Origin of the sequence: Actinoplanes sp. NPDC024001, from assembly GCF_040638955.1 — a bacterium.
Taxonomy (GTDB): Bacteria; Actinomycetota; Actinomycetes; order Mycobacteriales; family Micromonosporaceae; genus Actinoplanes.
Window position 1 is genome coordinate 1 of the sequence record NZ_JBEZZB010000031.1, and the last position, 56,831, is coordinate 56,831.

A 56,831-nucleotide genomic window follows, 5' to 3' on the forward strand; every position below is an offset into this window, starting at 1 on the left:
TGCCGCCCGGCCCGACCTGCGCGGAGTCGTAGTGCGCGACTAGAAAGATCCGCCCGGTGGAGGCGGTCCCGGGGATATCGGCCGCCAACGCCGCCGCCGCGCGGATCGAGCTGTGCCGGATCGGCGACGTGTCGGCCACCATCGCCGTGCAGCCGGCCGCGGGCACCGAGCAGACCGCGCTGGTCACCCTCACCAACACCGGCACCGCCTCGTGCTCGATCAGCGGCTGGCCGACCATCGCCCTGGTCAACGCCGCGAACCGCCCGGTCGAGGTGCCCACCGTCAAGGTCGACGAGCCCGGCCCGGCCACCGAGTTCACCCTGGCCGGCGGCGATGCCGCCTACGCCGGCATCAAATGGGCCGGCTGCGCCAAGGGCGACGAGGGCTGCGCCGCCGGCAACACCCTGCGGTACGACCTCGGGCTCTCCACCGCGGGGCCGGTCGCCACGCTGGAGGGTTTCCCCAAGGGCAAGCGCAACAACATCACCATGCGCTCGCTGGAGATCGGTTCACTGCAGCCCACCCGGCAGGGCGTCACCGACTGGTGAGCCGCCGGCGGGCGGCGCCCACCGGCGACCGGCCGGTCAGATGTAGCCGTGGTGGCCGAGCTCCTTGAGCTCGTCGACCAGGTGCTTGACCTCCTGCGCCCGCTCACGCGGGCAGACCAGCACCGCGTCCGGGGTGTCCACGATGATCAGGTCGCTGACACCCATGGCGGCCACCAGACGACCCGATTGCGGCAGCACGACCAGGCTCTCGGCGTCGCGCAGCAGCACGGTCGGCCGCTCCAGGTCGCCGCTCTGGCCGACGATCACGTTGCCTGCCGGGTCGGCGGTGAGCACCTCGCCGAGGGTGTGGAAGTCGCCGACGTCGTTCCACCCGAAGTCACCCGGGATGGTGCCGACCCGGCCGACCGCGGCCGCGCCCTCCATCACCGCGTAGTCCACCGAGATCCGCGGCAGCGTCGGCCACACCTCGCCGAGCACCTCCTCGCGGCCCGCGGTGTCCCACGCCTGCGCGATCCGGCTCACCCCGGCCGCCAGCTGCGGCTGCTGCCGGGCCAGCTCGGCCAGGAAGGCGTCGACCCGCCAGACGAACATGCCGGCGTTCCACAGGTAGTTGCCGGACTTCACGTAGCTCTCGGCCACGTCGTACGACGGCTTCTCCTTGAACTCCTCGACCTTCAGCACCGGGCTGTCGTCGACCGAGCCGCCGCACTGCAGATAGCCGTAACCGGTCTCCGGGCGGGTCGGCGTGATGCCGAGCGTCATCAGCAGACCCTGCTCGGCGCCGGCCATCGCCTTGCGGATCACCGCGGCGAACTCGGTCCGGTCGGCGATCAGGTGATCGGAGGCGAACGAGCCCATGATCGCGTCCGGGTCGCGGCGCGCGATCACGGCGGCTGCCAGGGCGATCGCGGCACACGAGTCGCGCGGCGACGGCTCGACCAGAACGTTCTCCTCGGGCACCTCGCTGAGTTGCCGGGAGACCGCCGCGGCGTGTGCCACGCCGGTCACCACAAAGGTCCGTTCGGGGGAGGTCAAGGTGTCCAGCCGGTCCACCGTGCCCTGCAACAAAGAGGCGTCCGTGCCGGTCAGAGGGTGCAGAAACTTGGGATGACCGGCCCGGGACAGTGGCCAGAGACGGGTTCCGGTGCCCCCCGCCAGAACCACTCCATACAGCTCAGCCTGTTCGTTGCTCATGCGCGCAAAGTCTAGTCGCTGATCAAGCCGCGACCCGGTTCCACGTCGTCACGTGCACCTCCGCGCTGGACGCCCAACTGAACTCCTTGGCCCGGTCGAAACCGGCCTTCGCGAGGGTGGCCCGGCGCGGCTCGTCGTGCAGCAGATCGGCCAGGTCCTCGGCGATCCGCTCGGGCGCCTCCGTCGTGTAGGCCACCGCGTCGCCACCCACCTCGGGCAGCGAGAGCCGCGGCGTGGTGAGCACCGGCGTGCCGCAGGCCATCGCCTCCAGGATGGGCAGACCGAAACCCTCCCCGAAGGACGGGTAGCAGGCGACCAGCGAGCCGCCGAGGAAGCCGGGCAGGTCCGCGTACCGCAGGTAGCCGGGGCGCAGCAGCCGCAGGTGCGAGGGCACCTCGGCGACCGCCCGGTCGATGTCGTCGTCGTGGCCCTGACCGCCGGCCAGCACCAGAGCCGGCGGGTGCGGCCAGTCGGCGACCGCGCGGGCCCAGCCGCGGATCAGGTTCGGCACGTTCTTGCGGGGCTCCTTGGCGCCCAGGAACGCGACGTAGCCGGAGTCGCCGAGGCCGAGGCGGGCCCGCACCCGGGCCTTCTCCTCCTCGGTGGGCATGTGGAAGGCCGACTGGTCCACCCCGTGGTAGGCCACGTCGATCCGGGTCGGGTCGGCGTCGAGCAGGCGGATCAGCTCGTCCCGGGTGGCCTTGCTGGGCACGATCACCCGGCCGGCGCGGCGCAGCGACGTCTTGATGGCGCTGCGGAAGAACGTCCGCTTGGTGTTGTCGTAATGCTCCGGCTCGGTGAAGAAGGTCGCGTCGTGCACCGTGACGGTAACCGGGCATCCGGCTCGCAGGGGGCACGTGTAGAACGGCGAGTGCAGCACCTCGGCGCCCACCTGCTGGGCGAGCAGCGGCAGGCCGGTCTGCTCCCAGGCGAGGCGGGCCGGCCGGTGCACGATCGCGGCCGGGCCGGGGATCACCTCAGCCGTGGGAAGCATGCGGCGGTAACGCTCCGCATCCGAGCGCTGGGCGACAACGGCGAGGTCGACGCGGTCCGGACTGAGTTGTCCGAGGGCTCCGAGCAGTCCGTCGACATATCTGCCGACGCCGCCTCTGTCGGCGGGGACACTAGTGGCGTCGACCAGCACTCGCGGGGGGCGACCGGGGGTCACGAGGCATCTCCTTGGCGTCTCTAGACGTACCGATGCTGCGGTGTAGCTCTGACGTCGAGGGTACGCCTGCAACGCTTCGAGAAAGTGTCCGCGACACCGGCACATCGACGGCGTTCCGTCACCATCACGGACAGTGATCCATCTATCGTGAGGGTGGTGACGAACACGATCCCGCAGGCATTCGCGGCCGCCGTCCGGCGTGACTCGGCCGCACCGCTGCTGACCTGGTACGACGACGCCACCGGAGACCGCACCGAGCTGTCCGGGGCGACGCTGGACAACTGGGTCTCGAAAACCGCGAACCTGCTGATCGACGGAGTCGGCCTGGGCCACGGCGACACGGTGGCGCTGCTGCTTCCCCCGCACTGGCAGACCGCGGCGCTGCTGCTCGGCGTCTCCGCCGCCGGCCTCGCCGCCGATCTCGGCGCCGACACCCCACATTGGGTCGAGGCCCTCTTCACCACGCCGGACCGGGTCGAGACCGCGGCCGCCTGGTCCACCACCGACCGGTACGCGACCGGCCTGCTCCCGCTGGCCATGCCGCTGCGCACGCTCCCCGAGGGGTACGCGGACTACGTCACCGAGGTGCGCAACCACGGCGACCACTACCGCGGCGCACCGGTGAACTCCGCCGACCTGGCCCTCGCCGGGCCGTACGAGATGAGCCACGCCGAGGCCGTGGAGACGGCCACCGCCCGGGCCGCGGAACTCGGCATCGGCGCCGGCGACCGGGTGCTGATCGACACCGCCGTCCACCCCGACGCGGCCGACTGGCTGCTGGCGCCGCTGGTCGCCGGCGCGTCCGTGGTGCTCTGCGCCAACCTGGACCGGGCCAAGCTGGAGGCCCGGTCCACCACCGAGAAGGTGTCGGTGACGCTGGCCTAACCCCGCTCGCGGGCCAGGTCGGCGAAGGCGTGCAGCGAATCCGGGTTGGCCAGGGCCCCGGTCGCCGCCGCCCTGTCCACCGGGGTGCCGGTGAGGATCCGCTTCACCGGCACCTCCAGCTTCTTGCCGGAGAGGGTGCGTGGCAGCGCACGTACCTGATAGGCGACGTCGGGCACGTGCCGCGGGGAGAGCGCGGCACGCAGCTCTCGCGCGATCCGGCCGCGCAGGGCGTCGTCCAGCTCGGCCCCCTCGGTGAGCACCACGAAGAGCAGCAGCTCACCGTTCGGGTCGTCGGGCTTGTCCAGGTGCACCACCAGCGAGTCGGCGACCTCGGGCAGGCTCTCCACCACCGAGTAGAACTCGGCGGTGCCGAGCCGCACGCCGCCCCGGTTGAGGGTGGCGTCGGACCGGCCGGTGATCACACACGAGCCGTCCTCGCCGATGGTGATCCAGTCACCGTGCCGCCAGACACCCGGGAAGACGTCGAAGTAGGCCTCCCGGAACCGGGTGCCGTCCGGGTCGTTCCAGAAACCGACCGGCATGCTCGGCATCGGCGCGGTGATCACCAGCTCGCCGAGCTCCCCGAGGACCGGCTTGCCCGCTCCGTCGAAGGCCTCCACCCGGGCGCCGAGCATCCGGCACGCGATCACCCCGGCCCGGACCGGCAGCAGCGGGGCACCACCGACGAAGCCGGTGCACACGTCGGTCCCGCCGGACAGCGAGAGCAGTTGCAGGTCCGTGCCGACCGCCTCGTAGACCCAGGCGTAACCCTCCGGTGGCAGCGGGGCGCCGGTCGAGCCGACGCCCTTGAGCCGCTTTCCCGGTTTCAGGCCGGCCTTGCGGCAGGCCATCAGGAACGGCGCCGACGTACCGAAATAGGTGATCCCCGCGGTGTCGGCCAGATCCCACAGGGCGCCCAGGTCGGGCCAGCCCGGGTTGCCGTCGAAGAGCACGATCGCCGCGCCCACCGCCGGGCCGCTGGCCAGGTAGTTCCACATCATCCAGCCGGTGGTGGTGAACCAGAAGAAGCGGTCGTCCGGGCCGAGGTCGTGGTGCAGCGCCAGCGCCTTGAGGTGCTCCAGCAGGATGCCGCCGTGGCCGTGCACGATCGGTTTCGGCAGGCCCGTGGTGCCGGAGCTGTAGAGCACGTAGAGCGGGTGATCGAACGGAACCGGTTCGAAGGTGAGCGGTTCGTCGCCGTCGAGCTCGTGCCAGTCGCCACCGCCGGCATCGAGGTATCCGATGGTGACGACGTGCTCGATCGACGGAATCGCCGCCCTGATCGCGGAGATTTCCGGGCCGCGGTCGATGTCCTTGTTGCCGTACCGGTAGCCGTCGGTCGCGACCAGCACCTTCGGCTCGATCTGGCTCCACCGGTCGATCACGCTGCGGGCGCCGAACTCCGGCGCGCAGGACGAGAAGATCGCGCCGAGGCTCGCGGTGGCGAGCATCAGCACATAGGTCTCCGGGATGTTCGGCGCATAGGCGGCGACCCGGTCACCCTTGCCGACACCCCGGGCCTTCAGCCCGGCACGGACCCGGCGGACCTGATCACGCAGCTGCCGGGCGGTCAGCCGCACCGGCTCACGACTTTGCGAGTACGCCAGGACGACCGCCTCGTCGTCGGCCCGTCCGGGCATCCGCAGGACGTTCTCGGCGTAGTTCAGCGTGGCGCCGGGGAACCAGGTCGCCCCCGGCATGGCGGACTCGCCGAGCACGGCCGTCGGCTGGTCGTGCGCCACCACGCCGAAGTAGTCCCAGATCGACTGCCAGAAGCCGGGCAGGTCGGTGACCGACCACTCCCAGAGCGCCGGGTAATCGGCGAAGGAGAGCCCTCGCTCCTGCTCCAGCCACGCCAGATAGCGGCCGATCCGGGTGTTCTCCCGAGCGTCCGCCGCAGGCTCCCAGAGCACTGTGCCGGACGTCACCTCGCCTGTCGTCATGACCACACCTTAACGGCGGATCAATCGGCCTCCGGCTGATGCTCCGCGCGGGCCTTCTGGATGGCCTTACGCCGGGCCAGACGGTGATCCCGGCGGATCCGCGCCTCGGTGAAACGCCGCTGTTCGGCCGGGTCGCCGGGGATCACCGGCGGCACCCGGCGCGGGTGTCCGGCCGGGTCCACGGCGACGAAGACCAGGTATGCCGTGGCCACCGGCAGCGGTGTCGCCCCGACCGCGTCCCAGCGTTCCGCGGCCAGCTTCACGCCCACCTCCATGGAGCTGGACCCGGTCCAGTTGACCTGCGCGTACGCGTGCACCAGATCGCCCACCCGCACCGGCTCCAGAAACACGATCTCGTCGATCGCCGCGGTCACCGCGGTGCCGCCGCTGTGCCGTGCCGCCGCGGCGCCGGCCACGTCGTCGACGAACTTCATCAGCACGCCGCCGTGCACGGTGCCGTAGAGATTGACGTCCACCGCGGTCATGATCCGGCTGAGGGTCACCCGCGAATCAGCGGTGGGTCGTCCGGTGAGCTGTTCTTCCATGGCCGGTACGTTACGACGGCATTCGCCGCCCTTGCCGCGTCCGGGTACCGTGCCGGATCATGCGCCACCTCAGGTCGATCCTCTATGCAATTGTGCTGGCCCCGGCAATCTGGGTGTTGGCCGGCGTCGGTTTCACCCGCGACCTGAGCAGCCGCGGCCGGGAACTCTTCGCCGCCGAGTCGATCACCGGCCTGCTGCTCCTGATCTTCGCCGGCATCCTGTACGCGATCCTCACGTTCGCCCCGGTCTCTCCCGCCGGCCCGGTCCTCGCCGGCGTCGCTTTCCTGGCCGTGACGATCTGGGCGTGGAACTCCCCGGAGGCGTACGCCGGGTTGTGGCCGCCGGAGGTGGCAAAGGAGGGCTTCGACCTGAGCCGGCCCGGGTACGGACTGGCCGCGCTGCTGGCGATCCCCCTGCTGGGGACGGCGCTGAGCGCCCGGCGCTGGTCCCGCTACGAGCCGCCGGTCCTGCCGATCATCGGCGAGATCGGGCGGTTCCGGGGTGCGGCGCAGGTCCCGGGCATCCCGGTCTCCATCGCTGAGACGACGGTGCTGCGCACCGGCCGCGCCGGCGACCTGACCGTCCCGGTCGCCGCGGCGGGCGGCAATGCGGCCGATCGCACCATGCCGATGCCGGCGGCTGCGGCAGACCTCACCGTCGCGATGCCCGCCGCACGCCCAGCGGCGCCCGCAACCTCCGCAGACCCCACCGTCGCGATGCCCGCCGCACGCCCAGCGACACCCGCAACCTCCGCAGACCCCACCGTCGCGATGCCCGCCGCACGCCCCGCGACACCCGCATCCTCCGCAGACCCCACCGTCGCGATGCCGGCCGCACCCGCAGCCTCCGCGGACCTCACCGTCGCCATGCCTGCTGCGGCCGACGCACGCCCGGCGGCGCCCGCAACCTCCGCAGACGTTGCTGTCGCCGTGCCCGCGAGTCGTCCGGTGGTCGCCCGACCAGCTTCGCCGACAGCCGATAAAGCTGCTCTTCCTAATAATTCAGCAATTACCGCTAATTCAACTATCGCCAGAAAGCCCTCCTCGGAGACGACTGAGGACCAACCGGCCGAGCAACCCGAAGCAGCGGAAGAGCAGACCACTGCCCTGCCAGCCATGAACCAGGCGGAAGAACCGACCACTGCCCTGCCGGCCATGAACCAGCCGTCAAGCCGCATCGAGGGGCAGGCCATCGCACGGCCCGCGGCCGAAGACGACCAGGCCGCGAGCAGCCCCTCCGCGCATGAAGAGGCCAACTCGAAGCAAACCGAGCCCGAGAAGGCCACTTCCCAGCAGGCGCGGCCTGTACAGGAACCTTCCCAGCAGGCGCGGCCTGCGCAGGCGCCTTCCCAGCAGTCCACGCCGGACGACCTCACCTCGAACCAGGACGCGCCCGAGAAGGCTGCTTCGGACCAGGCCGCACCCGTAAAGGCCACGCCGGCGAAGCCTGCGGCGGGCGACAGCGCCACGGCCGAGGCGGACGAAGAGACGCATCGGCTCCCGAACCAGGCCGAGATCGAGGCGGCCAAGCAGGAAGCCCTGGACGACCGCACCGAGCCGCTTCAGCTGACCCCGGCCACAGTCGGCGGCGCCGAGGAGCCGACTGCCCACGTCCCCGCTCCGCGGCAGCCGTCGCCGACCGAGGCCTGACCTACCACCGCCCACCTTCACAAGACCACGGCAACAGACGCCCCGCCCGGCCCGATCTCTCCAAGATCCGCGCAGGAGAGCCCGGTGTGGCCCTGCGCTGGTCGGCGGACAGAGCAATAGGCGCATGGGCTACGGCCGGAGCGACCCGGCTCCACACACCCCACCGGGCACGCAAAGCCGCATGGGCTACGGCCGGGGCGGGGCCCGGCCGGCGGCGCGCCTGGGCGGGGAAGGCCGGCCACATCGCGCCCCACTCATCGGGACTCCAAAACGAGGCCGCGGCCGCACCCCCACCGCAATTAACTTTTGCAATCGATCGGCAAATAGGCGTTAACCGATGAGGTCTTTCGCGATCACTCCAACGTGGATACCGTGATCATCGCTTTTGGATTACGGGGGGTAACCAAACAGCAACGGGTCGGTGCCCCCTGCCCCACGCTGGAAGGAAACCCCTCTTGACCGAGACCCCGCTGTGGCTGCAGGGCCGCTCCGCCGTCGTCGAGGCCGCTGACCCGGCCGAGTGGCGGCACGGCACGCCCGACTACCACCTCTCGCACACCGTGATGCCCGCGCAGCGGACCACCGAGCACGCCCCCGGTTCGCTCGAGGCGATCGTCGAGTCGATCGTGCAGGTTTTCGAGATGGAGGTCTCGCACAAGAAGGACCCGGCCACCTGGGTCTCGATGGTGACCGAGCACTTCCGCACCAATGTGAACGGTGGCCCGTGGGCCTCCGCGCAGGACATCGCGGACATCGGCAGCTACAACGTGCTGATCGGCGACAGCCCGTTCTACCGGACCGGCAAGGAGTCGTTCGACAGCCAGCACGACATCTTCCACGGCGCCTTCCCGAACGGGTTCTACTGGGAGGTGCTGGAGGTGCTCAGCCCGCCGCCGGTGGTGACGTTCAAGTGGCGGCACTGGGGCTCTTTCGAGGGTGAGTACCACGGTCACCAGCCGAACGGGAAGACCATCGAGATGTTCGGCATGAGCGTCGCGAAGGTCAGCGACGATCTGAAGCTGCTCGAGGTCGAGCACTACTACGACCCGAACGCGTTCCTCGGCAAGCTGACCGGCGGCTGCCCGATCGCGCACTGACCGGACGGGCCGGTGCCGCCGTTCGGCGGCACCGGCTATTCGGCACGGCGGGCGAAACCCGCGGTCAGGGCGGCACCGAGGCAGAGCAGACCGCACATCAGCCAGACCACGACGTACGCGCTCTCCCGTGGGGTGTCCGCCCCGCCGAGCACGAGTGTCGCCAGGATCGCGGCGACCACCGCGCCGGCGACCGCACCGCCCAGCGTCTTGACGTTGTTGTAGAGCGCCGTGGTGATGCCGGTGCGGGACGGTTCGGCGGTCTCGGCGATCACCGTCGGCATCGCCCCGAGGGCCACGCCCGCCGCGAACCCGACCGGCACCTTGAAGGCCAGCAGCTGCCATACCTCGTCGTGCAGGAGTGCCTGCGCCAGGAACGTCGCGCCGATCACCAGGAACGCCGCGATCAGGGTGGGCCGGTACCCGAACCGGGCGGCGATCACCGCGGTCAGCGTGGATCCGGCCACCGCGCTCACCGCCGCGGGCAGGGCGACCAGGGAGATCTGCAGCGCGGTGAAGCCGAAGCCGTAGCCGGCGGTGTCGCGTTCCGCGGCCAGGAACGTCGCGTCCGGCGCCTGGCTTCCGAAGTAGACGATGCCGAAGACGAACGAGCAGAGGAAGAACGGCGCGACGTGCCGTCCGGCGAGCGCGCGCAGGTCGACCAGCGGTTCCTCGGTGCGCAGTTCGAGCAGCACCCAGCCGGCGAATCCGGCCAGGCCCACCAGCACGAGCCCGGCGGCCAGGCCGGTGGTCGAGCTGAGCAGCGAGATTCCGCTGAGCAGGGCCACCATCGAGCCGCTCAGCAGCACGACGCCGGGCACGTCCAGCTTGCCGGTGGCAAGCTGGGCGGTTTCCGGTACGGCGAGGAACGAGATCGGTACGCAGATGATCGCGAGCACCGCCGGCACCAGGAGGGTGAGCCGTGCGTCGCCGATGACCTGGTGCAGCCCGGCGGTGATCACGCCACCGAGCAGCCCGCCGAGGGTGAGCGCGCCGACCAGCCGGGCGATGGCGCGCCGGGCCAGTTCGACCGGGAGCCGGTCCCGGACCAGGGCGATCTCCAGCGGCAGCAGCGCGGCGAGCGGGCCGAGCAGGGCCCGGCCGGCGAGCAGCACCGGCAGGTTGGGTGCGAGGGCGACGAGCAGGCTGCCGGCCGCGACGCAGGCGAGGGCGACGCGGAGCATCCGGCGGTGGCCGTAGAGGTCGCCGAGGCGCCCGAAGGCCGGGACGGACACCGCGGCCGCGAGCAGCTGCACCGAGATGACCCAGTTCAGGTTGGCGTCCGAGATGTTCATCTCGGTGCCCAGGTCGGGCAGCAGCGGCGCGACGCCGAGCTGGATGAAACCGCTGGTGATCTCGAAGAAGACCAGCAGGCCGACGACCGCGCTGACCTTCTTCCGGTCGAGGACCGCGGTGGCCGCTGTGCTGTTGGGCATGCTGCCCGGTGCGGCGGGGTGCCGCTCGGTGCGGTCGTTCATGCCGAGGCGGCCTGGCGCAGGCGGGCGGCGGCGAGGGAGGCGAGCACGACGGCGGCTTCCGGGACGCTGCGGTCGTCGAAGATCGCCTGCGGCGCGTGGTTCATCGGTGCGGTGGCCGGGTCGGTGCCGGGCGGCACGGCGCCGACCATCAGGTACGCGCCCGGCACCTGCTCCAGCACGAAGGAGAAGTCCTCGGCGCCGGCCACCGGGCGGGGTGCTTCGAACGCGCGCTGCGGCCCGTACATCTCGCGGAGGGTGGCCAGTGCGAACGCGGTCTCGGCCGGGTCGTTCACGGTCACCGGGTAGTTGGCCTGGTAGTCGATCTCCACCCGTACTCCGTGGGCGTCGGCGACGCCCTGGACCACCCGCCGGACGCCGGCCTGGATGGCCCGGTGGGTCTCCGGTGAGAAGGTCCGCACGGTGGCCTGGAAGGTGCCGTTCTCCGGGATCACGTTGAACGCCGAGCCGGCGTGGATCGAGCCGACGGTGAGCACGGCCGGGTCGAAGACGTCCGCGGTTCGGGTCACCATGGTCTGCAGCGCGGTGACCATCTCGCAGAGCGCGGGCACCGGGTCGACCGCCAGGTGCGGGGAGGAGCCGTGGCCGCCCTGGCCGTGCACGGTCACGGTCACCGAGTCGGAGGCGGCCAGGATGGTGCCGGGCCGGGTGGCGACCACCCCGAGCGGCAGCACGGTGGCGGCGACGTGGATCGCGTAGGCGGCGATGACCCGCTCGCCGGCCGCGTCCAGCACCCCTTCGTCGATCATCACCTTGGCGCCGCGCTGCCCCTCCTCGCCGGGCTGGAACATGAAGACCACGTCCCCGGGGAGTTCGTCGCGCCGCGCGGCGAGCAGGTGTGCCGCGCCGACCAGCGCGCTGGTGTGGATGTCGTGCCCGCAGGCGTGCATCACACCGGGGATGGTCGAGGCGTGGTCGAGGTCGGTCTCCTCCTGGACGGGCAGCGCGTCCATGTCGCCGCGCAGCAGCACGGCCGGTCCGGGGCGCCCGCCGCGCAGCACCGCGGTGATCGAGGTGAGCGCCGTGCCGGTGGTGATCTCCAGGGGCAGGCCGTCCAGCGCGGCGAGCACCTTGGCCTGGGTCAGCGGCAGGTCGAGGCCGAGCTCGGGTTCGCGGTGCAGCGCGTGCCGGAGGGCGATCAGCCGCTCGGCGTACGGAAGCGCGTCGGAGGAGGAGAACATGGCGGTATGGTCACCAGAATGACCGGCACGGCGCGGCAATTGCAGGGATCCGCCGATGACCCCGCCTGAGACGCCGGAATCGTTCACCCTCGACGAGCTGGACTACCAGTTGGTGACCGCGTTGCAGCTGGCGCCGCGGGCCGACTGGCAGCGGATCGGCGCGGCCCTCGGGGTGGACGGCTCGACCGCGGCGCGCCGCTGGAACCGGCTGCACCGCTCGGGACACGCCTGGATCAGCTGCCTGCCCACCACGATCGCGACCGTCACCGCGGTGGTGGCGGTGATCGAGGTCGACTGCGTCGCCGGGCGCCTTCCGGAGGTCGCCGCCGGGCTGGCCGGCGACGAGAACGTGGTGACGCTGGAGCACGTGACCGGCGCCCGCGACCTGCTCATCCAGGCGTTCTTCGCCGATCACGTGGACCTGGCGCGATATCTGAGTTTCCGCCTCGGCCGGCTGCCCGGGGTGGCCGCGTCCCGCACCCAGATCGCGATCACGCTGCACACCGAGGGCAGCCATTGGCGGCTGGACCGGCTGAGTGAGCCGGCCCGGCAGTCGCTCGCCGAGACCCGGCCGCCGCAGGCCCGGCCGGCGCGCCCGTTCGACGCCGACGACCTGCGGCTGATCCGGGTGCTGAGCGATGATCCGCGGCAGCCCGCGGTGCGTCTCGCCGAGCGCACCGGGCTGAGCCCGACGACGGTGCGGCGGCGGCTGGACCGGCTGGACGCGGAGCGGTCGATCGCGTACCGGTGCGAGGTGGCCCGCTACGCCTCCGGGTTCCCGATCTCGGTGTCGCTCTGGGGCACGCTTCCGCCGGGTGACACCGGCCGGGCGGTCAGCCGGTTGAGCGGGATGCGTGAGACCCGGTTCTGCGCGACGCTCTCCGGCGCGGCGAACCTGCTGCTGGTGGTCTGGCTGCGGTCGGTGCAGGAGATCGCCGCGTTCGAGGCCCGGCTCAGCTCGCAGATCCCGGAGCTGACCATCACCGACCGCTCGGTGGCACTGTGGATCATGAAGATCGGCGGGCACCTGCTGGATCCGCTCGGACGGAACCTGCGCGCCGTACCCCTGGGGTTCTGGTCCGATCCGGCCTCCGACGCTGCCGAAGGCGAGCTTGTGGCTCGCCTCCGGCAGGCGGATGGCTGACGGCCCCTACCCGTTCAGCCGGAGGTAGTCCAGATTGAACCCCCCGGTTTCACAGTAAACCGTAAGAAGTTGATCACCGCCGGGAAGCGAGATCGGGATCCGGACCGGTCGATACGTGCCCCAGCCTCCGGTGTCCGGCACCGTGACGGTGGCGAGCACCTGCCCGGCGGCGTCGCGGATCGAGATCGCGCCCGGCACCTCGGCGCCGAGCCCGGTGGCCACACCGAGTTCCAGCTCGTAGCCTCCGCCCGCGGCCAGGTCGAAGTGGTACCTCAGCCAGTTGCCGGGTGCGGTCCAGCCGACGTTGCGGCCACCGCTGGCGGCGGCGTTGCTCTCGATGAAGGTGGCGCCACCCTCGGTCCAGCCGTGCTGCTCGGTGTAGGCCTCGGCTTCGACCGTCGCCCCGGCGGGTGCGCCGTGCGGGCGGACTGTCACGTGCACGGTCGTCTCGTCGTACCGATGACCGTCGGTGACCGCGACCGTGAGGTCGAGCTCACCGGCGACGGTCGGGGTCAGCGTGACGACACCGGTCCGGGCGTCGAGCCGGACGCCGGCCGGCAGGTCGGTCGCGTAATAGGTGAGCCGGTCGCGGTCCGCGTCGGTGGCGCGCAGCGGGAAGCGCGTGGTCGCGTACTGGTCGGCGACGACGTCGGAGACGCCGGCCAGCACGGGCGCGCGGTTGTGCCGCGGCGGCGGCGTGCGGTCGGTCCAGCGATAGGTGGCGTACGCGTGAGCCGGCACCGTCGTCCGGAAGGAGCGGTTCCCCGCAACCACCTCGACCGAGGTGTCGGTCGCGTTGCCGTTGCCGAGCACGGCGACGTATTCGCCGCGGTCACGGAAGACGACGTTGCTGACCCCGCCGTCGGTGGTGCTGGACTGCACGCGCACCTGTCCCGGCCGCAGGTACCGAGCGAACTGCCCGAGTTGGTACAGCTCGTCCCGTACCGTAAAGGTCTTGGTGGTGGTGTCCACGGTGACCATGCGGTTGGGCCACTTGCTGGTCCGGGCGACCTCGTCCCAGTCGACGTTGTTGTCCCGCTTGTCGGTCCAGTGCAGGGTGCCGCCGTCCTGGTCGGTGGCCTGCGCCCAGAGGATGTAGGAGCTCGCGTCGAGCTGGAAGTCGGCGAGCACCGTGGCCGGCGACAGGTCGCTGGTCTCGGTCAGGTGCACCGGCTTGCCGAACTCCTCGTAGGCGTCCCGCATCACCGCCGGATCCCCCCAGTACGGGTGGAACGCGATCCCGTCGGCGGCCCGTCGCGTCGCCGCGTCCTCGAAGATCCGGTGGTAGTTCTTGGTCGCCGCGCTGTTCGGATCCCGCCAGTCCCAGAAGTTGAAGTCGTGCACGTAGAGCTGCGTCTTCAGCCCCGCCCTGCGCAGCTCACGCTTGATCGCGACGGACAGCTTCTTCTGCTGATCAACGCTGATGTCCATCGCCGGGTAGACGACGTCCATGCCCGGCTCGTTCAACAACGTCAACGCGTCAACATTGATGTGTTGACGTGCGTACGCCTGGACGAACTTGACGTAGTACCGCGCGAACACGTCAATGCAGTCGTCCCGCAGCTTGCCGACCTGGTAATACTCCGTGCTGCTCCCCGGTTTGAGGGCCACCTCGCCGAGGAACCTGCGGTTCGTCTTCATCCAGGCCGGCGCACTCCACGCCGACGCGAGGAACGTCGCTTTCGGGTTGTACTTCTGGATCAGCTTGATGGTGTCGACGATGTGCAGGTCGATGTCGCGCTGGATGGAGAAGTACCTGAGGTCCCAGTCCTCGGTCACCCCGGCCGGCAGCTCGTCGTAGGACCAGAACGGCCGGTGCTCGATCAGGTCCGGGCTGCCGATGGTGATCCGGAACCGGTCCAGCCCGGCGCCGGTGCGCGGGTCGACGAGCAGCCGGATGGCCCGCTCCCGCTCGGCCGGGGTGAGTTTCCACAGGTTGGAGACGCTGGTCTCGTCGATCGAGAAGCCGACTCCGGTGTACTGCTGCCGGATCCGGCTGGGGTCGATGACGACGGTGGCGTCAGCCGGCTTCGCCGCGCTCGTCATCGGGGTCGCCGGCAGCGAAACCCAGTGCGCGGCACCGCCCGAGTAGGTCCCGGTCACGGCAGTGGTCGGGGCTGGCACCCCGGTCAGCGAGGTGGCGGCGAGGGTCGCCGCCACCAGGGACTTCAGAAGCATCAGTTGAGCACCCACTTCTGGTTGGCGCCGGTGGTGCAGGTCCAGATCTGCAGCCGGGTGGCGTCGGCGGAGTTGTTGCCGGTCACGTCCAGGCACTTGCCGGAGTACGCGTTGACCAGCCGTTGCGAGCTGTCCCGGGTCCACTGCTGCGAGCTCTGACCGTGGCAGTCCCACAGGTGCGCGACGGTCCCGTCGGCGTTCGACGGTCCACTGATGTCCAGGCACTTGCCGAGCGACCGCAGCGTGCCGTCGGACGCCCGGGTCCACTGCTGCGCGGCGCTGCCGTTGCAGGTGTAGAGCTGGATCGCCGTGCCGTTGGCGGTGGCGGCGCCCGCCACGTCGACGCACTTGCCGGCCAGCCCGGTGATCGTGCCGGTCGGCTGCGGCGTCGCGGTGCCGGACCAGGTGAAGGTCGCGGTGGTGCGGGCCGGCAGCTGGTAGACGAAGGACTGCCCGGACCAGTTCACCCGCACCGACTGCGCCGAGGTGCCGCCGTTGTGCGCGATCAGGGCTTTGGAGCCGTCCGGGTTGCGCCAGGCGACGTTCTGCACCGCGGTGTTGTTGGAGTCGATCCGCACCGCGCCCGGCTTGACGAACTTGGTGAGGTGGCCGGTCGTGTAGTACTCGACGGTGTAGTCGACCTGCCCGGCCCGGCTGCCGCCCTCCTGCACGGTGATCAGCCCGGTGCAGGTTCCGCAGCCCCCGTTGTGCGGTCCCATGTTCTGGTTCAGCGCCAGGCTCCACTTGACCAGGCTGCTGCTCCAGTTCCGGGCGTAGTTCACGATGTCGTTCAGGTCCTCGTTGTGCTGGTTGGCGATCCAGGTGCCGCCGGAGTGCTCGGTGCTGAACTGCCGCACCGACGGGTACTGGTTGTGCACCTGGGTGCCGACCGCCGGGTCACCGAAGTACCCGTGCCAGGCGATGCCGCCGAAGAGCGGATCGTTGCGGACGCCCGCGTCGCCGAGGATGGCCGCGCCGAAGTTCGCGTAGTCGCCGTAGTTCCAGTCGTGGATCAGCACCTTCGTGGTGATCCCGGCCGCCCGGAACGCCGGGTAGACGTGGTTCTTGGTGAACTCCACCAGGCCGGAGGGGTTCCAGCTCATGCCCGGGTAGTTCATCGCCGTCGGGTTCGACGCCTGGCAGCAGTTCGGCTCGTTCTGCACCGAGATGTAGTTCACCGGCACGCCCGCGGCCTGGTAGCTCTGGATGTACTTGACCAGGTACTGGGCGTACGTGGGGTAGTGCTCCCACTTGAGCCAGCCCATCTGGTCCATCCGGCCGTTGTCCTTCATCCAGCCGGGTGCGCTCCACGGCACGCCCTTCACCCGCAGCGCCGAGTTCAGGGAACGAGCCTGCTGAGTGAGCAGCCGGACGTTGGTGTCGTACCCGTTGGTGTTGAAGTCGTTGAGGTCGCAACACGTGTCGTCGAGCGAGACGTTGCCGGGCCGGGACAGGTCGGAGGCGCCGATCGGGTTGCGGACGAACGACAGGCCGATGCCCTGGGTCGGGCTGAACAGCTTCTGCATCACGCTGTCCCGGGTGGCCGCGCTGACCGGGCCGCCGCGCAGCAGGTACGCGGTGGTGTCGGTGATCGACGCGCCACCGCCCTCGAAGGTCTGGTAGGTGACGCCCTCGTTGACGGTGATGGTCTGGTTCGCGGTGCCACCGGCCGGGCCGAACGCGATCGCCGCCTGCTGCTGCATGCCACGGGTCACGACACGGCCGCCACTGTCCGAAGTGGTGGTCAGGTGGACGTTGACGGTTTCGCCGGCGGCGAGCGCGGGGGACGCGGGGGACGCAAGGAAGGTGGTGGCGCCGACCACCGCTGCGAGCAACAGCCTCATGGGGACTCCCTGCTACGAGATGTAACAGGAAGGAAACCTGCGTCAATTAAGGGCAGTCAATGAGTTGCGGTTCCGGATTGCCGTGTTCCCGTTCCGGAACCATGAAACACGTCAGGAAGGCGCCCGGCCCGTCGAGTCGCGCACCACGAGCTCGGTGGCGAGTTCCACGTGCAGCGCCTCCAGGTGGTGCCCGCCGAGCATCCGCAGCAGCAGGTTGACCGCCATCCGGCCCATCTCGCCGAGCGGCTGGCGCACCGTGGTCAGCAGCGGATGGCACGCCTCGGCCAGCTCGATGTCGTCGAAGCCCGCCACCGACAGATCCTCCGGCACCCGCAGACCCCGCTCGGCCGCCGCGCGCAGAGCGCCGATCGCCATCTTGTCGTTGAACGCCACCAGGGCGGTCGGCCGGTCCGGCAGGTCCAGCAGCTCCGCCGCGGCCCGGTGGCCCAGCTCGGTGGTCGGCTCGGCCACGAATCTGGTCAGCTCCGGCGCCTGGAGCACACCGGCGTCGGCGAGCGGCGACAGATAGCCGGCGAACCGGTTCTCGCTGGCCAGCCAGTCGCGCGGGCCGCCGATGATGCCGATCCGGCGATGTCCCAGGTCGATCAGGTGCGCGGTCAACCGGCGGGCGCCGGCGAAGTGCGCGGCGGAGACGGCGGCCAGGTTGCGCGGCGGCGGCGTACGCGGGTCAACCACCACGAACGGGAAGCCGCGGTCGCGCAGCCGGGCCAGCTCGGCACCCGGCTCGGGCGGCAGGATCAGCACCGCGCCGGCGACGTTGCGCCGGCCGGTCAGCCCGGGCAGCACCCGCTCCCGCTGGGCCGCGACGCCGGCGTTCAGGATCACCTCCAGGCCGTGCGGCTCGAGCGCCTCGGCGACCGCGGAGACGATCAGTCCGAAGTAGTCGGTCAGCACGTAGGGGCAGCGCACGAAGACACCGGTGGCCCGCTCGGCCCGGCCACCACGTCGCTGCGGTGCCTGCCGGCCCAGCGAGCCCATCGCGCTGAGCACCCGGTCGCGGGTGTGCGGGGCGACGTTCGACCGGCCGTTCAGCACCCGCGAAACCGTCGCGATCGACAGCCCGGTCTGCGCGGCCACGTCACGAACCGTGGCACGCCGCGCGGTTGTTTCATCGCCCTGTTTCATCGCCGCGAGCATAGACGCTGATACCTCGGTACTAGGGGTCATCTGGCTCCGCGGATTGACGAGCATCCCGAGCCCGCCGCCATACCTTCGCTGCGCCCCGGAGAACCACGACGCGAAGGAACGGCGATGAATCGACTGTGGATCGTCTCGGCACTGCTGGTCACCGCACCGGCGTTGTGGCTGTTCGGGCCCACGCAGGCGGACGTGCCGGCGCTGCCGCGGCACCAGGAGTGGCTCGCCGACGCGCGGCAGTTGCCCGACCCGGCCACCGCCACCCCCGGGCAGATCTCCACGTGGTTCGCGGGCCTCCCGCCGGCCCACGCCGACGAGTTGACCCGGCAGTACCCCGAGGTGATCGGCAACCTGGACGGCGTACCGGTCAGCCGCCGCTATGCGGCCAACCACGACCCCGCCCGGCCCGGCCGGCAGATCCTCGCCCTGGACCGGCGCGGCGACGGCCTGGCCGCCGAGGTGATCGGCGACCTGGCCACCGCGAACCGGGTGGCGATCCTGGTCCCGGGCGTGGCGACCGAGCTCGCCAACTTCGACACCGGCCTCGGCGGCGTGCGCCACCGGGCGCCCGCCTGGCAGGCGCGGCAACTGCACGATCAGGCCCGCGCGCTCGCGCCGGGCACGCCGGTCGCGGTGATCGCGTGGCTGGGCTACGACACCCCCGACGGCGTACGCCGGGAAGCGCTCCGTGAAGACCGTGCGGCGACCGGGGCGCTCGCCCTGGAACGGTTCGTCGCCGGTCTCGTGCAGGACCGCCCGGAGCGGCAGATCACCGTGATCGGGCACAGCTACGGGTCGATCGTCGCCGCCCGGGCAGCGTCCCGGCTCGGACCGCAGGTCACCGACATCGTGGCGATCGGCAGCCCCGGCATGGGCGTCCCGGACCGGGCGTCCCTGAACACCTCGGCGCGGGTGTGGGCGGGCAGCGCGCCGGACGACTGGATCCGCAGGATCCCCGGCGTCCGCATCTTCGGCATCGGGCACGGCCGCTCGCCGATCGATCCGGACTTCGGCGCGCTGCCGCTGCCCTGCGCCGACACGGTCGGCCATGACGGCTACTACCAACCCGGCACCTCGTCGCTGCGAGCGATGGCCGAGATCACCCTCGGCCGGGGCGCGGCATGACCATCGACATGGACCTCATCGTCGGCCTCTACTTCAAGCACGCGGATGCCCTGCGCGCGGCCCGCGAGGCGCAGGCCGCCCTGCTCCACGGCAACCGGATGCGACCACAACTCGACGACGCCGAGTCGGAGATCTGCTATCTGCTGGTGCGTGAGCTGCGGCCCGGCCGGGTCGTCGAACTCGGCGGCGGGCACGGCTGGTCCACGACCTGGCTGCTCAGGGCACTCGCCGACAACGGTTACGGCACCCTCGACACCTATGCCGGCACCGATCAGGTGGCCGGCCGGATCCCCACCGCGCTGACCCACCGCTGGCGCTTCCACCGCTGCGACGTGCGCACCACGGTCGCCCTCGACCCGGGCCACATCGACCACCTGCTGATCGACGCCACCCACACCGCGTCGTTCGCCCACTGGTACCGGCGGTACCTGCTGAACCGCCTGCGCCCCGGCACGCCGGTCGCGGTCCACGACGTCTTCCGTCGCGCCACGACCCCGTCCCGCGAGGGCCGCGTCGTCCTCGACTGGCTCGCCGCGCACGACGCCCCGCACTTCACCGTCTCCGCGGCCGCCGCGCCTCAGGAATACGCGGAGCTGACCGCCGCGAAGCGCCTCCTCGCCCTGGACGCGGTCGTCCACCGGCCCGCGCCCAACCCGATGCTCTTCTGCACGACGCCGCCGCCTCCGCCCCGGTGAGTCAGCCGGCGACGAGCCGCAGCGGCTCGCGCAGGCGGCGCAGCGCCACCGCCGTCGCCTCGTCGGCCGGCAGGTAGACGATCAGGCGCTGGTCGTCGTCGGCGGAGAGCTCGAGCGTCTCGTAGGCCAGCCGCAGCGCACCCACGCTCGGATGCCGCAACCGCAGGGTGCCGTTGGCCTGGGGCAGCCCCGGCACCGTGGCGACCCGGCCGGTGAACTCCTCGCCCGCGATCACGGTCAGCTCGTCGGCGAGCGCGGCCACGTGCGGGTCCGCCCGGAACGGCCCCTGTTTCAGGGCGGCCACCTGCTCGTCCGCGACCTGCGCCCAGTCCGGATAGGTGGCGCGCGCCCGCGGGTCGGTGAAGAAATAGCGGACCAGGTTGGGCGGATCGCCGTCGAGCAGGCCGAACGGGCCGGCCAGCCGGGCGAAACCCGGTGTCCAGGCCAGGACGTCACTGAGCTGGTTCACCACCACCGCGGCCGTCGGCTCGAGCTGATCGAGCACGGCTCGCACGGTGGGCCGGACGGTCCGGGCCGGCCCGACCTCGCCGCGGCAACTGAAATCCATGTCGGCGCCCTTGACCAGCCGATACAGGAAGACCCGCTGGGCCGGGGTGAGCCGCAGCACGCCGGCGAGCGCGGCGAGCACCTGCGCCGACGGATGGCGGTCCCGGCCCTGTTCGAGCCGGATCAGATACTCCACGCTGACCCCGGCGAGGGTCGCCACCTCGGAGCGGCGCAAACCCGGCGTACGCCGTCGCTCGCCCGCGGGGAGGCCGGCCTCGGCCGGCGTGATCGCCTCCCGCCGGCTGCGCAGGAACAGTCCCAGCTCGTTGTCGCTCACCGATCGACCGTAACAACGCCGCAGGCCGTCAGGGTGTCCCCCGCACTACCACCCTGAGCGCGGCCTCCCCGCCGCCCGCCGCGCCGATCAGAGTCGATCCCGACGACAGCGAACCTGCGAGAGGCGGACGAGATGACTCCGACAGTGGTTGTGGTGGGCGGCGGTTACGGCGGCATCGCGGTGGCGAAGGCGCTCGACGATGTCGCCGACGTCACCCTGGTCGAACCGCGCGAGACCTTCGTGCACAACGTCGCCGCGCTGCGCGCGACAGTCGATCCGGAGTGGACCGACAAGATCTTCATTCGGTACGACGGGCTGCTCCCCCGCGGCCGTGTCCTGCGAGACCGCGCGTCCCGGGTCTCCGCGACCGAGGTCGAGCTGGCCTCCGGCGTCCGGCTCCCGGCCGACTACGTGGTGCTGGCGACCGGTTCCGCCGCGCCTTTCCCGGCGAAGATCGACATCCCGCACCGGGACGTCGCGGCCGCCCGGCTGGCCCAGACCCGCGACGCCCTGCACCGCGCCTCGACAGTGCTGCTGCTCGGCGCCGGCCCGATCGGCCTGGAGTTCGCCGGGGAGATCAAGGCGGCCTGGCCGGAGAAGTCGGTCACGGTGCTCGACCCCGGCCCCGACGTGCTCGGCGGCCGCTTCCCCGAGGAGTTCCGCGCCGAGTTGCGCCGCCAGCTCGACGCGCTGGGCGTACGCCTGATCCTGGGCACCTCGCTGCGTGCCCAGCCGGAGCCGGCGCCGGGAAGCCTGCGCCCGTTCACCGTGACCACCGCCGAGGGTGACGTGCTCGCCGCCGACCTGTGGTTCCCGTGCTTCGGCTCCGGCGTCCGCACCGACTACCTGGACGCCGCGCTGTCCCCGGCCCGGCAGGCGGACGGCCGGCGGGCGGTGACGCCGCAGCTGCGCCTGACCGGGCAGGAGACGGTCTTCGCGGTCGGTGACGTGACCGCCCTGCCCGAGCTCAAGCAGGCCCGGGCCGCGGGTGAGCACGCCGAGGTAGTGGCCGCCAACATCCGTGCGCTGATCCGCGGTGAAGCACCGCACCGGGAGTACCACCCGGCGCCCGACGCGATGCTGGTGCCGCTCGGTCCGGCCGGCGGCGCCGGTTATGCACCGGAGTGGGGCCTCGTCGGGCCCGAGGTGACCGTTCAGTACAAGGGGACGTTCTTCCTGGACGACTATCGGGAGCTGCTCGGCGCCTCGATCCTGGCCTGATCGACCGTCTCGCGGCGGCCCGCCAGCCGGCGCCGCGCCGCTCCGAACAGGGCGAGCGCGGCGAGGACGCCGGGGCCCATGTGCACCGCCAGCACGCCGGCCAGGGCCGGGCCGCCCCAGTCGTCGCGGTAGGTCGCCGGATCGGTGACGTCGATGACGAACGGTTCGGCGACCGCTCGGGCGATGAGGTAGAGCCCGAGGATCACCCCGAGGACCTTGAGTACGCCGATGGCGAATCGCTTCATGTCTTCGACGGTAGGAACGCCACCTCCCGGCTGCATCGGGATGATCCCGGATACCGTCCACCAGGGGTTTTCACCGCCTCTTGCGAAGACCGGCGAGTTGCAGGACGGTGAAGCCCGCCACCACGACCGCCTGCGCGATCACCAGTGCGACACCGAGGCCGGTGAGCGTGATCCCATCGACGAGAAGGAGCTCGACGCTCGCGGCCACCCACCCGACGTTGACCGCGATCACGACGCCGGCGGCGACCCTGCTCACCGTCGGCCGTGACGCGAGAACCAACAGCGCGGTCGCGAAGACCACCAGGAAGGCGCCGATCGGGTAGAGCAAAGCGGCGGGGAGGCCGAACATCTCGCCGAATACCGCCGCCACGACCAGGTAGACGACTCCGTTGGCGCCCGAGCCGATCGCGTCCTGCTTGAGGGCGAAGCGGAGCAGTCTGGCGTCCGTGGCGGTCTTGATGTTGCCCGCGATGGCGGTCATTCGTGGGTCCCTTCGTAGTACCTGAAGTGCTCTGGTCACGAAGCTACGAAGTCCTGCGCCGATCCGAATCAGTCGTCGTGACGGTAGGTTCCTGACTGTGCTGCACGGCAGATCTGGCGAGCAGGCGGACCTCGACCGTGTCCTGGCACTGGCGCGCGGCGGCCGCAGCGGGGTGCTGCTCATTCGGGGCCCGGCGGGGATCGGCAAGTCGGCGCTGCTGGACTACGCCGCGCGGGGCGCAGAAGGCATGCGAGTGTTGCGGAGCGCCGGTGCGGAGTCCGAGGCCACCTTGCCGTTCGCCGCGCTCCACCTGCTTCTGCGCTCCGGCCTGGACCGCATCCCGGCGCTGCCGGACGCGCAGGCCAGGGCGCTCAGCGGCGCTCTGGGGCTGGGCGACATCGCTCCCGCGAACCGGTTCCTGGTCGGGCTGGCCACGCTGAACCTTCTGTCCGAGCTCGCCGGTGACGGTGCGCTGCTCTGCCTGATCGACGACGCGCAGTGGATCGACCCGGCATCCATGGATGCCCTGGTGTTCGCCGCCCGCCGGCTCGAGGCTGAAGGCGTCGCGATGATCTTCGCGGCGCGCTCCGGATTCCCTGCCGTGGGGCTACCCGAACTGCGGCTGGGCGGACTCGACGATGCGGCCGCTGCCGCCCTGCTCCCCGCCGGTCTCCCGCCACAGGTACGAGAGCGGCTCCTCTACGAGTCGGCCGGCAATCCCCTGGCGCTCATCGAACTACCGGCTGCGCTCACCGCCGAACAGCGGGCGGGACGGTTGTCCCCGGTGGGGGCGATGCCCGTCGCCGATCGCGTCCAGGAGGCGTTCCAGGCACAGATAGCCACGCTTGCCGAGCCGGCACGGACCGCACTGCTGATCGCTGCGGCGGACGGCACTGGGGAGATTCACACCCTGGTTCGTGCGGGGGCCACCCTGCACGGCCTGGAAGCGGCCGCCCACCGGCACCTCATCGAGGTCCGGGGAGCGGTTGTCGGCTTCAGACATCCCCTCATCAGGGCCGCCGCCTACCAGAGCGCACCCGTGACCGCGCGCCTTGCCGCCCATCGAGCCCTGGCCGAAGCCCTCGCCGGCTCAGCGGCTGCCGACGCGGCCGACCGGCGAGCGTGGCATCTGGCTGCCGCAACGGTCGGCCCCGACGAGGGCGTGGCACGAGAACTGGAGCAGACGGCGGCACGGGCGCGCACCCGGGGTGGCCACGCCGCGATCGCGGCCGCCTACGAACGGGCCGCCGAACTCGCCGACGATCCGGCACGACGATCCGCCCGGCTGGCCGCAGCCGCGTTGGCAGCGAGTGACGCCGGTCTGATGAGCCGCGCCGCCGAACTGGCCGACCGGGCCGCCCCGGACGTGGACGATCCGGACCTGATCGCCGCGCTGATCCAGGTCCGGGCTCACCGCCGGTTCGAGCTGAGCACCCCACAGGAGGCCGGGCGGATCATCGTGGACAGCATCCCCCGCGTAGCGGCCCGTTCCGCCGAGCGGAGCGCCTGGCTGCTGGTGGAGGGAATCCGCTGCGCCTGGTACGCCGGGGACCACCGCCTGGCCGAGGAGGCCGCCGCGTGCCTTCGCGCGCTTCCCGGCATCGACTCGCCGTTGATCGACGGCGCGCTCGGGCTGGCCCGCATGGTGAGCGGAGACTTCGGCGGCGGGATCACCCTGCTGGGAGAGGCGGTGACCCCGGAAGCGCTTGCCGGGCTGGGGGTGCCCGGGCTGAGTTTCGCTGCCTCGCTCTGCCTGCCGTTGGGCCGCCCCGACCTCTGTCAGGAGATCAACCTTCGCGTGGCGGCGGACTGCCGCGACAGCGGGATGATCGGCTGGCTCTCCTTCGCGCTCGAGAATCAGGGATTCGCGCAAGGGATGCTCGGCCGGTACGACGAAGCCACCGCCTCGGTGACCACCGGGCTGCGGCTGGCGACGGACCTGGGGCACGAGCATCGGATCAGCCACCTCACGTGTGTTCTCGCCTGGGTCCTCGCTCATCAGGGAGACGTGCGGGGATGCCGGGCGAAGGCCGACGAGGGACTGGCGAGAGCCGGCGAGCGAGGTCTCGCGCCCGCGGCGGCGATCGGGCGCTGGGCGCTCGGCCTGCTCGAACTCGGCCGGGGCCGGCCGGATGCGGCCCTGGAGCACCTGGAGGCCATCCCACCGGCGGGCATCGCCGTCGCGGCGGCCGCGGACCAGGTGGAAGCCGCCGTCCGCAGTGGCCGGCCGGAACGGGCCAGGGAACCACTTGCCCGCTACCTGACCTGGGCGAAGCACGCCGGTCGGCCGTCGTCGGACGCGATCGCTCTGCGCTGCCGCGCCCTGGTCGAGGACGACGGGAGACACTTCGCGGAAGCCGTGCACCGCCACGCGGAAGGTGATCAGCCGTACGAGCACGCGAGGACGCGCCTCGCCTTCGGTGAGTGGCTGCGCCGAGCGCGACGGCGGGCGGACGCACGCGCGCAGCTGCGGGAGGCACTCGAGACGTTCGAGCAACTCGGTGCGACGTCGTGGGCGGAACGGGCCCGTGCGGAGCTACGCGCGACCGGGGACGTCCCGGCAGCGCCGCGCCGGGCCGGCGACCCGCTGAGCGTCCTCACCGCCCAAGAGCGTCAGGTCGTACGCCTGGCGGCCGCCGGCGCCTCCAACCGCGACATCGCCGGGCAGCTCTTCCTCAGCCCGCGAACCGTCGGATACCACCTCTACAAGGCCTTCCCCAAGCTGGGCATCACGTCACGGGCACAGCTGGCGGCCATCGTCCGGGCGTCGTCGAGGCCCGACTGAAGACGGGGGCCGACTCTCTGAGTCGACCCCCGCCCCGGCTTGCCCGAACCTGCTTCTCAGTCCTTGAGGAGCTGCCGCGCCATGACGATCCGCTGGACCTGGTTGGTGCCCTCGTAGATCTGGGTGATCTTGGCGTCGCGCATCATGCGCTCGACCGGGTAGTCGCGGGTGTAGCCGTAACCGCCCAGGATCTGCACCGCGTCGGTGGTGATCTCCATGGCGGCGTCCGACGCGAAGCACTTCGCGGCCGCGCCGAAATAGGTCAGGTCGGCGTCGCCGCGCTCGCTCTTGCCGGCCGCCACATAGGTGAGCTGACGGGCCGCCTCCAGCTTCATGCCCATGTCGGCGAGCATGAACTGCAGGCCCTGGAAGTCGGCGATCGCCTTGCCGAACTGCTTGCGCTCCTTGGCGTAGCCGAGGGCGAAGTCGAGCGCGCCCTGGGCGATGCCGATGGCCTGCGCGGCGATGGTGACCCGGGTGTGGTCGAGGGTCTTCATCGCGGTGGCGAAACCGGTGCCCTCGGCGCCGATCATCCGGTCGACGGGGATGCGCACGTTGTCGAAGTAGACCTCGCGGGTCGGCGAGCCCTTGATGCCGAGCTTCTTCTCCGGCGCGCCGAAGCTGACGCCCTCGTCGGACTTCTCCACCACGAACGCGGAGATGCCGCGGGAGCGGGCCGACGGGTCGGTGACGGCGAAGACCGTGTAGTACTCCGAGACGCCGGCGTTGGTGATCCAGCGCTTGACGCCGTTGAGCACCCAGTGGTCGCCGTCGCGCACGGCCCGGGTGGTCATCGACGCGGCGTCGGAGCCGGCCTCCGGCTCGGACAGGCAGTACGAGAACATCGCCTCGCCCGCGGCGACCTTGGTCAGGTAGCGCTGCTTGAGGTCCTCGGACGCCGACAGGATCAGCGGCATCGTGCCCAGCTTGTTGACCGCGGGGATCAGCGACGACGAGGCGCAGGCACGGGCCACCTCCTCGATCACGATCGCGGTGGCCAGCGCGTCGGCGCCGGCGCCGCCGTACTCCACCGGAATGTGCGGGGCGTGGAAGTCGGACGAGCGGAGCGCGTCGTACGACGCCTTCGGGAATTCACCGGTCTCGTCGGCCTCGGCGGCGTTCGGGGCGACCCGCGCGTCGCAGACCTCGCGCACGGCGGCGCGGATCGTCTCGTGGTCCTCCGGAAGCCGGTAGACGTCGAACTCTGACATGCTCCTTAACCTTCCCTCAGGCGGTCCCGCCGCCATGTTACCGGCGCGTAGCGTGCGCCTGGCAACAGCGGCTTCTGTGCCGAATATCGCCGCCCGTTCGAGGGCATGCTGGAAAACCGCCGGGTTGGGGTCGTTTCCGCAGATCTCTACCCGCTTGAGACTGTTCTAATGAGGTGTCGTACCGGCATGCTTTTCTTACACCGAGCCGCCGGCTGGTCGAGGAGGTCCCGTGGCGCAGGCTGACGACGAGCTCGACTACGTAGACGAGCTGGCTCGTATCGATGCCTCCATCGCGTCAATGAAAATCCGCGACATGCAGGCCGCCAAGGAGCGGACGCAGATCGCGGCCAAGATCCAGGCGGCCCAGTTCCAGCGCGACATCCTGGCCCACGCGCAGAAGTCCAAGGGCGCGAAGAGCCGGCGGACCAGCGGCAAGCGCAAACCGCCGGAAGACTTCCCGCCACCACCGCCGCCGACCGGGCGACCGGGCGGCGAACCCGACACACCCCCGCCGCCGCCCGAGTCGGCACGCCGGCGCCCCACCACCGCGCCGCCGCCGGACTGGGCCGAGCCGGGCACCGCGCACACCGGGCCGCCCGGTGCCGCCTCCGACGGGGTGACCGTGCTGGTCGACGATCCCCCGCCGGCCGAGCGGGTCGCGCCGCCCGGCCCGCGGCGCCCGCCGCTGGCCACCATGGAGCACGGGCCCGAGGCGTCCAGCCAGTCGGTGCAGAACATCCTGCTCGCCCTGGGCGCGCTGCTGCTCGGGGTGGCGGCCGTCGTCTTCGCCGGGGTGGCGGTCTCCAACCCGTTCGCCCGGACGCTGATCCTGGCCCTGGCCACCGGCATCGCCCTGACCGTCGCGCCCGGGGTGGCCCGCCGCGGCCTGACCTCCACCGGTGAGACGATCGCCGCGGTCGGCCTGATCCTGCTCCCGATGACGCTCTACGCGCTGCACGGGAGCCCGCTGGCCGGTGGGCCGGACGTGCCGGTCGCCCTCTACCTGGGCCTCACCTTCGCGATCACGGCGGTGGCCGGTTTCGTCTACGCGGGCCTCACCCGCCTCGCCGCGCCACGGTACGCCACGGTCATCGCCACCCAGCCGGTCGCGCCGCTCCTGGCGTACCCCATGATCCAGAGCCCGGCCGGCTGGGGCCTGGCGCTGACCACCGTGGCCGTGCTCGATCTCCTGCTGCTGACCACCGTGATCCGGACCGGGCGGCTGGTGCCGCGCTGGCCGCTGGGCCGGCCCTGGCCGGCCGACCGGGTGTCGCTCGCCGAGGCCGACGCCGACGGCGAGCGCTTCGCGCGCCGTCCCGGCGCGCCCGATCCGGCAGACCCGGCGGCGTACGCGGCGGACGCCCCGCCCCGCCCGGAGTCCCGGCCGGAAGAGCCGGATCTGATCATTCCCGGTCTGACCCGGCCCCGGCGCCGCTGGCTGCCCACCCGGATCTTCCCCGGTCCGCGGCCGGAGGGCGCGCCGGCTGCCGGTTCGGTGCCGCTGGCCCCGCCGGCCACCCCGCCGTCCGCCGACTGGCTGCGCGAGCTGACCTTCGCGCTGCTCTGCCTGGCCTGCGCGGGCGCGCTGCTCTACTCCTCGGTGGCTCTGCTGCAGGCACAGACCGCCGGGGACGCGCTGCGGTCCGGCCTGATCCTGGTGGCCGCCGCGGCGACCGCCGTGGCCGCGGCCCGGCTGCTGAAGAACCCGCTCGCGCTGAACGTGGCCGGCGCCGTGCTCACCCTGGCGCTGATCGGCGCGACCGCCCGGATCACCGACGTGGTCTCCCCGCACTGGACGCTGGTCGCCTCGGCCGCGGTGGTCGCCCTGACCGGCGCCGTCGTCGGGATGCTGGCCGAGCCGGTGCGCCGCGGCCCGCAGTACGCGTCGACCGCCGCCCTGACCCTGATCGGCCTGATCGTGGCGGTGGACGTGCTGCGCGCCGCGATCGCTCCGGTCGCCGCGGCCCGCCCGGTCTGGGACGCGGACACCGCCGCCTACTCGCAGCAGTTGGCCGAGGCGGTCGGCCCCGAGGGCTGGCTGCTCGCGTTCAGCGCGCTGCTGCTGACCATCGCGGCCGCGCTGGCCCTGCCCGCCGGCATCCGGCACGAGGGCGCGGTGGCGGGCATCGCGCTGACCGCCCTGTCGGTGCCGGCCTCGCTGAGTCTGCCCTGGTCCGAGGCGCCCTGGCCGCTCGTGCTGGCGGCCATCGGCCTGGGCGCCGCCGGCCTGTGGGCGAGCACCAGGCGCATCGCGGTCGCCCACGTGGTGGCGGCCGGGGTGGTCGGCCTGTTCGGTGCGGGCGCCTCGCTGAGCGCCTCCTGGCTGACCGCGGCGGTGCTCACCGCGATCGCCGGCGCGGGCGTGATGGTGGCGATCGCCGCCCGGCAGATCCCGGTCCGGCTCTTCGCCTGGCTGGTCGGCGACTGGGCGGCCGGCGCCGCCGCGCTCGCCATCCCGGGCGCCGCGGTCACCGCCGCGCTCGCCATCTCCGACACCGGCGGCGGTCCCCCGCCGACCGCGGGCTCGACCGTCCCAGCCCTGGCCGCCGGCTTCCTCGCGGTCGCCGGCACGCTCAGCTACGCGGCCGTGTTCCAGGTCGCGCACCGGGAGATCAGCCTGCCGCTGACCGCCGGCACCGGGCTGGGCGCGCTCGCGATGGCCTTCGCCGCGCTCTTCGCGCCCGGCGCCGCCGCACCCGACCTGTGGGTCGGCGCGCTGCTGCTGGGCGCCGCCGGCCTGCTCTTCTTCGCCAAGTCGATCGACGCCCGCGGCCGCAACGACCGGGTGCTCGACGGCCCGGACATCGCCGCCGCGGCAGCCACCGTCGCGATCTGCGGCGCGCTGGCCCGGGTCGCCGCGCTGGCCTTCCCGAACGCGCCGCTCGCCGTCGCCGGCGTGGTGATCCTGCTGGTCGGCATGGGCGTCACGGTGCTGGAGGAGGACCTCCGGCGCGGCCCCTCGCGCGGTCTGGCCATCGCCGGCGCGGTGGTCGGCGCGATCGCCGGCTGGCAGGCGATCGAGGGCGGGCTGCGGATCCTCTCCGCGCCCGGCCCGCTCTGGGCCGCCGACCTGAGCCGGTACGCGGCAGACGCCCCACCGGGTGCCTGGCAGGCGCCGTTCGCCCTGGTCATGGTCGCGATCACGGCCGCGATCGGGATGCCGAAACCGTGGTCGCACTACGCCTCCGGGCTGGCCGCCGCGCTGGCCACGATCGGCGCCCCGTGGGCCTTCGGCCTGCCCTGGTGGTCACCGCTGGTGGTCGGTGGGGCGGTCGCCATCGCGTACGCGCTGGCCGCCGTCGCCGCCGCGCAGCCCGCCGCCGCCCGCGCCCGCGCCGGGGTGGCCGCCGTGGTGCTGCTGCACGCCACCGCCACCGGCCTGGTCCGCCCCTGGTCGACCGCGCTCGCCCTGCTCCTGGTGGTGATGCTCGGCCTGCTCGTGGCGGTGATGGCCCGCATCCCGGTGCGGCAGACCGTCGGCACGCCGGACGACCCGGCGCCGACCGTCGAGTTCGCCGAGGTGGCGCCGGGCGAGCCGCCGATCCTGGTGCTGCCGCCGCACCGGGCCCAGCTCGGTGGCGCGGCCACCGCCTCGGTGCTGCTCGCCCTGCCCGGTGTCTTCGCCGCTCTCGCCGCCGATCAGGGCCACAACCTGCAGGTGGTGCTGACCGCCGCGCTGGCCGCCTCCAGCCTCGGCCTGGCCCTGCTCGCCGCGGCCGGCCGGCACGTACCGCAATATCTGCCCTGGGCGACGATCGGCCTCGTCATGGGCGCCACCATCACGGCGGTCACCTCGGTGCCGACCGACTACCCCACCGCGCTCTACGCGGCGGCGGCCGCCTTCCTCGGCGTGCTCGCCGAGCTGCTGCGCGGCGCTGTGCCGGCCCCGGTCCAGCGGGTCGCCCCGGTCGAATACCCGCCGCCGAGCCGGTACACCCGGGCCCGCCGCGGCGCGTGGCGCTCCAGCGGCCTGGGCCGTGGCGGCTGGGGCGAGCGCTGGCTGGCCGACCCGGCCACCGGCGCCGTGGCGATGGCCCTGATCCCGACCCTGCTGGCACTCTTCTCGCTCGCTCCGGCCCTGCGTGCCGCGCTGGTCGACCCGCTGCAGCAGCTGCGGGCGATCTGGGAGGGGCCGATCCCGGCGCTCGCCAACCCGGCCGCCGGCAACGTCGACGCGACCAGCGCGCTCGCCGCGGTGCTGCTCACCGGGGCCGCGGCGCTGGCCGCGCTCGGCTTCGGCGGCAAGGCTTCCGAGGCCGTGCCGGTGGTGCTGCCCGGGATCGCGCTGACCCTGCTGATCACGCCGATCGCGCTGGGCGCCTCGTTCCCGGCCGCGACCGGCGCCGCCCTGGTGGTCTTCACCATCTCGATGCTGGGCCTGGCGCTCACCCCGCCGCCGATCGCGACCCGGGCGCCGCTGCTGCGCGGCACCCGCAGCGTGGTCTTCGCGATCGGTCTGCTGGCCGGCGGCGCCGGTCTGGCCGGCAGCCTCGCCGAGCAGCCGCTCACCCTGTTCACGCTGGGCAGCGCGGTCGGTGTCGGCCTGGTCGCCGCGATCGGCGGCCGCACCCAGATGGCCCGGCTGCTGGGCTGGCTCTTCACCGCCCTGATGGGCCAGATGTTCGTGCTGACCGCGGCGATCGCGGCCGGGCTGGACCGGCACTGGGCGGCGTTCGGCGTTCTCGCGGTCGGTGCCGCGCTGCTCTCCCTGGAGGCGGCGCTGCCCCGGCTCGGCCTGCCGCAGTACCGGCCCGAGGCGGTCACCGTCGAGTGGTGCGGGTACGCGTCGGCCTTCATCGCCGGGGCGCTGGCCTTCGACTCGCTGCCCCACCTGGCCGCGCTGCTGGCCGCCTGGGGCGCGGTGCTCGGCCTGGCGGCGTCGCGGCCGGACCGGACCCCGCACCAGCGGCGGACCCTGTTCTGGGTGGCGGTCGGGTTCGAGATCGTCGGCTGGTGGCTGTTCATCGCGCTGGCCGAGGTCGGGCTCCCGGAGGCGTACACGTTGCCGTTCGCGGCCCTCGCGCTCGCGGTCGGCGTGGTCGAGGCGCACCACCGGCCCGATCTGAGCAGCTGGGCGGCGTACGGTCCGGCGCTGCTGGCCGCCTTCGTGCCGACGACGGGCCTGGTGCTGGCCGGCAACGGCGGCGACCTGCGTCAGGTGCTGCTGCTGCTCGGCGCGGTGATCACCCTGATCATCGGGTCGCGGACCCGGCAGCAGGCGCCGGTGGTGGTCGGCACGATCGCCACCGTCATCGCCGCGTTCCGGTTCGCGTTCACCCTCGGCGGGCCGTGGCTGATGCTGGTGCCGATCGGCGTGATCCTGCTCTTCCTGGGCGCCACCAGCGAGAGCCGGCGGCGGGCCCAGGAGCTGCGGAACGTGGTGTCGCAGATGCGCTAGCCGAGCAGTTTCTCGCGCAGCGCCGCGTCCTTCTCGGCGACCAGCTTCTCCAGGCCGGTCTGGAAGTCGGCCATCCGCTGCCGCAGCGCCGGGTTCGCCGCGCCGAGGATGCGGACCGCCAGCAGCCCGGCGTTGCGCGCCCCGCCGATCGACACCGTGGCCACCGGCACCCCGGCCGGCATCTGCACGATGGAGAGCAGCGAATCCATCCCGTCCAGGTGCTTGAGCGGCACCGGCACGCCGATCACCGGCAGCGGCGTCAGGGCGGCCACCATGCCCGGCAGGTGCGCGGCCCCGCCGGCGCCCGCGATGATCGCCTGGATGCCCCGGCCGGCCGCCGACTCGGCGTAGTCGACCATCTTGCGCACGGTGCGGTGCGCGGAGACGACCCCGACCTCGAACGGCACGTCGAACTCGGCGAGCGCGACCGCGGCGGCCTCCATGGTGGGCCAGTCCGAGTCGCTGCCCATGATGATGCCGACCTGCGGGGCCATCTAGACGCCTTCCTGAAGCCACTTGGCGGCGCGCACGGCCCGCGCCCGCACCCGTTCGAGATCGTCACCGAGCACGGTGACGTGGCCGATCTTGCGACCGGGCCGGACCTGCTTGCCGTAAAGGTGCACGCGCGCGCCCGGATCCTCCGCGAAGAGGTGGTGCAGCCGCTCGTCGATGGAGATCCCGCCGGGTTCCCCGCCGAGCACGTTGGCCATCACGACCACCGGCGCGGTCAGCGCGGTCTCGCCCATCGGGTAGTCCAGCACGGCCCGCAGATGCTGCTCGAACTGCGAGGTCCGGGCCCCCTCGATGGTCCAGTGGCCGGAGTTGTGCGGGCGCATCGCCAGCTCGTTCACCACGATGCCGGCGTCGGTCTCGAACAGCTCGACGGCGAGCAGGCCCACCACACCGAGCGCGTTCGCCAGGTCGATGGCGAGCTGCTGCGCCTCGACGGCGCGCTCCTCGGACAGACCCGGCGCGGGGGCGATCACCTCGACGCAGATCCCGTCCTTCTGCACGGTCTCCACCACCGGATAGGCCGCGACCTGCCCGAACGGCGACCGCGCCACCAGGGCAGCGAGCTCGCGGCGCAGCGGCACCTTCTCCTCGACGATCAGCGGGATGCCGGTCGACACCAGATCGGCGGCGGCCTCCGGCGAACCGACCATCCAGACGCCGCGCCCGTCGTACCCCCCGCGGGTCGCCTTGGCGACCACCGGCCAGGAGCCGCCCGCGAACGCCTCGATCTCAGCGGCGCTGCTGACCCGCGCCCACCGCGGCACCGGCGCGCCCAGCTCCGCCAGGCGCTCCCGCATCATGCCCTTGTCCTGGGCGAAGACCAGCGCCTTCGAACCCGGGAAGATCTTCACACCCTCGGTTTCGAGCGCCTCGATATGCTCGGTGGGCACGTGCTCGTGGTCGAAGGTGACCGCGTCACAGCCTTTCGCGAACTCACGCAACGCAGCGAGATCGGTGTGCGTGCCGATCGGCACATCAGCCGCGACCAGGGCGGCGCTGTCGTCAGGCTTCTCACTGAGCACACGCAGTGACTGGCCGAGGGAAATGGCGGCCTGGTGGGTCATCCGGGCCAGCTGGCCGCCGCCCACCATGCCGACTACGGGCAGACCGGTTCGGGTATCCATCGCCAGGCAAGCCTAGCGATTCCCCAGCTCACCCAAAAATCAACCCCATTTCCCGTACGCCCTACCCCGCCCCAACCGCACCAGCCCCTCCCCACCCACTCCACCCCAACGGCTCCGCCTCTCCGCAACCCCACGCCCGACCGCAAGCGCCAACCCCACCCCGTGAACTTCCGCCGCTCACTCCACACGCTCGAACCGTGCGGGAATGTGTCCGCCCACGAGCCCTTGCCGATGCACGCCGATCCCGGTCAGCCGGCTCTCAGCACAGCCCAAGCGCAAACAAACAGCCCCGGCCGCCAGCCAGCCCGCCCAGCTGCACCTCAGAGCCGCCCAAGCCAGCCCGAACCAACACCCTCCGCCAGCCAGCCCGCCCAGCTGCACCTGAGAGTCGCCTCAGCCAGCCCGAACCAACACCCACCGCCAGCCAGCCCACCCAGCTGCACCTCAGAGCCGCCCAAGCCAGCCCGAACCAACACCCACCGCCAGCCAGCCCACCCAGCTGCACCTCAGAGCCGCCCAAGCCAACCCGAACCAACACCCACCGCCAGCCAGCCCACCCAGCTGCACCTCAGAGCCGCCCAAGCCAACCCGAACCAACACTCACCGCCAGCCGGTTTGCCCGGCTGCACCTCAGAGTCGCCCAAGCCAACCCGAACCAACACTCACCGCCAGCCGGTTTGCCCGGCTGCACCTCAGAGTCGCCCCGGCCAGCCCGAACCAACACTCACTGCCAGCCGGTTTGTCCGGCTGCGCCTGAGAGTTGCCTCGGCAGGCCTGAGACGACGCTGACGGTCAGCCAAGCGGTTCCACCGTGACCGGACGTGCCCCGCGCGAGCTAGGAGCGCGTGAAGTTCGGGTTCGTGGGGCGGCGGGAGATCACACGGTGGATTGGCGCAGGCGGGTCAGCAGGTCGGACGGTGTGGTGACGGGGCGGTCGCAGACGAAACCACGGCAGACATATGCGGTGGCCTGCCCGTTGGTGAGCGGGCGGTCGGCCAGCAGCGGGACGCCCGCCCGGTCCGGCTCGCCGGCGACCACCACGGTGCCGCCCGGCGCGTGCCGGAAAGCCGCCGCCACCAGCGGATCTGCCAGATCGGTCGTGGCCACCGCGATCTCGAACGGGCCGGTCAGCGCCGCCTCGGCGACCGCCGCCGAGTAGCCCGCGAACCGGGGATGCCCGCCGATCAGCGGCCCGAGTGTCGCCAGCGCCGCGTCTGCCGCCTCGCGGTAGGCGGTCTCGCCGCTCAGCGCCGCATAGGCCACCAGCGCCGCGCAGATCGCCGACGCACCTGACGGGGTGGCGTTGTCGGTCGGATCCGCCGGGCGGGTCAGCAGCTTCTCCGCGTCGTCGGCGGTGTCGTAGAACCCGCCCTCCCCGGTGCCGAAATGCGCCAGCGCCACGTCCAGCAGCTCCTTCGCTAGCCTCAGCCAGCGCGGATCAGCTGTCACCTGGTGCACCGCGAGGAACGCCTCGGCTACACACCCGTAGTCGTCCAGCACCCCGGCCGGCTCGCCGACCGCACCGTCCCGGGAGACCCGGCGCAGACGACCGCCGACCAGGTGCCGCTCCGCCAGCACCTCGGCAAGCGCGACCGCTGCCTCACGCGACGACGCCGTTCCGGTGAGCACGCCGTGCTCGGCGAGAGCCGTGATGGCGAGACCGTTCCAGGAGGCGACCACCTTGTCGTCGCGGGCCGGCTGCGGGCGGCCGGCCCGGGCGGCCAGGAGCCGCCTCCGGACGTCCTGCCAGCGGGCGACCAGGGACTCTTCGGCGGCGTCGATGTCGCGGGCCAGCACCAGCACGCTCTTGCCGTGCTCGAATGTCCCGGCCGTGGTCACCCGGAACAGGTCGGCCGCCCACGTCCCGTCGTCCGGGCCGAGAGCGCCGACGAGCTCGGCGGGCGTCCACGCGTACGTCAGACCCTCGACGCCTTCGGCGTCGGCGTCCAGCGCCGACGCCAGGCCGCCCTGCGGCGTACCCATGTCGCGCAGCAGGAACGCGGCGGTCTCGTCGGCGATGCGACGGGCGAACGCGTCCCCGGTGAGCCGCCACAGCTGGGTGTAGACCCGCAGCAGCAGCGCGTTGTCGTAGAGCATCTTCTCGAAGTGCGGCACGGTCCAGGTGTTGTCCACCGAGTACCGGGCGAAGCCGCCGGCGAGCTGGTCGTAGAGGCCGCCGCGGCCCATCTGCTCGGCGGTGTGCCGGACCATCTCCAGCGCCTGCGCCGACCCGGTGCGCTCGTGATGCCGCAGCAGGAAGAGCAGGTTCATGTGCGGCGGGAACTTCGGTGCGCCGCCGAACCCGCCGTACGTCTCGTCGTGTTCCCTGGCCAGGCCGTTCGCCGCGGCCGTGAGCAGCTCGGCGGAGATCGGCGCGGTCGGCCCGCCGACCAGCTGCGCGCCGCCGACCGCCTGGACCACCGCGGCGCCCTGTTTCAGCACGTCGTCGCGCTGGTCACGCCAGACCGTGGCGACGTTCTCCAGCAGCTTGGCGAAGCTCTGCTTCGGAAAGTACGTGCCGCAGAAGAACGGATCACCGTCGGGAGTGGCGAAGACCGTCATCGGCCAGCCGCCCTGCCCGGTCATCGCCTGCGTCGCGGTCATGTAAACGGCGTCGACGTCGGGCCGCTCCTCCCGGTCCACCTTGATCGAGACGAAGCCGTCGTTCATCAGCTTCGCGATCTCGTCGTCCTCGAAGGACTCGTGGGCCATCACGTGGCACCAGTGGCAGGCCGCGTAACCGACCGAGATGATCACCGGCACGTCGCGGCGGCGGGCCTCCTCGAACGCCTCGGGTGACCACTGCCACCAGTCGACCGGGTTGTCCCGGTGCTGCTGCAGGTAGGGCGAGGTGGCTTCGGCGAGACGGTTGGCCATCCCCCAACACTCTCACGCCGAACGGCGATCGGCCGTCAGGAAGCGTCCTCCGCGCGCAGCGGCGCGATCTGCGGCGCCGGTGACGTGGCCGCCAGCTGCGACAACGCCTGCACGATCTTGTCGGCGGGCATCGGCTTGCAGAAGTGGTAACCCTGCGCGGTCGGGCAGCCCAGGGCGATCAGCGCGGCCCGCTGCTCCATCGTCTCGATGCCCTCGGCGACCACCCGCACGCCCAGCCGGGCGCCCAGCTCGACCGCGCCCCGCACGACCGCCCCGGCCGCCGCCGAGTCGATCATCTCGTCCACGAACGACCGGTCGATCTTGATCTCGTCGACCGGCATCCGGGTGACCGAGGCGAGCGACGAGAACCCGGTGCCGAAGTCGTCGAGCGACACCTGCACACCGGACGCCCGCAGCCGGGCCAGCACCTCGTCGACGATCTCCTGCTCACTCACCGCCACCGACTCGGTGATCTCCAGAACCAGGCGGGACGCCGGCGTACGGTGCCGCCGCAGCGCCTCGGTGACCTGCGCCGGGAAGGTCGGGTCGGTCAGGCTGCGCGCCGACACGTTGACCGACACCGGTACGTCGATGCCGTGCGCGTTCCAGTTGGCCGCGGCGGCCAGTGCCAGGTCGAGGACCCGCCGGGTGAACGGGATGAGCAGCTCGCTGCGCTCCACCGCGGGCAGGAAGTCACCCGGCGACAGCTGCCCCCGGCGCGGATGCCGCCAGCGGACCAGCGCCTCCACCCCGGTCGGCACGGACGTCACCAGGTCGACGGCCGGCTGCAGGTAGAGAACGATCTGGTCGTCCGCGACGAAAGCGTCCTGCAGTTCGGCGAGCAGGGCCAGCTGATCGGTGCTGCTGGCGTCCTGACCGCTGTCGTAGGTCCCGACGGTGACCCCGAGCTCCTTGGCCCGGCCGACGGCGAGCGACGCCCGCCTGAGCAACTCGCCGACCTCGACCTGGCCGGCCCGGGCGACGACCACGCCGACGGTCACCTCGATGGCCAGGCGCACGCCCGCCACCTCCATCGGCAGCCGCAGCTGCTCCACCAGCTCGCGGGCCCGGCGCAGCGCCACCGGCAGTGGGCTGGGCTCGCCCTGCGGCCACCCGGCGGAGTCGGCGAGCGCCACCACGGTCGGCGCGAGCAGCGCGAACTCGTCGTCACCGGTCCGCGCGACGATCTCGCCGGACCGGGCCAGCTCGGCGAGCCGTCCCGCGACCAGGCGCAGCACCTCGTCGCCGCCGCGGTGCCCGAGGGTGCTGTTGACTTGCCGGAAGTCGACCACGTCGAGCAGCAGCACGGCCACGTGCCGGTCGCGTTCGAGGGTGCGCAGCAGGGGGTCGCCGACGGCGGCGAGCGCGAACCGGTTGACCAGCCCGGTCAGCGGGTCGTGCACCCGGTCATGGGCCACGCGGGCGTCCAGCTCGGCGATCCGCTGGTGTGCCGCCGCGTCGTGCAGTGCCCCGGCCAGCGCCTCCCCGTACGCCGTGATGGCCGCCTCGTCCTGCGGCACCGGCAGGCTGGGTTCACCGAGCCAGACGGTGAGTTCGCCGACCGGCCGGCCGGCCACCGCCATGCTGCGGGTGATCGCCGGGCCGGAGCGGGCGCCGACCTCCTCGTCCAGGCCGGGGCTGTCCTGCGCGTACCGCCGGTGGCCGCTCTCGGTGCGCACCTCCAGCTCGGCGCGGCGGGCGCCGAAGACGTCGAGGGCGCCGCGCAGCCCGGCCCGGGCCACCTCGGCCTCGCTGGTGCCGGGCAGCCGCGCGGTCGCGGTGGCGAACGCCTCCCACATCCGGCGTTCCTCGGCGGCGCGCAGGTGGAACCGGTAGGTCCGGTGCAGCAGCCACAGCGCCGGACCGAAGGCGAGCAGCCAGAGCGGCTCCCGGGCCAGCGCGAACACCGCGATGAGGCCGACCAGCACGTTGCCCACCGACATCGGCAGCTTGGCGTGCAGCACGCGGGTGGCGATCTGGGTGGGCTCGGCGTCCCGGCGCAGCGTGAGGGTGAGCACCACCAGGCCGAACGTGATGAGCAGATAGGTGACGCCGCCGGCCACCAGCGCCAAGGGGAGCCGGGCGCCGTGCAGCGGGACGTCACCGGCGAGCAGGGCGGTGACCAGCGCGGCGCCGGACACGCCGAGGGTCATCGAGGCGACCAGGTGCACCACCTCAGCCGCGTTGCGCAGCCCGGTGAACCAGGCCAGCAGCAGCCAGGCCAGACCGGTGCCGATCAGGGTGGCGGCGGGCAGCCAGCCGGCCGGCGCGACCACGAACCCGACGATCACGGCCGCTTCCGCCCAGCTGACCGAGACCGCGTCCGGCCCGAGCCGGAAGCGAAGACCGGCGAGCTGGGCGATCGCCGCGAGCACGGCAGCGACGCAGACGCCGTCGAGCGGCGAGAGCGGGCGGTCGGCCGGGCGGTCCACCGGCTGCAGCGCGCCGAGCACGACGGCGGCCAGGGCCGCCACCACCACGACGACGGTCAGGATGCGTACGGGCCGGGGGCGGCCGAGCCACGAACCGTCACGGAGTGGCTGGACGCGCGAGAAACGCGTCACGACGGCACCCACAGGGCTTGCACAGCACGATGCACGTGCAGATGCTCTTGGGAGAGTCGGCGCCGGACGATGGTCATGTCGGCGCCCCCTTCCGCGCAGGGTCCCGGGGCTGTGCAGCCCCCGGCGGAAGGCTAAATCAATCCTGATGAACGCAACAGGGCTTGACGGACCCCAGACCGGGATGCTGGGCGCCCGGGGGACGAAATCCCCCGGGCCCGCCGAGCGGTCATCCGATCAGGCCTTGGCCGGCCCGTCACCGGCGGCGGAGTCGCTCCCGCCGTCCCGCACGCCCTCGACCTCGGCTTCCTCCGCCGCGGCAGCCGAAGCCGATCGATTCGCTTCGACATCCTCATCCGGCGCGGCGGCCGAACGCTCGAGATCAGCATCGAGGCGCGCGATTTCTGCCACACGCTCCCGCTCGCCCGCAACCGGGAAACTGTCGGGAAGCCGACGAATCCGCTTGTTCATGTTGCGGATCAGCAGCACCGTGGCGACGCACATGAGGACGATGAGGAACAACCCCATCGGGCCGGCCAGGCCGCCCGATCGGGTGTCGCCAAAATTGTTTACCGCGAAGACGTCCACCCCGTCAGCGTACTGCTCAGTGGGCTTCGACCTTCTCCCGGATGCCCGCGAACAGGTCGGACTCCGGGACCGGGCTGTCGACCAGCGAGCGAGCCAGCTCGAAGTCTTCCGTGGGCCACACCTTCTGCTGCAGCTCCAGCGGGATGTGGAACCAGAAACCGTCCGGGTCGACCTGAGTGGCGTGCGCCCGCAGCGCATCGTCGCGAATCCCGAAATATTCCCCGCACTCGATCCGGGTGGTGATCTTGTCACCCCGGTCGTGCCGGTCGGACCACTTCTCCAGCCACTCGGCGTAAGGCGACTCGAGGCCGGCCGCCAGCATCCCCTCGTGCAGCGCGAGCATGCGCGCCCGGGTCCAGCCGGAGTTGTAGTAGAGCTTCAGCGGCTGCCACGGCTCACCCAGCTCGGGGTAACGCTCCGGGTCGCCGGCCGCCTCGAAGGCCACCACCGACACCTTGTGGCACATGATGTGGTCGGGGTGCGGGTAGCCGCCGTTCTCGTCATAGGTGGTCATGACGTGCGGGCGGAACTCGCGGATCAGCTTGATCAGCGGCTTTGCCGCCTCCTCCGGGTCCTGCAGGCCGAAACTGCCCTCCGGCAGCGGGGGCAGCGGGTCGCCCTCGGGCAGGCCGGAGTCGACGAAACCGAGCCAGGCCTGGTCGACGCCGAGGATCTCGCGCGCCTTCTCCATCTCGGCGCGACGGATGTTGGTGATGTCCGCCAGCACCTCCGGCCGGTCCATCTTGGGGTTCAGGACGCTGCCCCGCTCCCCACCGGTACAGGTCGCGACCAGCACCTGGACGCCTTCAGCCACATATTTCGCCATGGTGGCGGCACCCTTGCTGGACTCGTCGTCGGGGTGCGCGTGCACGGCCATCAGGCGCAACTGCTCAGTCACGTTGTTGGGATCCTCTCGACCAGGCCTGCCGTCGGCGGGCCGGGATCGGCTGCGAAGATGGAACTCTGCCATTCTGGCCGATCCCACCGACAACAAACGCACGAGAGGCCGTCAGGTGAGCGAGACGCACGCCACATCGCCGGTGTTTCCGCCCGGTCGCTACGGCCGTCGCCGCGACGGCCGCAAGCGCCGCTGGGTGCCGGTCCTCGCCGTGGTGCTGTTCGCCGCCGGCATTCTGGGACTGACCCTGAAGTTCTATGACAAGTTCGGGCAGACCGACTACACCCCACAGATCATCGGATGGAGCGAGCCGACCGCGACCGAGCTGGTCATCCAGTTCCGGGTCTGGGTTCCCGAGGGCGGCACGGCCAACTGCATGCTCCGGGCCCGCGACTACGACGGGTTCGAGGTCGGGCGGCGCGCGGTGCTGGTGCCGGCTCCGGACGGCGGCGGCACGGTCGAGGTGAGCGAGCCGGTGCCGACCAAGGCGCGGGCGTCGGTGGGCGACGTGATGGGCTGCCGCGCCGCGGGGTGACCGCCGGATCCGACAACTTTTCGCCTTCCGGGCGGCTCGCATACCGCTGGTAAGCTTGGTGATTCGCTGCGTTCAGCATGTCGCCCTTGCGCAGCAATTCCCGTGAACGCAGCAATTCCCATGAACACTGCCGCGGCATGCTTCAACACTGCCCAGTCCCAGCAAGGAGATCGACCGTGTCCAGTTCCGAGGCGCCGAAGACCTGGCTCTCCCAGGACGCTTACGACCGGCTACAGGCCGAGCTCGACGAGTTGATCGCAAACCGGCCGGCGATAGCGGCGGAGATCAACGCGCGGCGCGAGGAGGGCGACCTTCGCGAGAACGGCGGCTACCACGCCGCGCGTGAGGAGCAGAGCCGGCAGGAAGGCCGCATCCTCTACTTGAAGGAGTTCCTGCGGAACTCCGAGGTGGGCGAGGTCCAGGCGGCTGACTCGGTCGCTCCGGGCTCGGTGGTGACGATCTACTTCGACGACGACCAGGCGGACACCGAGACGTTCCTGCTCGGCTCGCGGGAGATCTCGTCGACCACCGACCTGACCGTCTACAGCCCCGAGTCGGCGCTGGGCAAGGCCATCCTCGGCGCCCGCACCGGCCAGACCGTGACCTACACGGCCCCGAGCGGCGCCGACATCAAGGTCACCGTCGTGAAGTTCGGCCCGTTCGAGGGCTAACCGGCTTCGTCGAAGAGCTCGCGGCACCGCGCCGCGAGCTCTTCGCGTCTCAGGGGGTGGCGTCGGCGAGCAGCGCCACCCGGTAACCGGCGTCGCGCAGGGCGCTGATCAGCGCCGACGAGTGCGCCGGACCGCGGGTCTCCACCGAGAGCGCCACCTCCACCTCGCCGAAACCCAGCCGCGGGCTCTGCCGGGAGTGGGAGACGTCGACGATGTTGGCCCGCTGCTCGGCGATCTCGCGCAGCAGCCGGGCCAGCTGACCGGGCCGGTCCGTGCAGCGCACGGCCAGGCGCAGGAACCGCCCGGCCGAGGCCAGACCGTGTTCGATCACCCGCAGCAGCAGCATCGGGTCGATGTTGCCGCCGGACAGGATGGCCACCGCGGGTCCGCTCCGCGGCGGCACGTAGGCGCCGGTGAGCAGCGCCGCGACCGCCGCGGCGCCGGCCGGCTCCACCACCATCTTGTGCCGTTCCAACAGGACCAGCAGGGCCGCCGACAGGTCCTCGTCGGTGACCGTGACGATCTCGTCGACCAACTTCGCCACGTGCGCGAACGTGAGATCACCGGGGCGCATGACGGCGATGCCGTCGGCGATCGTGGCGCAGCTGTCCAGCTTGCGGGGCGCACCGGCCGCCAGCGAGGGCGGGTAGGCCGCGGCGCCGCTCGCCTGCACCCCGACGATCCGGATGTCCGGCCGGATCGCCTTGGCCGCGACCGCCAGCCCGGAGATCAGCCCGCCGCCGCCCACCGCGGTCACGATGGTGGCCGCTTCTGGACATTGTTCGAGGATTTCGCACGCCACCGTGCCCTGCCCCGCGATCACGTCCGGGTGATCGAACGGGTGGATCAGGATCGCCCCGGTGCTGCGGGCGAAGTCGTGCGCCGCCTCCAGGGCGTCGTCCACACTGGTTCCGGCGTACTCGACCGCGGCGCCGTACCCCTTGGTGGCCGTGACCTTGGGCAGTGGCGCGCCCTCCGGCATGAAGACCGTGGCCCGCGTGCCCAGCAGGCCCGCCGCCAGGGCCACGCCTTGGGCGTGGTTGCCGGCGCTGGCGGCGACCACGCCGCGGGAGCGCTCGGCCTCGGAGAGCCGGGCGATCCGGGTGTACGCCCCGCGCACCTTGTACGACCCGGCACGCTGCTGGTTCTCGCACTTCAGCCACACCGGCACCCCGGTGATCTCGGTCAACGGCCGGGACGGGATCAGCGGCGTCTCCTTGACCACCCCGGTCAGCAGTTCACGGGCGGCCTCGACGTCGGCGAGAGTGAGCAGGTCCAGTGGATCCCCGGCAGCGGTCATGACCACCAATCGTGCCACTCCCTCAAACGAGAGCGTGGCGCTGCCAGGGGTTCAGCACCTCGAACTGCCCGGCGACGGCGAGCAGCAGCAGTTCCGAGTCGGGCGGGCCGACGATCTGCACCGCCAGCGGCAGCCCGTCCGGACGGAAACCGACCGGGATCACGATGGCCGGCAGACCGGCGTAGTTCCACGGCGCCGCGTACGGCGCGTAGGCGGCGTTGGCCCACATGTTCTTGCGCCAGGACTCCGCGGAGTACTGGATCGCCGGGGGCGGCGCGCTGGCCAGGGCCGGTGTGAGCAGCAGGTCGATCGACCGGTCGGCGAAGAACTGGGTGGACCGCTCACGCCAGGCGTCCCGCTGCTTCTGCCGGACCAGCCCGGCCCGCAGCGCGGCCCGGCCGAGGGCGATGTGCCGGCGGGTGCGCGGCTGCAGGCTTGCCACGTCCAGGCCTTCGGAGTTGACGTACGCCCCGGCGAACCACGTGGCGAGCACACCCAGCGCCACACCCGTGGGATAGACCGGGTCGGCGGTGACCGTGTCGTGCCCCGCCTCGACCAGCAGTTTCGACGCCTTGGCGACGGCCGAACGGTTCGGCTCGTCGGGTTTGACACCCGCGGCCGGGGACCGCAGCGAGACGCCGATCCGCAGCTTCGACGGCTCGACCAGTTTCGCCGGGGCCTGCCCGGCGAGCACCGAGAAGCCCAGCGCGGCGTCCGCCACGGTCGTGGTGAGCACGCCGTTCTCGGTCAGGCCGAACCAGTCCTTGTCGCCGAAACCGACCGGCACCACACCGCGGCCGGGCTTGAGCCCGACCAGCCCGCAGCACGCCGCCGGAATGCGGATCGACCCCAACCCGTCGTTGCCCTGCGCAATCGGCACCAGGCCGGCGGCGACCGCGGCGGCCGAACCGCCCGACGAACCGCCCGGTGTCCGGTCCAGGTCCCACGGGTTGCGGGTCGGCCCGTCCTGGTCGTCGGTGATCGCCCACAGCCCCATCTCGGGCATCTTGGTGACGCCCACGACGACCGCGCCGGCGCCCCGCAGCCGCCGGACCACCTCGTGGTCCTCCTCCTCGACGTCGGAGGTGCAGGCCGCCGCGGAGCCGTGCCACGTGGGCAGGCCGGCCACCGCGGTGTTCTCCTTGACCGCCACCGGCACCCCGGCGAGCGGCAGGTTGGCCAGGTCCTCCTGGTCGTCGACCTTCTCCGCCTCGGTGATCGCCTCGCCGCCACGGACCACCCGGAACGCGCCGAGGGCCGGGTCGGAGATGGCGATCTGCTCCAGATGGTCGGCCACGACCTGGGTGGCGCTCGCGTCGCCGCGGCGCACCGCACGGGCGATCTGCTTGGCGGTGGCACCCACCCAGGTCGTCGATTCCATGCGCAGTTTCTCCAGCGTCCGGTCGTTATCCGAGCGCCTGCTCCAGGTCGGCGAGCAGATCGTCAACGGTTTCGATGCCGACAGACAGTCGCACGAGATCGGCGGGAACTTCAAGCGCCGAGCCCGCAGCCGACAGATGTGTCATCTGTCCCGGGTGCTCGATCAGCGATTCCACTCCGCCGAGCGACTCCGCCAGCACGAAGAGCTTGGTCCGGTTGCAGATGGCGATCGCCTGCTCCGGCCCGCCGGCCGCCCGGAACGAGACCATCCCGCCGAAGCGGCTCATCTGCTTGGCCGCGGTCTCGTGCCCCGGGTGCTCCTCCAGGCCCGGGTAGAGGATCTGCCCGACCGCCGGGTGCTCACGCAGGTAACCCACGATCCGCTCGGCGTTGTCACAGTGCCGGTCCATCCGTACGCCGAGGGTCTTGATCCCGCGCAGGGTGAGCCACGCGTCGAACGGGCCGTTGACGCCACCCATCGCGTTCTGGTGGAACGCCAGCTCGTCGCCGAGCCCGGTGTCCGCGGTGATCAGCGCGCCGCCGACCACATCGGAGTGGCCGCCCAGGTACTTCGTGGTGGAGTGGATCACCACGTCGGCGCCGAGCGCGATCGGCTGCTGCAGATACGGCGAGGCGAACGTGTTGTCCACCGCGAGCAGCGCGTCGTACTCGTGGGCGAGCGCGGCCAGCGCCGCGATGTCAGCGATGTTCAGCAGCGGGTTCGTGGGCGTCTCGGCCCAGATCAGGCGGGTGTGCCCGGGCCGGAACGCGGCGCGCATGGCGTCCAGGTCGTCCAGCGGGGCGGCGGTCCAGTCCAGGCCCCAGCGCTCGGCCACCTTCGCGAACAGGCGGTACGTGCCGCCGTACGCGTCGTTCGGGATGACCACGTGATCGCCGGGCCGGCACACCGTACGCAACAGGGTGTCCTCGGCCGCGAGGCCGCTCGCGAAAGCGAGCCCGCGCCGGCCGCCCTCGATCGCCGCAAGGCACTCCTGAAGGGCGTCCCGGGTCGGGTTGCCGGACCGGCTGTACTCGTAACCCAGGCGGGGGGCGCCGACGGCGTCCTGGGCATACGTGCTCGTCTGGTAGATGGGTGGCACCACCGCACCGGTTCGCGGGTCCGGCTCCTGGCCGGCATGGATGGCGAGGGTGTCGAACCCGTAGCTGTTAGCCGTCATGTTGCGCAAGGCTAGTCTCACCTGATGGCGGACTGCGTGTTCTGCGGCATCGTGGCGGGATCGATCCCGGCTTTCATGGTCGCGTCGTCCCCGGCCGGCGTCGCCTTCCTCGACATTCGCCCGGTCTTCAAGGGGCACGTCCTGGTGGCGCCCCGGCCACACATCGTGCAGTTCACCGACCTGCCGGCCGACCTGCTGCCGGAGTACTTCCGGTTCGCCCAGCAGATCGCCGCCGCGGTGCCCGCCGCGCTCGGCTCCCAGGGCACCTTCGTGGCGATGAACAACATCGTCTCCCAGTCCGTCCCGCACCTGCACACGCATGTCGTGCCCCGCACCAAGGGCGACGGCCTGCGCGGCTTCTTCTGGCCCCGCCGCAAATACGAGAGCGACGACGAGGCCGCCGAGACCGCCGAGACGATCGGTAAGGAATACCTCCGCCTCAGCGTTGCGTAAAGCGGACGAAGGGAGTGACCGTGTTCCTGCGGTTCAAGAAGTTCGACCTGCCCACCGCCGAGACCGCGCTGCCCGGCCGCGACACCGAGATGCCGGTCTCCGACACCCACACCGTGCTCGGCACCCCGCTGAAGGGCCCGTGGCCGGCCGGCCTGGAGGTCGCGGTCTTCGGAATGGGCTGTTTCTGGGGCGCGGAGCGCATCTTCTGGCAGCTCCCCGGCGTGTACTCGACGTCCGTCGGCTACGCCGGCGGCTTCACCGCCAACCCCACCTATGAGGAGACCTGCTCAGGCACGACCGGGCACACCGAGGTGGTCCAGGTCGTCTACAACCCCACCAAGATCGCGTACGAGGACCTGCTGAAGGCGTTCTGGGAGAACCACGACCCGACCCAGGGCATGCGGCAGGGCAACGACGTCGGTACGCAGTACCGCTCAGCGATCTACACCACGACCGAGGCGCAGGCGGCGACGGCTGCGGCGTCCCGGGAGGCCTTCCAGCCGGTGGTGACGAAGGCCGGGCGCGGTGAGATCACGACGGAGATCAGGCCGCTGACGAGGTACTTCTACGCGGAGGACTACCACCAGCAGTACCTTTCAGGTGACAAAAACCCCAACGGGTACTGCAACCACGGGCCGAACGGCATGACCTGCCCGATCGGTGTCACCAGAACCACCTGAGGTACGTCCCGAGTGCCCCCGGCTGCCACGGGGGCACCCACATCGGCCTCAGACGTTCGATCGGAAACACAGCCACGCAAACGGGGACCATCCGTCGTCGCGGCGAGTGGGACAATGGCGGTGCCCGACTTGGCGGAGGTGTCCTCATGTCCAGCAACGCTGAACCGAATTTCGCGTGGCCCTCGGCCGCTAACCATGTGACGGCCGCAGAACTGGCTCGCCGCCAGGGCGTTCAACCAGTCGCCTCCATCGATGACCTCGCCCGGCCAGACTTGTTCGAGTCCGACGACGACCTGGACGAGTTTCTCACCGACGTGTACGCCTCACGGCGGGCCGGGATCGCGTGGGCCTGGTAGTTCTGGATACCGACGTCGCGTCCGCGATTCTCCGAGGCAGGTTGCATGATCGGCTCCGCACTCGACTGGTCGGCAAGACCCTGTGCATCACTTTCGTCACGCTCGGCGAACTGACGAAGTGGACCGCACTGCGTAGTTGGGGGCCACGCAAGCTGGCAAGCCTGGCGGAGTGGCGCTCCAGCGTCGTGGTCCTGCCGTTCGACGAGGCGGTGGCCACAGCCTGGGGCCACCTTCAAGCCAGGGCGCAGCTTCGCGGGCGGCCTCGCCCGATCAATGACTCATGGATCGCGGCGTGCTGCCTGGTCGACCAGTTGCCGCTGGCGACATCTAACGGCAAGGACTACGCCGACTTCGCCGAGCACAACGGCCTGCGCCTCTTCGACGTCTCATAGCCGCTCGGTCCCGCATCGAGTCGCCCGGCCGCTCGGCGGCATCCAACGGAAAGCGCTGCCACCAGCAGTACGTGTCGGACGCGAAGAATCCGTACGGTTACTGCAACCACGGCCCGAACGGCATGACCTGCCCGATCGGCGTCGCGCGCACCAACCGACCTCGGTGAACCGAGACGGGCGCCGCGCTGGTGCCCGTCTCGTGCCACGATGAACGAGGAGGAGGTGACCGTCGTGCGTCGATATGCCAAACCTGTCGTCGTTGCGGACGACCTCACGCTGTTGCACGGCCGGACCACGGGTGTCGTCAAACTGCCACGTCACCTCGAATGGTCCGGTTCGGCTGACTACGACCTCGACAGCCCTGGCCGAATTGTCGACCTCTATCGCACGGTCCTGATCGAGGCGACCAAGGCGGATGACCTTCACGCCTTCCTTGATCTAACAGTTCTCACGCAGCTCTGGCCATCGCTCTGGCTACCACCGGATCTACGCCGCGCGTGGGAAGAACGCTTTCCGGAACTCAGGCGGACCGATTCCGGGGTCACCGCCGCGTAAGGTCCCCCGCATGGATCCACGTCACCGCGCGTTGGCCGAAATCGCCCCGCGCCGCGGGAAGTGGATACGGACTCGCTCTCGCCGGCGGCTACGCCGTCAGGGAGCACGGCATGGGCAACCGGCCGAGCGGCGATGTCGATCTGTTCACCGACTGGCAGTGCCGAGCGGACTTCCCGCCGTCGCGGATCTCGTCATCGAGGCCCTGACCGACAGCGGCTTCGTGGTCGAGGTCGTCGCTCGCGCCGACACCTTCGCCCGGCTTCTTGTCACCCGCGAAGACGAGGCCGGCACGGAGCCGCAGAAAATGGAGCTGGCGGCCGACTGGCGCGCCCACCCACCGGTGACACTCAGCGTCGACCCGGTGCTGCATCCGGACGGTGCAGTCAGCAACAAGATGGCCGCGCTCTACGGCCGCGCGCTGGCCCGGGACTTCCTCGACATCGATGCGATACTTGCCAGCGGACGCTATTCGTGCGATCAACTTCTCCAACTCGCGAAGTCAGCCGATCCCGGATTCGACCGGGCAACCTTCGCTGACGTTTAGGAGCGCTCGATCAGATCACCGATGCCGCTTTCGCTCCCTATGGCATTGATTCCGCAGCGATCCAAGACTTGCGCCGACGCTTCGCCCGCTGGCAGAGCGAACTGCGACAGGTCTGAAGCGTCGACCGGAAGGGAACAGTTGCCATCAGTAGCACCTAACGGACGCCAGGAATCCGTACGGTTACTGCGACAACGGCCCCAACGGCTCGACCTGTCCGATCGGGGTCGTCACACCAACTGACGGCGCCCTGAGCCCCGTACCTGCTCCAGCAGGTGCGGGCTCGGCCACGCAACCGGTTTCGCCCGCGAGGGGGTTGATCGATGATGCTGCTGGAGAACCGCATTGCGATCGTGCACGGAGGGAGCGGCTCCGTCGGCTCGGCCGTCGCGCGGGCGTTCGCGCGGGAAGGTGCGACGGTGCACCTGACCGGGCGTACCCGGGCCACCCTCGAAGATGTGGCCGAGCGCATCCGCGCGGCCGGTGGGGTTGCGCACGTCGATGTTGTCGACGTGGTGGACCGGGACGCGGTCGAGCGGCACGCCGCCGCGGTCGCCGAGCGTCACGCCGGCATCGACGTGTGCTTCAACGCCACCTTCAACGACGACATCCAGGGCACACCCCTGGTGGACATGGCCGTCGGGGACGTCATGCAGCCGGTTGCCAAGGCGGTCACCTCGACGTTCAACGTGGCCACGGCGGCCGCCCGGCACATGGTCGACCGCGGCAGAGGGGCCATTCTCGTCATGGGTGGCGGCCGCGAAGCCATCCCCGACCTCGGTGGCTCCCATGTTGCCTGGGCCGCGGTCGCCGGCCTGTGCCGCCAGTTGGCCGCCGAACTCGGCCCGCACGGCGTGCGCGTCGCCTGGCTGCTCTCACCGGGCTCACCGAACCCGGGTGAGCTCGGCACCGGCGAGGCCGGCACGCGCGAGCCCGGCACGGACGGCCCCGGTCAGGACCGGCCGAGCCAGGAAGAGCAAGACCCGGAAGCCGGGCGGCTGCTGCTCCCGCGGCGCCCCAGTTACGACCAGGTCGCCAACGCGGCCGTGTTCGCCGCCTCCGACTGGGCCGCAACGATGACCGCCACCGAGATCAACCTCACCGCCGGCGCCGTCATCGACTGACGCCCGCCCAGCAAGCCGGCCGGCCCAGCAGGCCGCAGGCCCGGCAAGCCGGCCCTGCGGGCGGCCCGCCGAGCCAGCTCGTTGATCAGCCGATCCCGCGCTCGGCAAGAGCTGGGCCCGCTTTTCACACACACGATCGAAAAAGATCGACATATCCAGAAATCCTGCCCAAACTCGGAGTTACGAGAGCGGGAGGTGAACCATGTCCCCGGGTTTTCAGAACAACGCTGAGCGGGCCGCCTGGGAACTCGCTGAGACTTTGCTGCAGCAGGGCCGGGCCATGATGCGCGAGGCCGAGAAGGCGATGGAGACCTGGCGCACCGGCAAGGAGATGAACCGGCAGCGCTGCGCACGCCGCGGGATCAGCGCCTCCGATGCGGAGATCCGCTGGTCGGCGACCGCCACGGCGAAGAACGCGATCACCAACAACAACTTCCACATGGGCCTCGCGACCATGTATTACGGGGCCGCTACCGCCAATTACGCCCGGGCGCTGTACCTGCGGGACGCGGACAACGCCCGGCTCTGACCCGTCACTCCTCCGGCGCGTCGTGCTCGGCGACCGGGGATGCCGGCGGCCGGGGCGGGTCGGCCTGCGCCGGCGTGGCCGGGACGGTCAGGGCCAGACCGAGGACGGCGCCCGCGCCGATGAGGCGCAGGCCGGCGAGGGAGACGGGACGACCTTCGGGCTTCTCCATGCGGCACTCCTTCTTCAGCCGGGCTCCCACGATGCCAGCGGAACCTGAAACACCGCTGTGTTTGTCGCCTGGAAACGGGCACCATTGATGTGTGGAGATCGCCACCGAGACCGAGCGCAAGTACGACGTCCCCGAGACCTTCGAACTTCCGGACCTGGCCGGTGCGGCCGGCATCGCCAGCGTCGGCAACGCCGAGATCCATGATCTCGACGCCACCTACTTCGACACCGAAGACCTGCGGTTGATGAAAAACCGTCGGACACTTCGCAAACGCACCGGCGGCACCGACGCGGGCTGGCACCTGAAGACGCCCGGCGACGGTTCCGGGCGCACCGAGCACCGGGTGTCCGGCGAGAGCGACACGGTGCCCGACGAGCTGTCGCGCCTGGTCCGGGTTCATGTGCGGCGCCGGCCGGTGGTCCCGGTCGCCCGGTTGTGCACACACCGGGTGGAGACGCCGCTGCGCGACGCCGAGGGCCACGTGCTCGCGCTGGTCGCGCAGGATCAGGTCCGCGCCGAGTCGGACGGTGAGCAGACCTCCTGGCAGGAGGTCGAGGTGGAGCTGGTCGAGGGTGACGTGGCGGTGCTCGACGCGGTCGAGCAGGCGCTGCTCGACGCCGGCGCCACGCCTGCGGCGGGCCCGTCGAAGGTGGCCCGGGCGCTGGCCGGGCGGCTCGCCGCCGGCCGCCAGAAGGAGACCAAGGGCAAGATCAACCCCGTTTTCCGGTACGCCCGTGAGCAGCGCGACGCCATTGTGGGGTGCGACCCCGCAGCCCGCCGTGGCGAGGAGGAGGCGGTGCACAAGATGCGGGTCGCCACCCGTCGTCTGCGCAGCACGCTGAAGACCTACAAGCGGTGGTTCCCGGAGACGGACACCGGCAACGAGCTGCGCTGGCTGGCGCAGGCCCTGGGCGCGGTCCGTGATCCGCAGGTGCTGGAGCAGAAACTGCTGGCCGACGTCGAGCAGTCCGGCCCGGAGTTCGAGCCGGCCGCGCAGCGGATCCGCTCCGGGCTGGAGCACCGGGTGGAGCTGGGCCGTGAGCAGCTGGCCGAGGCGCTCGACTCGGACCGCTACCTGAATCTGCTGGACTGCATCGACGAGCTGGTGGACGGCCCGCCGGCGAGTTCCGCCAAGCCGGCGAAACGCACCCGCAAGATCGTCCGCAAGGCCGACGATCAGCTGGACGCGGCGATGGCCTCCGGCGTCGACGAGGAGATCCACGAGGCCCGCAAGACCTACAAGAAGGCGCGGTACGCGGTCGAGCTGATCCAGCCGGAGGCCGGCAAGCCCGCCAAGCGTCTGGTGAAGGCGCTGACCGCGCTGCAGGACGGCCTCGGCGCCCATCAGGACTCCACCGTCGCCCGCGAGGTGCTGCGCGAACTCGGTTCGGACAGTTTTCATTTCGGCGTGCTATACGGCAGGCAGGAATCGGTGGGTAAAGAGACTCTCCGAGCGGTGCCCGCGCTCGTGCGGGCGTCCCGGCGTAAGAAGGTGCGACGTTGGCTGGCGAAGGCTTGATGACGGACGAGGAGCGGACCACTCCTCCCTATGAGGGACCGATTGCCGAGTTGAGCGGCTATCGCGTGGCGGACGACGAGGACGACGATCCGCGGCTGCTCAACGCGGACGGCTCCCCGGTCGACACGTGGCGCGAGGACTACCCGTACGACGAGCGGCTGGCACGAGCCGAGTACGACCATCAGAAGCGGCTGCTGCAGATCGAGCTGCTCAAGCTGCAGAACTGGTGCAAGGACACCGGGTCCCGGCTGGTGATCCTCTTCGAGGGCCGGGACGCCGCGGGCAAGGGCGGCACGATCAAGCGCTTCATGGAGCATCTGAACCCGCGCGGCGCCTCGGTGGTGGCACTGGAGAAGCCGAACAAGCGCGAGGAGACCCAGTGGTACTACCAGCGCTACATCAAGCACCTGCCGGCGGCCGGTGAGATCGTGCTGTTCGACCGGTCCTGGTACAACCGGGCCGGCGTGGAGCGGGTGATGGGCTTCTGCGAGCGCCACGAATACCTGGAGTTCATGCGGCAGACCCCGGAGCTGGAGCGGATGCTCGTCCGGTCCGGCATCCATCTGGTGAAGTTCTGGTTCTCGGTCTCGAAAGGCGAGCAGCGCACCCGCTTCGCGATCCGCCAGGTCGACCCGGTGCGCCAGTGGAAGCTCTCGCCGATGGACCTGGAGTCCCTGGACAAGTGGGACGACTACACCGAGGCGAAGGACGCGATGTTCTTCTACACGGACACCGCCGACGCCCCGTGGACCGTGGTGAAGAGCAACGACAAGAAGCGGGCCCGGCTGGAGGCGATCCGGTACGTGCTGCACCGCTTCGATTACGCCGACAAGGACGCGGACATCGTCGGCACTCCGGACCCGAAGCTGGTGGGGCCCGCCTCACTCGTGGTGGAAGGAACCGAAATGTCGCCCCGGGTATTCCCGCGGCTGTAGTGATTCAAAAAGCGTTGGCAGGATCCCCTCCCGGTGGTTAACGTGGCCGTACACGTGAAGGGAGGTGGTCCGAAGTTGTATAGCAACGGGACTCGTGAGGTGGCTGTCCGCTAGCCGCTGTCCTTGACAGCTAGAACTTCGTTTCTACGTCGAGACCGTGTGGCAGCGGCCCGGCGAGTACCAGACAGCCACCCGACCCCAGGGGATCCGGCCTTGTCCGACCGGACCGCACTCGTTCGCGAGTGTGGAGAATCCCCTGGGGTCGCTTTATTTCCGCAGCGCGAGATCTCTGCGGCACGAGATTTCTGCGGCGCGAACGGTGCGGGGGCTCAGATGCGGGAGTTGGTCGTGCTCGGTTCAGCCAGCCAGGTGCCCACCCGGCACCGCAACCACAACGGTTACCTGCTGCGCTGGGACGACGAGGTGATCCTTTTCGACCCGGGTGAGGGCACCCAGCGCCAGATGCTGCTGGCCGGCCTCGCGGTCTCCCCGCTCAAGCGCATCTGCATCACCCACTTCCACGGTGATCACAGCCTGGGCCTGCCCGGCATCCTGCAGCGCGTCTCGCTGGACCGGGTGCCGCACCCGGTAACCGTGCACTTCCCGGCCGGCGGCCAGGAGTTCTACGACCGCCTGCGGCACGCCACCAGCTACTGGGACCACGCCGAGATCGTCCCGTCGCCGGTCGGCGCGGGCTTCAGCGTGGAGACCTCGGCGGGGCGCCTCACCGCGCTGCCGCTCTGGCATTCCATCGAGACGTACGGCTACCGCCTCACCGAACCGGATTCCCGCCGGATGTTGCCCGACCGGCTGGCGCAGTTCGGCATCAGCGGGCCGGCCGTCGGTGAGTTGCAGCGCACCGGGCGGCTCGGTGACGTGACGCTGGAGCAGGTCAGCACGGTCCGCCCGGGCCAGCGGTTCGCCTTCGTGATGGACACCGGCCTCTGCGACAACGTGTTCGCCCTGGCCGAGGGCGTCGATCTGCTGGTGATCGAGTCGACGTTCCTGGCCGAGGACGCCGTGATGGCCGCGCAGGTCGGCCATCTGACGGCCGGCCAGGCCGCCGCGGTGGCCCGCGAGTCGGGCGTGGGCACGCTGGTCCTGACCCACTTCTCGCAGCGCTATCAGGACGCCGGCCGGTTCCTCGACGAGGCCCGTAAAGAGTTCGACGGTCCGATCGTGATCGCCCAGGATCTGATGCGGGTGCCGATGCCGCCCCGGCGCGTCGCCGGCTGACCGGGCTACCGTCGAAGCCATGACCGTTTTGCTCCGTCCGGCACAGGATTCTGATCCGGCTCCCGTCGGCGCCCTGCACCACCGGTCCCGCGCCGCGGCCTATGCCGGGTTGCTCGACCCCGCCACGTTCGCCGGCCGTGGCCCGGAGATGCTCGCCGAGTGGTGGACGGAGCGGTGGCGCTGGGAGCGCGAGACGCACCGGATGACCGTCGCCGAGCAGGACGGCGAGCTGATCGGTTTCAGCTACATCGGCCCGAGCGAGACCCCCGGCGCCGCCGAGCTCTACGCCCTGCACGTCGACCCGGCGTGGGTCGGCACCGGGATCGGCCGGCAGCTCATGATCAAGGCGCTCGGCGATCTGCCGCGCTATCAGGCCGATCGCGCGGTGCTCTGGGTGCTGGAGGGCAACAAGGTGGCCCGCCGCTTCTACGAGAGCGGCGGCTGGCAACCCGACGGCGCGACCCGGGTGGCCCCGGTGAACGACACGCCGCTCCCCCAACTGCGCTACACCCACCCCCTCGGCTGACACCCAGCGTCGTCTCAGCGCCCCGAACACAGCGCTGGCGGTCAGCCGGAGAACTCGGCTGACCGCCAGTGTCGCGCCGTGGCGCCGGAGGCAGCACTGGTGGTCAGCCGGTAACCGGTGGGGTGGGGCTGCCACAGGGCTGTGCTAGTACGTACGAAAAATGGGGTGAGAAAGCGGAAAGCACGCCGCGGGGGAAGCGGCGTGCTGGTGGGGCGGGAGTACGAGACCGAGTGAATGCGGGGGAACCTGTTGGTCGCGTACTCCCGCCCACCGCCCCGCCCGAACCGGATGCGCCTGGCCGGAGGCGCGGACCAGCGGAGGCGTGCTGGTCCGGTACCAGTTCAAGGGCGGGTCTGGGCGCGGGATACCGGAACGCTGGCGGGGCGCTCCGGCGTCACCGCCGGGGGACGTCGCCGGGCCGGGAAGCCGTTGCTTGCCGGGGGACGGTCAAGCGCTTCGGCGACGTCGAGGTCTGCGAGTCAGTCGAGGTACCTCCACTGATTGTCGTTGTGGCCGAACTCCGGGCGGTGCCGGCCGGGAGCGTTGTCGTAGTCGTCCAGGCCGTATCGGCGGCCGGGCAGGGTACGCATGCTGTTGACGTCATGCCGCAACGTCCAGGCCTCGCGCCACGGCCGGCGCGCCGCGGCGTCGGCCCGTTCTGCCAGGCGACGTGCCGAGCACGGCCAGCGCCATCCACACCAGACACAGTTGCCGTCCACACCGGCCGCCATGTGGCGGCCGAGCATGTGCTGCGCGTCCCGCCACAGCAGGCGGTCCACGATGTCGGCGGGCGCCGCCTCGTCGACGTCGACCATTCCCTAATCCTCCGTCCGGGACTGGTTCATAGCTCCGTCACGACACATACAACCGCGACAAGCCATCGGCCGGTCGGACTGTCTGTGCGACTGTGGCGACTATCCGTAACGGGCAATGTTCGCCGTGGGCGGACGGCGCGCGGGCATCGACTCAAGTCAGCGGCTGTTGTCTGTCACATGGACACCGAAGAATCCGAGGCGCTGGACGCCTACAGCCGGATCGTGACCGGCGTCGCCGCCCGTCTCCTGCCCTCGGTGGCCGCCCTCTCGGTCCGATCGCCCCGCGGCGGAGCCGGTTCCGCGGTCACCTTCACCGACGACGGGTTCCTGCTGACCAACGCGCACGTCGTGGCCGGCGCCACCGGCGGCTCGGCGGCCTTCGCCGACGGCACCGAATCCCCGTTCGACGTGGTCGGCGCCGACGCGCTCTCCGACCTCGCCGTGGTGCGGGTGCATCGTCCGGGCGCCCCGGCCGCGCCGCTCGGCGACGCCGACGCCCTGCGGATCGGGCAGCTCGTGGTCGCCGTCGGCAACCCGATGGGCCTGGCCGGCTCGGTCACCGCGGGCGTGGTCTCCGGGCTGGGGCGCTCGCTACCGGCCCGGGACGGCCGCCGGGTCCGCATCATCGACAACGTCATCCAGACCGACGCGGCCCTCAACCCGGGCAACTCCGGCGGTGCGCTCGCCGACTCCACCGGCACGGTGGTCGGCATCAACACGGCGGTCGCGGGGTACGGGCTGGGCCTCGCCGTACCGATCAATGCCGCCTCCCGCTCGATCATCGGTGAGCTGGTCGCCACCGGCCGGGTGCGCCGGGCCTGGCTCGGCGTGGCCGGCATGCCGGTCCCGCTGCCGCCGCCGCTGGCCGACCGCCTCGGCCAGAAGACCGGCCTGCGGGTGGTGGAGGTGGTGCCGGGCAGCCCGGCCGGCAAGGCCGGGGTCTACCTGGGCGACATTCTGATCACCGCGGGCGGGCAGCCGGTGAGCAGCGTGCAGACGCTGCAGCGGCTGATGCTGGGCCCGGCGATCGGCGTCGACCTGCCGATCACCCTGCTGCGGCGCAACGCCCTGGTCGACGTGGTGACCGTCCCCACCGAGCTGGCCTGATTAGCGGTACCGTCCGCGAATGATCTTCAGGCGGCGACGAAAGCCGGATCCGGCGGTGGCGATCGAGGCGTTCTGGTCGTGGTGGGCGGCGGGTGGCCGGATGCGCGCCGAGAAGCAGATCTCCGGCGGCCCCGATGACCGGCTGATCGAGGAGATCGGCACGCTGGTGTCGGCCATCCATCCCGAGCTGCACTGGGAGTTCGCTGCCGGCACCGCGTCCCGGCATCTGCTGGTGATCAGCGCGGGCGGCGATGCGGAGCTGCGCTCGGTGGCCGA

At 71.4% G+C, this 56,831-nt stretch carries 50 protein-coding genes and 1 pseudogene (1 of these 51 running past the window's edge); 27 read left to right on the forward strand and 24 right to left on the reverse strand.

Translation table 11 applies throughout. The features are described from left to right. The first annotated feature begins 56 nt into the window (after window positions 1–56). On the forward strand, window positions 57–548 hold the full coding sequence (locus AB0F81_RS14575) for a DUF4232 domain-containing protein (protein WP_360196443.1): 492 nt from the start codon (window positions 57–59) through the stop codon (window positions 546–548). A gap of 36 nt (window positions 549–584) precedes the next feature. Here AB0F81_RS14575 and AB0F81_RS14580 read toward each other — a convergent pair whose 3' ends face one another. Then, the gene (locus AB0F81_RS14580) at window positions 585–1,703 is read right to left on the reverse strand and encodes a sugar phosphate nucleotidyltransferase (protein WP_360196446.1); all 1,119 of its coding nucleotides are present in this window, start codon (window positions 1,701–1,703) and stop codon (window positions 585–587) included. A gap of 22 nt (window positions 1,704–1,725) precedes the next feature. Next, the gene (locus AB0F81_RS14585) at window positions 1,726–2,871 is read right to left on the reverse strand and encodes a glycosyltransferase family 1 protein (protein ID WP_360196449.1); all 1,146 of its coding nucleotides are present in this window, start codon (window positions 2,869–2,871) and stop codon (window positions 1,726–1,728) included. A 156-nt stretch (window positions 2,872–3,027) separates the two neighbouring features. On the opposite strand from AB0F81_RS14585, the gene AB0F81_RS14590 reads away from it, so the two are divergent. Then, complete coding sequence (locus tag AB0F81_RS14590) at window positions 3,028–3,756, forward strand: TIGR03089 family protein (RefSeq protein WP_360196452.1); 729 nt, start codon at window positions 3,028–3,030, stop codon at window positions 3,754–3,756. Here the strand turns inward: AB0F81_RS14590 and AB0F81_RS14595 are convergent. Both AB0F81_RS14595 and AB0F81_RS14600 read right to left on the reverse strand, forming a co-directional pair. Continuing rightward, on the reverse strand, window positions 3,753–5,699 hold the full coding sequence (locus tag AB0F81_RS14595; RefSeq protein ID WP_360196455.1) for an acetoacetate--CoA ligase: 1,947 nt from the start codon (window positions 5,697–5,699) through the stop codon (window positions 3,753–3,755). The genes AB0F81_RS14590 and AB0F81_RS14595 overlap by 4 nt on opposite strands. Before the next feature lie 20 nt (window positions 5,700–5,719). Then, complete coding sequence (locus tag AB0F81_RS14600) at window positions 5,720–6,244, reverse strand: acyl-CoA thioesterase (RefSeq protein WP_360196458.1); 525 nt, start codon at window positions 6,242–6,244, stop codon at window positions 5,720–5,722. Between the two features lie 59 nt (window positions 6,245–6,303). On the opposite strand from AB0F81_RS14600, the gene AB0F81_RS14605 reads away from it, so the two are divergent. Both AB0F81_RS14605 and AB0F81_RS14610 read left to right on the forward strand, forming a co-directional pair. Further along, window positions 6,304–7,893: a hypothetical protein gene (locus AB0F81_RS14605; protein WP_360196461.1), complete on the forward strand. Its 1,590-nt coding sequence runs from the start codon at window positions 6,304–6,306 to the stop codon at window positions 7,891–7,893. Window positions 7,894–8,348: 455 nt separating this feature from the next. Then, on the forward strand, window positions 8,349–8,990 hold the full coding sequence (locus AB0F81_RS14610) for a SnoaL-like polyketide cyclase (RefSeq protein ID WP_360196464.1): 642 nt from the start codon (window positions 8,349–8,351) through the stop codon (window positions 8,988–8,990). A gap of 35 nt (window positions 8,991–9,025) precedes the next feature. On the opposite strand, the gene AB0F81_RS14615 is transcribed toward AB0F81_RS14610, so the two are convergent. Both AB0F81_RS14615 and AB0F81_RS14620 read right to left on the reverse strand, forming a co-directional pair. Continuing rightward, the gene (locus AB0F81_RS14615) at window positions 9,026–10,465 is read right to left on the reverse strand and encodes an MFS transporter (RefSeq protein ID WP_360196467.1); all 1,440 of its coding nucleotides are present in this window, start codon (window positions 10,463–10,465) and stop codon (window positions 9,026–9,028) included. Further along, entirely contained in the window at window positions 10,462–11,664 is a 1,203-nt protein-coding gene (locus tag AB0F81_RS14620; RefSeq protein WP_360196470.1) for a M20 family metallopeptidase, read from the reverse strand. Before AB0F81_RS14620 ends, AB0F81_RS14615 begins: the two co-directional genes overlap by 4 nt. Before the next feature lie 55 nt (window positions 11,665–11,719). Here AB0F81_RS14620 and AB0F81_RS14625 point away from each other — a divergent pair, with 55 nt between their 5' ends. After that, window positions 11,720–12,808, forward strand: coding sequence for an Lrp/AsnC family transcriptional regulator (locus AB0F81_RS14625; protein ID WP_360196473.1), 1,089 nt, complete (start codon window positions 11,720–11,722; stop codon window positions 12,806–12,808). Window positions 12,809–12,814: 6 nt separating this feature from the next. Here AB0F81_RS14625 and AB0F81_RS14630 read toward each other — a convergent pair whose 3' ends face one another. From AB0F81_RS14630 to AB0F81_RS14640, 3 genes are all read right to left on the reverse strand, one after another. Next, entirely contained in the window at window positions 12,815–14,986 is a 2,172-nt protein-coding gene (locus AB0F81_RS14630) for a carbohydrate-binding protein (protein WP_360196476.1), read from the reverse strand. Then, window positions 14,986–16,830, reverse strand: a complete 1,845-nt coding sequence (locus AB0F81_RS14635) for a ricin-type beta-trefoil lectin domain protein (protein ID WP_360196479.1) — start codon at window positions 16,828–16,830, stop codon at window positions 14,986–14,988. The genes AB0F81_RS14630 and AB0F81_RS14635 overlap by 1 nt, the downstream gene beginning before the upstream one ends. A 111-nt stretch (window positions 16,831–16,941) precedes the next feature. After that, entirely contained in the window at window positions 16,942–17,976 is a 1,035-nt protein-coding gene (locus AB0F81_RS14640; RefSeq protein ID WP_360196482.1) for a LacI family DNA-binding transcriptional regulator, read from the reverse strand. 126 nt (window positions 17,977–18,102) lie between these two features. Here AB0F81_RS14640 and AB0F81_RS14645 point away from each other — a divergent pair, with 126 nt between their 5' ends. Next, window positions 18,103–19,113, forward strand: coding sequence for an alpha/beta fold hydrolase (locus AB0F81_RS14645; RefSeq protein WP_360196485.1), 1,011 nt, complete (start codon window positions 18,103–18,105; stop codon window positions 19,111–19,113). Beyond that, complete coding sequence (locus tag AB0F81_RS14650; protein ID WP_360196488.1) at window positions 19,110–19,808, forward strand: class I SAM-dependent methyltransferase; 699 nt, start codon at window positions 19,110–19,112, stop codon at window positions 19,806–19,808. Before AB0F81_RS14645 ends, AB0F81_RS14650 begins: the two co-directional genes overlap by 4 nt. A gap of 1 nt (window position 19,809) precedes the next feature. On the opposite strand, the gene AB0F81_RS14655 is transcribed toward AB0F81_RS14650, so the two are convergent. Further along, on the reverse strand, window positions 19,810–20,652 hold the full coding sequence (locus tag AB0F81_RS14655) for a helix-turn-helix domain-containing protein (protein ID WP_360196491.1): 843 nt from the start codon (window positions 20,650–20,652) through the stop codon (window positions 19,810–19,812). Between the two features lie 132 nt (window positions 20,653–20,784). Here AB0F81_RS14655 and AB0F81_RS14660 point away from each other — a divergent pair, with 132 nt between their 5' ends. Then, entirely contained in the window at window positions 20,785–21,873 is a 1,089-nt protein-coding gene (locus AB0F81_RS14660) for an FAD-dependent oxidoreductase (protein ID WP_360196494.1), read from the forward strand. Here the strand turns inward: AB0F81_RS14660 and AB0F81_RS14665 are convergent. Further along, window positions 21,837–22,118, reverse strand: coding sequence for a hypothetical protein (locus AB0F81_RS14665; protein ID WP_360196497.1), 282 nt, complete (start codon window positions 22,116–22,118; stop codon window positions 21,837–21,839). The genes AB0F81_RS14660 and AB0F81_RS14665 overlap by 37 nt on opposite strands. A 70-nt stretch (window positions 22,119–22,188) precedes the next feature. Beyond that, window positions 22,189–22,599, reverse strand: coding sequence for a hypothetical protein (locus AB0F81_RS14670; RefSeq protein WP_360196500.1), 411 nt, complete (start codon window positions 22,597–22,599; stop codon window positions 22,189–22,191). 97 nt (window positions 22,600–22,696) lie between these two features. Between AB0F81_RS14670 and AB0F81_RS14675 the strand changes: the two genes are divergently transcribed. Beyond that, the gene (locus AB0F81_RS14675) at window positions 22,697–25,384 is read left to right on the forward strand and encodes an AAA family ATPase (protein WP_360196503.1); all 2,688 of its coding nucleotides are present in this window, start codon (window positions 22,697–22,699) and stop codon (window positions 25,382–25,384) included. A gap of 56 nt (window positions 25,385–25,440) precedes the next feature. On the opposite strand, the gene AB0F81_RS14680 is transcribed toward AB0F81_RS14675, so the two are convergent. Further along, complete coding sequence (locus tag AB0F81_RS14680) at window positions 25,441–26,595, reverse strand: acyl-CoA dehydrogenase family protein (protein ID WP_360196506.1); 1,155 nt, start codon at window positions 26,593–26,595, stop codon at window positions 25,441–25,443. A gap of 229 nt (window positions 26,596–26,824) precedes the next feature. Here AB0F81_RS14680 and AB0F81_RS14685 point away from each other — a divergent pair, with 229 nt between their 5' ends. Further along, window positions 26,825–31,993, forward strand: a complete 5,169-nt coding sequence (locus AB0F81_RS14685; RefSeq protein WP_360196509.1) for a hypothetical protein — start codon at window positions 26,825–26,827, stop codon at window positions 31,991–31,993. On the opposite strand, the gene purE is transcribed toward AB0F81_RS14685, so the two are convergent. From purE to mca, 6 genes are all read right to left on the reverse strand, one after another. Further along, window positions 31,990–32,487, reverse strand: a complete 498-nt coding sequence (purE, locus tag AB0F81_RS14690; protein WP_360196512.1) for a 5-(carboxyamino)imidazole ribonucleotide mutase — start codon at window positions 32,485–32,487, stop codon at window positions 31,990–31,992. The genes AB0F81_RS14685 and purE overlap by 4 nt on opposite strands. Continuing rightward, window positions 32,488–33,630 carry a 5-(carboxyamino)imidazole ribonucleotide synthase gene (locus AB0F81_RS14695; RefSeq protein WP_360196515.1) on the reverse strand — a complete coding sequence of 381 codons (1,143 nt, stop codon included), beginning with the start codon at window positions 33,628–33,630 and terminating at the stop codon, window positions 32,488–32,490. Window positions 33,631–34,506: 876 nt separating this feature from the next. Then, window positions 34,507–36,507, reverse strand: a complete 2,001-nt coding sequence (locus AB0F81_RS14700; protein WP_360196517.1) for a thioredoxin domain-containing protein — start codon at window positions 36,505–36,507, stop codon at window positions 34,507–34,509. A 35-nt stretch (window positions 36,508–36,542) separates the two neighbouring features. Then, window positions 36,543–39,071 (reverse strand): bifunctional diguanylate cyclase/phosphodiesterase, encoded by a 2,529-nt coding sequence (locus AB0F81_RS14705; protein ID WP_360196520.1) that lies wholly within the window; start codon window positions 39,069–39,071, stop codon window positions 36,543–36,545. Between the two features lie 234 nt (window positions 39,072–39,305). Next, window positions 39,306–39,596, reverse strand: coding sequence for a hypothetical protein (locus AB0F81_RS14710; protein ID WP_360196636.1), 291 nt, complete (start codon window positions 39,594–39,596; stop codon window positions 39,306–39,308). A gap of 76 nt (window positions 39,597–39,672) precedes the next feature. After that, window positions 39,673–40,554, reverse strand: a complete 882-nt coding sequence (gene mca, locus AB0F81_RS14715; RefSeq protein ID WP_360196523.1) for a mycothiol conjugate amidase Mca — start codon at window positions 40,552–40,554, stop codon at window positions 39,673–39,675. Window positions 40,555–40,669: 115 nt separating this feature from the next. On the opposite strand from mca, the gene AB0F81_RS14720 reads away from it, so the two are divergent. Together AB0F81_RS14720 and greA are read left to right on the forward strand one after the other, a co-directional pair. Further along, on the forward strand, window positions 40,670–41,089 hold the full coding sequence (locus AB0F81_RS14720) for a DUF4307 domain-containing protein (protein ID WP_360196526.1): 420 nt from the start codon (window positions 40,670–40,672) through the stop codon (window positions 41,087–41,089). 137 nt (window positions 41,090–41,226) lie between these two features. Next, complete coding sequence (gene greA / locus AB0F81_RS14725) at window positions 41,227–41,760, forward strand: transcription elongation factor GreA (RefSeq protein WP_360196529.1); 534 nt, start codon at window positions 41,227–41,229, stop codon at window positions 41,758–41,760. Between the two features lie 49 nt (window positions 41,761–41,809). On the opposite strand, the gene ilvA is transcribed toward greA, so the two are convergent. Genes ilvA through AB0F81_RS14740 form a run of 3 tightly spaced genes read right to left on the reverse strand, consistent with a single transcriptional unit; the run spans window position 41,810 to window position 45,618 of the window. Further along, window positions 41,810–43,060: a threonine ammonia-lyase gene (ilvA, locus tag AB0F81_RS14730; RefSeq protein ID WP_360196532.1), complete on the reverse strand. Its 1,251-nt coding sequence runs from the start codon at window positions 43,058–43,060 to the stop codon at window positions 41,810–41,812. Window positions 43,061–43,082: 22 nt separating this feature from the next. Further along, a complete protein-coding gene (locus AB0F81_RS14735) occupies window positions 43,083–44,441 on the reverse strand; it encodes an amidase family protein (RefSeq protein ID WP_360196535.1) in 1,359 nt (452 codons plus the stop codon). A 25-nt stretch (window positions 44,442–44,466) separates the two neighbouring features. Then, a complete protein-coding gene (locus tag AB0F81_RS14740) occupies window positions 44,467–45,618 on the reverse strand; it encodes a cystathionine gamma-synthase (protein ID WP_360196538.1) in 1,152 nt (383 codons plus the stop codon). A 24-nt stretch (window positions 45,619–45,642) separates the two neighbouring features. On the opposite strand from AB0F81_RS14740, the gene AB0F81_RS14745 reads away from it, so the two are divergent. The 9 genes and pseudogenes from AB0F81_RS14745 to AB0F81_RS14785 all read left to right on the forward strand — a co-directional run bounded on the left by AB0F81_RS14745 (window position 45,643) and on the right by AB0F81_RS14785 (window position 50,248). Continuing rightward, entirely contained in the window at window positions 45,643–46,071 is a 429-nt protein-coding gene (locus AB0F81_RS14745; RefSeq protein ID WP_360196541.1) for an HIT family protein, read from the forward strand. A gap of 20 nt (window positions 46,072–46,091) precedes the next feature. Continuing rightward, window positions 46,092–46,751: a peptide-methionine (S)-S-oxide reductase MsrA gene (gene msrA, locus AB0F81_RS14750; protein ID WP_360196543.1), complete on the forward strand. Its 660-nt coding sequence runs from the start codon at window positions 46,092–46,094 to the stop codon at window positions 46,749–46,751. 146 nt (window positions 46,752–46,897) lie between these two features. Beyond that, the gene (locus AB0F81_RS14755; protein ID WP_360196546.1) at window positions 46,898–47,107 is read left to right on the forward strand and encodes a hypothetical protein; all 210 of its coding nucleotides are present in this window, start codon (window positions 46,898–46,900) and stop codon (window positions 47,105–47,107) included. After that, entirely contained in the window at window positions 47,095–47,499 is a 405-nt protein-coding gene (locus AB0F81_RS14760) for a type II toxin-antitoxin system VapC family toxin (protein WP_360196549.1), read from the forward strand. The genes AB0F81_RS14755 and AB0F81_RS14760 overlap by 13 nt, the downstream gene beginning before the upstream one ends. A gap of 59 nt (window positions 47,500–47,558) precedes the next feature. Beyond that, window positions 47,559–47,666, forward strand: a pseudogene (locus tag AB0F81_RS14765) (peptide-methionine (S)-S-oxide reductase); the annotation flags it as partial. 40 nt (window positions 47,667–47,706) lie between these two features. Continuing rightward, window positions 47,707–48,054 (forward strand): hypothetical protein, encoded by a 348-nt coding sequence (locus tag AB0F81_RS14770; RefSeq protein ID WP_360196552.1) that lies wholly within the window; start codon window positions 47,707–47,709, stop codon window positions 48,052–48,054. Between the two features lie 157 nt (window positions 48,055–48,211). Continuing rightward, the gene (locus tag AB0F81_RS14775) at window positions 48,212–48,598 is read left to right on the forward strand and encodes a hypothetical protein (RefSeq protein ID WP_360196555.1); all 387 of its coding nucleotides are present in this window, start codon (window positions 48,212–48,214) and stop codon (window positions 48,596–48,598) included. A 320-nt stretch (window positions 48,599–48,918) separates the two neighbouring features. Continuing rightward, on the forward strand, window positions 48,919–49,719 hold the full coding sequence (locus AB0F81_RS14780) for an SDR family oxidoreductase (RefSeq protein ID WP_360196557.1): 801 nt from the start codon (window positions 48,919–48,921) through the stop codon (window positions 49,717–49,719). Between the two features lie 202 nt (window positions 49,720–49,921). Next, the gene (locus AB0F81_RS14785) at window positions 49,922–50,248 is read left to right on the forward strand and encodes a hypothetical protein (protein WP_360196560.1); all 327 of its coding nucleotides are present in this window, start codon (window positions 49,922–49,924) and stop codon (window positions 50,246–50,248) included. Between the two features lie 4 nt (window positions 50,249–50,252). Here AB0F81_RS14785 and AB0F81_RS14790 read toward each other — a convergent pair whose 3' ends face one another. Next, entirely contained in the window at window positions 50,253–50,417 is a 165-nt protein-coding gene (locus tag AB0F81_RS14790; protein WP_360196563.1) for a hypothetical protein, read from the reverse strand. Window positions 50,418–50,508: 91 nt separating this feature from the next. Between AB0F81_RS14790 and AB0F81_RS14795 the strand changes: the two genes are divergently transcribed. The 4 genes from AB0F81_RS14795 (at window position 50,509) to AB0F81_RS14810 (ending at window position 54,633) form a co-directional block, all read left to right on the forward strand. Next, entirely contained in the window at window positions 50,509–51,936 is a 1,428-nt protein-coding gene (locus AB0F81_RS14795; protein ID WP_360196565.1) for a CYTH and CHAD domain-containing protein, read from the forward strand. Beyond that, window positions 51,936–52,871, forward strand: coding sequence for a polyphosphate kinase 2 (gene ppk2 / locus AB0F81_RS14800; protein WP_360196568.1), 936 nt, complete (start codon window positions 51,936–51,938; stop codon window positions 52,869–52,871). Before AB0F81_RS14795 ends, ppk2 begins: the two co-directional genes overlap by 1 nt. 333 nt (window positions 52,872–53,204) lie before the next feature. Further along, on the forward strand, window positions 53,205–54,107 hold the full coding sequence (locus AB0F81_RS14805; RefSeq protein ID WP_360196571.1) for a ribonuclease Z: 903 nt from the start codon (window positions 53,205–53,207) through the stop codon (window positions 54,105–54,107). A 19-nt stretch (window positions 54,108–54,126) separates the two neighbouring features. Then, window positions 54,127–54,633, forward strand: a complete 507-nt coding sequence (locus AB0F81_RS14810) for a GNAT family N-acetyltransferase (protein ID WP_360196573.1) — start codon at window positions 54,127–54,129, stop codon at window positions 54,631–54,633. 479 nt (window positions 54,634–55,112) lie between these two features. Here AB0F81_RS14810 and AB0F81_RS14815 read toward each other — a convergent pair whose 3' ends face one another. Further along, window positions 55,113–55,448 carry a hypothetical protein gene (locus tag AB0F81_RS14815; protein WP_360196576.1) on the reverse strand — a complete coding sequence of 112 codons (336 nt, stop codon included), beginning with the start codon at window positions 55,446–55,448 and terminating at the stop codon, window positions 55,113–55,115. Window positions 55,449–55,625: 177 nt separating this feature from the next. On the opposite strand from AB0F81_RS14815, the gene AB0F81_RS14820 reads away from it, so the two are divergent. Both AB0F81_RS14820 and AB0F81_RS14825 read left to right on the forward strand, forming a co-directional pair. After that, the gene (locus tag AB0F81_RS14820) at window positions 55,626–56,555 is read left to right on the forward strand and encodes a trypsin-like peptidase domain-containing protein (protein WP_360196579.1); all 930 of its coding nucleotides are present in this window, start codon (window positions 55,626–55,628) and stop codon (window positions 56,553–56,555) included. 19 nt (window positions 56,556–56,574) lie between these two features. Then, window positions 56,575–56,831: the 5' end (the start) of a DUF695 domain-containing protein gene (locus AB0F81_RS14825; protein ID WP_360196582.1), read on the forward strand. Its footprint extends 769 nt past the window's final position; only the first 257 of its 1,026 coding nucleotides appear in the window; it begins with the start codon at window positions 56,575–56,577; its stop codon lies beyond the right edge, outside the window.

Coding starts and splice junctions, on each gene's coding strand:
- AB0F81_RS14620 (WP_360196470.1), bottom strand. CDS start 11,664: ATGTTCTCCTCCTCCGACGCGCTTCCGTACGCCGAGCGGCTGATCGCC.
- AB0F81_RS14645 (WP_360196485.1), top strand. CDS start 18,103: ATGAATCGACTGTGGATCGTCTCGGCACTGCTGGTCACCGCACCGGCG.
- AB0F81_RS14600 (WP_360196458.1), bottom strand. CDS start 6,244: ATGGAAGAACAGCTCACCGGACGACCCACCGCTGATTCGCGGGTGACC.
- AB0F81_RS14820 (WP_360196579.1), top strand. CDS start 55,626: ATGGACACCGAAGAATCCGAGGCGCTGGACGCCTACAGCCGGATCGTG.
- AB0F81_RS14650 (WP_360196488.1), top strand. CDS start 19,110: ATGACCATCGACATGGACCTCATCGTCGGCCTCTACTTCAAGCACGCG.
- AB0F81_RS14815 (WP_360196576.1), bottom strand. CDS start 55,448: ATGGTCGACGTCGACGAGGCGGCGCCCGCCGACATCGTGGACCGCCTG.
- AB0F81_RS14635 (WP_360196479.1), bottom strand. CDS start 16,830: ATGAGGCTGTTGCTCGCAGCGGTGGTCGGCGCCACCACCTTCCTTGCG.
- AB0F81_RS14605 (WP_360196461.1), top strand. CDS start 6,304: ATGCGCCACCTCAGGTCGATCCTCTATGCAATTGTGCTGGCCCCGGCA.
- AB0F81_RS14735 (WP_360196535.1), bottom strand. CDS start 44,441: ATGGAATCGACGACCTGGGTGGGTGCCACCGCCAAGCAGATCGCCCGT.
- AB0F81_RS14755 (WP_360196546.1), top strand. CDS start 46,898: ATGTCCAGCAACGCTGAACCGAATTTCGCGTGGCCCTCGGCCGCTAAC.
- ilvA (WP_360196532.1), bottom strand. CDS start 43,060: ATGACCGCTGCCGGGGATCCACTGGACCTGCTCACTCTCGCCGACGTC.
- AB0F81_RS14640 (WP_360196482.1), bottom strand. CDS start 17,976: ATGAAACAGGGCGATGAAACAACCGCGCGGCGTGCCACGGTTCGTGAC.
- AB0F81_RS14790 (WP_360196563.1), bottom strand. CDS start 50,417: ATGGAGAAGCCCGAAGGTCGTCCCGTCTCCCTCGCCGGCCTGCGCCTC.
- AB0F81_RS14740 (WP_360196538.1), bottom strand. CDS start 45,618: ATGACGGCTAACAGCTACGGGTTCGACACCCTCGCCATCCATGCCGGC.
- AB0F81_RS14625 (WP_360196473.1), top strand. CDS start 11,720: ATGACCCCGCCTGAGACGCCGGAATCGTTCACCCTCGACGAGCTGGAC.
- AB0F81_RS14595 (WP_360196455.1), bottom strand. CDS start 5,699: ATGACGACAGGCGAGGTGACGTCCGGCACAGTGCTCTGGGAGCCTGCG.
- AB0F81_RS14805 (WP_360196571.1), top strand. CDS start 53,205: ATGCGGGAGTTGGTCGTGCTCGGTTCAGCCAGCCAGGTGCCCACCCGG.
- AB0F81_RS14695 (WP_360196515.1), bottom strand. CDS start 33,630: ATGGATACCCGAACCGGTCTGCCCGTAGTCGGCATGGTGGGCGGCGGC.
- AB0F81_RS14615 (WP_360196467.1), bottom strand. CDS start 10,465: ATGAACGACCGCACCGAGCGGCACCCCGCCGCACCGGGCAGCATGCCC.
- AB0F81_RS14630 (WP_360196476.1), bottom strand. CDS start 14,986: ATGCTTCTGAAGTCCCTGGTGGCGGCGACCCTCGCCGCCACCTCGCTG.
- greA (WP_360196529.1), top strand. CDS start 41,227: ATGCTTCAACACTGCCCAGTCCCAGCAAGGAGATCGACCGTGTCCAGT.
- AB0F81_RS14710 (WP_360196636.1), bottom strand. CDS start 39,596: ATGGGGTTGTTCCTCATCGTCCTCATGTGCGTCGCCACGGTGCTGCTG.
- AB0F81_RS14665 (WP_360196497.1), bottom strand. CDS start 22,118: ATGAAGCGATTCGCCATCGGCGTACTCAAGGTCCTCGGGGTGATCCTC.
- AB0F81_RS14680 (WP_360196506.1), bottom strand. CDS start 26,595: ATGTCAGAGTTCGACGTCTACCGGCTTCCGGAGGACCACGAGACGATC.
- AB0F81_RS14670 (WP_360196500.1), bottom strand. CDS start 22,599: ATGACCGCCATCGCGGGCAACATCAAGACCGCCACGGACGCCAGACTG.
- purE (WP_360196512.1), bottom strand. CDS start 32,487: ATGGCCCCGCAGGTCGGCATCATCATGGGCAGCGACTCGGACTGGCCC.
- AB0F81_RS14580 (WP_360196446.1), bottom strand. CDS start 1,703: ATGAGCAACGAACAGGCTGAGCTGTATGGAGTGGTTCTGGCGGGGGGC.
- AB0F81_RS14810 (WP_360196573.1), top strand. CDS start 54,127: ATGACCGTTTTGCTCCGTCCGGCACAGGATTCTGATCCGGCTCCCGTC.
- AB0F81_RS14785 (WP_360196560.1), top strand. CDS start 49,922: ATGTCCCCGGGTTTTCAGAACAACGCTGAGCGGGCCGCCTGGGAACTC.
- AB0F81_RS14700 (WP_360196517.1), bottom strand. CDS start 36,507: ATGGCCAACCGTCTCGCCGAAGCCACCTCGCCCTACCTGCAGCAGCAC.
- AB0F81_RS14770 (WP_360196552.1), top strand. CDS start 47,707: ATGAACGAGGAGGAGGTGACCGTCGTGCGTCGATATGCCAAACCTGTC.
- AB0F81_RS14780 (WP_360196557.1), top strand. CDS start 48,919: ATGATGCTGCTGGAGAACCGCATTGCGATCGTGCACGGAGGGAGCGGC.
- AB0F81_RS14745 (WP_360196541.1), top strand. CDS start 45,643: ATGGCGGACTGCGTGTTCTGCGGCATCGTGGCGGGATCGATCCCGGCT.
- AB0F81_RS14660 (WP_360196494.1), top strand. CDS start 20,785: ATGACTCCGACAGTGGTTGTGGTGGGCGGCGGTTACGGCGGCATCGCG.
- ppk2 (WP_360196568.1), top strand. CDS start 51,936: ATGACGGACGAGGAGCGGACCACTCCTCCCTATGAGGGACCGATTGCC.